The sequence below is a fragment of the Streptomyces swartbergensis genome (assembly GCF_002148965.1).
GTDB classification, from domain to species: Bacteria; Actinomycetota; Actinomycetes; order Streptomycetales; family Streptomycetaceae; genus Streptomyces; species Streptomyces swartbergensis.
In genome coordinates this window covers 1-47,644 of record NZ_NGFN01000018.1, presented here as the reverse complement: position 1 = coordinate 47,644, position 47,644 = coordinate 1, and the positions used below count along the sequence as shown (strand labels likewise).

Genomic DNA, 47,644 nt, shown 5'->3' with positions numbered 1-47,644 from the left:
GGTGCCCTCCACGCCCCGCCCTCCGGTCAGCTCACGGGCGAAGTCGCGGACGAGGTCGTGGGGCGCGTAGCGGCCGTATGCCGGTTCCTGGAGCAGGGCCACGTCGACGAGACGGTCCAGGGCGGCCTCGGTGCGGCGTTCGCCGGTGCCGGTGAGGCGGGCGAGCAGGGGTGCGCCGTACGTGGGCAGATCGAGCGCGCCGATACGGCGGAGGACGAGGGCCGCGTCCCGGTCGGCCTCGTGCTCGGAGCCGGCCAGGGCGTCGAGCGCGACGGCCAGGGAGCGGCGCACGCTCAGGTCGTCGTACTCGAGGTGCCGCAACCGCCCCTCCGACTCGGCCAGTTGCCCGGCGAGGACGTCCGGGGTGAGGGCCTGCCGGGCGGCGAGCCGCGCGGCGACGACGCGCAGGGCGAGGGGGAGGCGTCCGGTGAGTTCGACCAGGCGACGGGCGGCGCCGGAGCCGTCCAGTCCGTCACGGCCCGAGGCCGCGACCAGCAGGGCCGCGCTCTCCTCGTCCGACAGCGGGCCGAGCGGAAAGCGGGCGACCCCGTCGAGGGCCGTGAGCGGCGAACGGCTGGTGACGATCACCGCGCACCCGGCACCGCCCGGCAGCAGCGGCCGTACCTGCGCGGCGCTCGCGGCATCATCCAGTACCAGGAGCGTGCGGGTCGGCGCGAGCAGCGAGCGCAGCAGTGCGGATGCGGCGTCGGGGAGTTCCGGGATGCGGCAGGGCTCGGCGCCGAGGTCACGCAGCAGCGCGGTGAGCGCCTGACCAGGGGTGAGAGGGGCCATGCCCGGGGTCGCACCGTGCAGGTCGAGGTAGAGCTGCCCATCGGGGAAACGTTCCGCCAACTCGTGCGCGACGTGCAGCGCGAGTGCGCTCTTACCGACGCCGGGCATGCCGCTGATGACGGCGGTGGCGGGAACGGTGGGGGTGGTTGGCGCAGTCCCGGGTGCTCCGGGTGTCGTGAGAGTACGGCGCAGGGAGTCGCGTACGGCGGCACGTCCCGTGAAATGCGCCGGCGGTGGCGGAAGTTGGGCAAGCGGCGGTCGAGCGGGCGAGGGTGACCTCCCCACGACTCCCCGCAACACCTCCACATGCGCCTCCCGCACCCCGGGCCCCGGCTCGATGCCGAGCTGGTCGACCAGCCGGGTGCGCAGATCGCGGTGGACGGCCAGGGCCTCGGCCTGGCGGCCGGTGCGGTGCAGGGCGAGCATGAGCTGACGGTGGTACACCTCCCGCAGCGGATACTCGGCGGTCAACGCCCCCAGCTCCGGTACGAGCTCGTCGACACGCGGGCCGCCCAACGCCAACTCGGCGTCGTAGCGCCACTCCAGAAGCAGCAGCCGTCCCTCGCGCAACCGCCGCGCGAAGGCGTACCCGCCCACCTCGGCCGGCAGCCCGGCGAGCGGCGCGCCCCGCCACAGTGCGAGCGCGGCGGCGCACTCACGCACGACGCGCTCCCAGTCCTGCCCGGCGTGCGCGGCACGCGCCGCGGCGACATGGGCGTCGAACACCTGGACGTCCAGCTCGCCCTCGTCGACCCGCAGCACGTACCCGGACGGCACGGTCCGCAGCCGCTCGGGGTCGTCCAGCAACCGCCGCAGCCGGGCTACGTGGTTGTGCAGCGAGGCCTGGGCGGAAACGGGCGGCGCCCCGCCCCACAGCGCCTCCCTGAGCGACTCCACGGAGACGACCCGTCCGGCGTCGAGCAGCAACGCGGCCAGCAGCACACGGGATTTGGGGCTCGCGACACCCCGGGCTTCGCCCCGGCCGCACCCGCTGACGTCGTAGTAGAGCACCGGCGGCCCGAGCAGGCCGAACCGCAGCCGGCTCCGCCCTTCGGAACCGTCCTCGCTGCCCGAGCAGGCAGATGCCCCCATCGCGTCCCCGTCTCCCCGCGCCACCGCCCTTGGCGGGTTTCCGCCCCCGGGGCAGCGGTTTTCCGCCACCTTCGTCCTCGCGTTCTCCGCCGGAACAGTCCCCGCACCGGCCATCACCCGTCATGGTTCGACGACTTCACGCCAATCGGCAGGCGACGCAACGGAGAACCGTTGGCCACATGTTAGCGATCCGTTGGCAAAACCTGATGTGATCACTACGTCGGATCTGGCCCGGCGGCGCGCGCGTCTGGACGCGCAACTCGGGGGAGTGTCGCCGCCGCGGCCGGGTCCGGGTCCCGGTCGGCGGAGGTGAACGGCCGGGGCCCCACCACGCTTCCGGCCACCAGGCGTGTGGCCGTCCCGCGAACGCCCCTCGGCGTCAGATGACCGGCGGCCGCCCCAGCCGTGTGAGCCGCCACACCGTCCGCCAGCGCATGGGCCGCCGCTCACCCGCCGGCTCCCGTACGCCTTCCACGAAGCCGCCGAACCATGCCCGCAGCCCCGCACGCGACCGGTTGCGTACGAGGGTGAGCAGCACCCAGACGCCCAGGTGGACGGGCACGAGCGCGAACGGCAGCCGGCGGCGGGCCAGCCAGACCCGGTTGCGGGCGTTCACGCGGTAGTAGATGGCGTGCCGTGCGGGCGAGGTCTTCGGGTGCTGGAGCAGCAGTTCGGGCGCGTAGAGGATGCGCCAACCCGCGTCGGCCGCGCGCCAGGCCAGGTCGGTCTCCTCGTGCGCGAAGAAGAACTCGGCGGGCCAGTCGCCGACCTCGTCGAGCATGGCCATCCGCAGCGCGTGCCCGCCACCGAGGAACCCGGTGACGTAACCGCCGCGCAGGGGGTCCGCGTTGCCGATCCGGGGCACGTGCCGCTGCTGCGTCTCGCCCAGCTCGTCGGCGATGCGGAAGCCGACGATGCCGAGCCGGTCGTCGGCGGTGTACAGCTCCCGCACGCGGCGCAGCACGTCGGCGTCGACGAGCAGCCCGTCGTCGTCGAGTTCCACCACGACGTCGATGTCGCCGAACTCCCGCAGCCGCGCGAGGGCCGCGTTCCGCCCGCCGGGACAGCCGAGGTTCTCGTCGAGCTCGATCGGGGTGACCTCGCCGGGCAGCGACAGCCGCCGGGCGAACTCGGGCAGCGGGCAGCCGTTGCCGACGATCACGATCCGCTCGGGCGGCACGTCCTGCTTGGCCACGGACCTCAGCAGGGCGTCGACCTCGTCGGGCCGGTTGCCCATGGTCACCACGGCGACGGCGATCCTGGGCGCCCCCATGTCCTCACCTCGTCCCGGTCGGCAACTGACGGGTTGACGGGCGATGCTAGCCGTTCACGACAAGGACCCTCTGAAGTACGCCTGCCGGACGGCGATGCGTCTACGCCGTTCAGCGGAGGCGGCACCCGACCGGAACGGGCACAGGATGTCGGGTGCGGCAGGGTGCCCGCTGCCTAGCGTGGTGATCACGAAAGAGGAAGGAACCGGGCGTGCTGGAGCGGCTCAACCAGGCGATGGAGCACATCGAGCGCCACCTCGACGAGTGCCTGGACGTCGCCGAGCCGGCGCGGATCGCGACCACGTCGGAGTACCACCTGCGCCGGATGTTCTCCGCGCTGGCAGGCATGCCCCTGTCGGAGTACATCCGCCGCCGCCGGCTGACGGTCGCGGGCGCGGAGGTGCTCGCGGGCGGCGAGACGCTGCTGGAGATCGCGGTGCGCTACGGCTACGGCTCGGGCGAGGCGTTCGCACGGGCGTTCCGCGCGATGCACGGCGTGGGCCCGGGCGAGGCCCGGCGCACCGGCGCCGTACTCGTCTCCCAGCCCCGGCTGGCCTTCCGCCTCACCGTCGAAGGGAACAGCAGCATGCAGTACCGAGTAGTGGACCGCCCGGCCTTCACGATCGCCGGCTTCAAGACCCGTGTCCCGCTCGTGCACTCGGGCCCGAACCAGGCGATCGTCGACTTCGTCCGCGGGATCGGCAAACAGGCCCTGGAGCACCTCGGAAAGCTCTCGGACCAGGAGCCGCACGGCGTCGTCGCGGTCTGCGACGACCTGGACCCGAGCCGCGCCGAGGGCACCGAACTGGACTACTACCAGGCGGTGATCACCTCGGCGTCCGCCCCGTCGGACGCCCCGGCGGGCACGCCCGCGGGCATCACCACCCTGCCCGTCCCGCCCGGCACCTGGGCGGTCTTCACCACGTCCGGCCCGGCACCGCAGGCCATCCAGGACCTGTGGCGTGACGTGTTCACCGAGTGGTTCCCGTCCAACCCGTACCGCAGCCGCCCCGGCCCGGAGATCCTGCGGACCGACCTCTCGGCGGACGGCTCGAAGGCGGACGCCGAGCTGTGGCTCCCCGTGGAACGGGAGTCCCCCCGCTGAACGCCGAGTACCCCAGGCCGGATCGACTCCGGCCTGGGGTTCCAGCAGATATCGGGGGGACCGCTCACGGCAGTCCGCGGCGGCTACCGCGGCGCGACCGGCTCCGCCGTGTCCTTCCGGCGCGACCGCTCCCGGACGAACGAGATCGCGATCACCACCGCGGCGACGAGCACCGAGAGCAGCACCTGGCTGCGGCCGCCGCCCTCCTTGCCGTCGGTGAGCATGTAGAGGAGCACGAACCCGATCATCGCGATCGTCGCCCACGTCAGATAGGGGAACAGCCACATCCGGACGACGAGCTTCTCCGGGCTCTCGCGCAGGATGATCCCCCGCATCCGCAGCTGCGAGAAACAGATGACCAGCCACACGAAGAGCGCGACGGCGCCCGAGGAGTTCAGCAGGAACTGGAAGACCGTGTCCGGCCACAGGTAGTTGAAGGCGACCGCCACGAACCCGAAGACCACGGAGGCCAGAATCGCGGCCTGCGGGACACCTCGCGCGTTCGTCCGTACGAAGGACCGCGGGGCGTCGCCGCGCTGCCCGAGGGAGAAGGCCATCCGGGAGGCGGTGTAGAGGCCGGAGTTGAGACAGGACAGCACGGCGGTCAGCACGATGAAGTTCATGATCTCGCCGGCGTGCGGGATGCCGATCGAGTCGAGGGCCGCGACGTACGAGCCCTTCTTCTCGATCGCGGGGTCGTTCCACGGCAGCAGGGCGACCACGACGAGGATCGAGCCTACGTAGAAGACGCCGACCCGCCAGATCACGCTCCTGGTGGCCTTGGCCACCGCCCGCTGCGCGTCGGAGGACTCACCGGCGGCGAGGGTGACGATCTCGCTGCCCATGAAGGAGAAGACGACCAGCAGGATGCCGGTGAGGATCGCGCCCGGCCCGTTCGGCAGGAAGCCGCCGTGCTCGGTGAGGTTTGTGAATCCTGTCGCGGCATGGTCGGAGCCGGGCAGCACACCGAAGATGGCCAGCCCGCCGAGAACGATGAAGCCCGTGATGGCGACGACCTTGATGCCGGCGAACCAGAACTCGAACTCGCCGAAGGAGCCGACCGAGGCCAGGTTCGTGGCGGTGAGGACCGTCATCACGATCAGGGCCCAGGCCCACTGCGGTACCGCCGGCACCCACCCTTCCAGGATGACGGCGCCCGCGGTCGCCTCCACGGCGAGCACGACGACCCAGAAGAACCAGTACAGCCAGCCGATCGAGAACCCGGCCCAGCGGCCGAGCGCCCGGTCCGCGTAGGCCGAGAAGGACCCGGAGGTCGGGTTGGCCGCGGCCATCTCGCCGAGCATCCGCATCACGAAGACGACGAGGGCGCCGACCAGTGCGTAGGACACCAGGATGCCGGGACCGGCGGCGGCGATACCGGAGGCGGAGCCCACGAAGAGACCGGCACCGATCACCCCGCCGATGGCGATCATGGACAGATGGCGGTTCTTGAGACCGGCCTGCAGACCTGCCTGCTGCTCCGGAGGCTGATCACTGGGGGGTTGAGCGGTATCGGGGGCCAGTGATTCGGGGGGACGTGTAGTCATGTCGACATCCATGGGGTCGTTGGGAGTGCCGTGCTGTGCGCCAGGAGGGACGGTCGGGGCACTGACGATTCCCGGAAGCGTTCACGGTGCGGTTCGCGGAATCCGGATGCCGTACTGGTGATGGGGTCGTCACCGCACGTCCGCGTACTGCTCCGGCTCCTCGTGGGAGGTGGGCCGCATCACTTGCGGAAATGGATTTGCGCAAGCGTATGGGGGGTCATGGGGCCAAATGTTTGTGAAGGCTGAACAAACTCGGCCTCGATGGCTGTACGACCGGCCAATGCGGAACCGGGTCAGCCGGTGGGCGGCAGCCGCAGCTGGAGCATGGCCAGCAGACGCTGGTCGGGACGGCTGAGATCGAGGCCGGTGAGCTGCTCGGCCCGGCGAAGGCGGTACCGCAGCGTGTTGGGGTGCACATGGAGCTGTGCGGCCGCCGCCCGGATGTCACCGAAGGAGTTCAGGTACGTCAGGAGGGTCTCGGCGAGCCGGCCCTGGTGCCGGCTGTCGTGTGAGAGCAGGGCGGTCAGGCGGGGATCCCGTATCTCGGGGTGGGCGCAGAGCAACGTCAGTATCTCGCTGACCAGCACCTCCGCCTGGATGTCCGGCAGCGCGGCGACCGCGACGCTCACTCCGGCGCTCGCCATGGCGTCGAGGATGCGGTCGGCCTCCCGGCGTGACTCGGGGACGTCCCCGAGCCCCGGCACCAGGCAGCCGACCGAGCCGCTCAGTGGCAGGCCCAGGTGGCGGCGTGCAGCGTCGGTGATCTCCTGGGTCCAGCCGCGCAGCGTGTCCGTGTCGATGCCGCGGGGCAGCTGGGGCAGAAGCACATAGATACGGGGATCGACCTGGGTGACCAGCGCGCTGCGGTGCCGGGCGGCGATGTGCACGGAGACCAGGTTGGTGACCTCGGAGTGGGTCAGTTCCGGTGCGGCGGCGCCCTCCGCGGTCTCGTGCGCCTCCGTGGTCCCGTACGAGAACCCCAGCACGGCGGCCGGGCGGGTGGCGTCGAATCCCAGGTGAGTGGCGAGCGGCTGCGGTCCGGTGCTGCCGTCCAGGAGTCCGGCCAGCAGGGTCCGGGTGAGCGTCACATCGTCCGAGAGCTCCCGGCGACGGCGTACGAGATGGAGCGCCGCGACCCGGGCGGCACCCAGCAGTGCCTGGCGCGAGCGTTCGGACAGCGGGATCGAGCCCTCCTGCACCCAGATGGTGCCCAGCTGCCGGTCCCCGGACCGGATGGCCACCGCGAGCCGACGGCGGATGCCCAGCTCGGGGTGGCTGTCGATACCGATCACCTCGTCGCTGGAGTGCAGGTGCTGGAACACGCCCCACTCGCGCAGCTTCGCCAGATACCCCTCCGGTCCCTGCCAGCCGAGGATGGAGCGCCGGCGCAGGTCGTCCGCCTCGTCGGAGTCGGTGGTGCGGGAGTAGGCCAGCACCCGGTTCGCGGTGTCCTCGATGCTGACGATGCCGCTGGTGAGGATGGCGGTGGTCTGGGCGAGCGAGAACAGGTCGCCCTGCTCGGCCCCCATGCCGGGCTCGCCCGGCGGTGCGTCGTCGAGGGCGGCCCGGGCCAGCGCGTGCACCTGCTCCCAGCGTGCTTCGCTGCGCAGCGAGAGCAGGGCGACTCCGGCCTCGGCAGCGGCCTCGCTGAGCGCCGCGGCCTGGCCGGGCCCGTCCAGCTTGACCACGACGGCGGCGGCCCCGTCCCGCCCGGCGGCCCGCAGCGCGGGAAAAGCGGCCCGGCCACGGGCACCGATCACGAGAACCAGCTCGCCCGGCTGTGCGGTCGGCGGGTCCTCGGGATCGAGCAGCGAAACCTCACGGATCTCGACGTCCAGCCCGGCGGGAGCCGCCTGCACCTCCACCAACGAGTCCCCCAGCACCATCAGCAACTGACGCAGGCCGATGCGCGCTGCGGTGGGAGACACTGCGGCCGGATCCATGATCGTCGCCTCTGCTGGGAGCCATGCCGGAGCCCTGATGCTATCCGCAGGGGCGACGGGGACCTCCGGGAGCACGGTGAGCCGCCTTCGGGATGCGAACCCGAGACCCAGGAATCATGCTCAGCGGACCACGCGCTGCTCCACCTCGGCTTCGGCCATCTCTGGCTCGACCGCCGCCTCCGGCACCACGACCGGCCGCTGCGCCGGGCGAGGCGCGCCGTGCGCCGCCATGACCCCGGCGATGACCAGCACCGCCCCGAGCGGCTGGTTCCATGTCAGCCGTTCGTCCAGCAGGAGCACGCCCGCCGTGACACCGACGATCGGGGTGAGATAGGTGACCGCGGCGGCGTTCACCGCGCCCCACGCCTGGACGATGTTGTTGTTCCACAGGTAGGCGAGGCCGGTACTCAGGGCACCCAGCGCCAGCATGCCCAGCGCGATCGGCGCGTCGATGCGGGGTGCGGGCGCCGCGAGCCAGGGTGTGGCCGCCAGCATGATGATCGCGCCGATGGTGACCTGCACGAAGGCGACGCTGACCGCCGGCAGTCCGCGCGGGGTGATGAATCGGCGCAGGTAGACGAAGGCGACGCCGTAGCAGGCGGTGGCGCCCAGACAGGCGAGCTCAGCCATGAGATGGCCGCCGCCACCGACCAGGCTCCCAGGACCGATCAGCGCCAGGACCCCGGCGAAACCCGCGAGCAGGCCCGCCGTACGGCGGCGGTCGAGCCGCTCGTCCGCCAGGGCGACCGCACTGACCGCGAGGGTCACCAGCGGGGTGGTGGCGTTGAGGATGCTCGCCATGCCGGAGTCGAGGTGCTGCTCGGCCCAGGAGAAGAGCAGGAAAGGTACGACACACAACAGGACGGACACGACGGACAGCCGCAGCCAGAGCCCAGGATCCCGGGGAATCCTGCTGCGGGTCACCGCCATGACCGCGCAGAGCGCCAGCGCGCCCAGCACCAGCCAGCCCCACACCACCTGCGCGGGCGTCAGCCCATCCAGCGCGACCTTGATGAACAGGAAACTCGAGCCCCACGCGCACGCCAGCGCGACGAACTGTGCCCCGATGCGCACTCGCACGCCGACGCCCCCCTCTTTCTCGTGTGTCGATCCCTACGCCGTGTAGGTCCCTACGCCGTGTCGATCCCTACGCCGTGTCGATCCCTACGCCATGTCGATCCCTACTCCACGGCGACCGGAACCACCGGCGCCGCGATGGGCGCCACCGCGGGCGCCACGATCCGGACGTAGTCCTCCGTGGCCATGACCACCGACCGGTCCAGCCGCCCGGCGTTGAAGGCGATCTCCTCGTGGGCCGCGAGGAACTCCGCGTCCACGACCACGGGCAGCGCACCGGACAGCGACAGCGGCGGGATGGCGCCGACCACGCAGCCGGTGAGCTGCTCGGCCAGTTCCGAGGGGGCGAACCCGCCCTTCTTGCCCTCGACCGCGGCGACGACCTTCTTCAGGTCCGCGCGCCGGTCGCCCGCCAGCACGGCCAGCACCGCCGGGGACTCGATCCCCTTCACCCGGCATACGAGCGCCTTCGCGCCCTGCGACACGGTTGTGCCGCGCACCGCGGACACCTCCTCGGAGCGTCCTTCGGCCGGGTGCTCGACCACCCGGTACCTGGCCTCCTCACGGTCGAGAAGGTCGACGATCTGCTCAAAGGGACTCAACTGCGGCCTCCCTGGGCCTGTGCGGGCGTGCGGCCACGAAGCGGAGCCGCGTAGCACCGCTCCAGCCGGCTGACGAAGGTGTCGACGAAGGACGGCGGCGCATCGGTCCAGGACCGCCAGTCACGTGTCGCCTCCGCAAGGTACGACATGCGCCGCACGTGCTTCCAAGTTCCCTCACCCGTCAGCGAATTGAGATCCACGGCGAGATCCACGGGCAGATGGGCGCGCAGTGCCTCCAGATAGTCGGCGTAGACGCCGCTGCCGAAGTTGACCCGGGCGACCCCGTGCGCCGGCAGGGACGCGAGGTCGACCCGCGAGATCGAGCTGCCGCCGTGCACGACCAGAGCGCGGCCGGTGCCCTCCAGTACGCCGGTGAGAGCCTGGACGAGCCCGTGGTCGATCGCCGCGTACCGGTGCTCGCGCGCGGGCTCGGTGGCGAAGACTTCGTCCCACACTTCTGTCTTGCGCCGGGCCTTGGCCAGCCGCTGCTCCAGCCACTCCTTCTCCAAGGCGTCGAGCAGCGGCCGCTGGAACACCGGGACGCGGGTCCGCGCCTCGCGGAACACGGCGTCGAGCCGCGGCCCGGCCTCCGGCCCGTCCCCCGCCGTCGTGGCCCGGCGCGCCAGCGCGGCCACCAGCCGGTGCTCGGCCGAGTAGCCGGGCAACCCGGCGTCCGTGAGGTCCTTCTCGACGCGCGCGCAGGCCTCGGCGAAGGCGTGCAGGTCGTCGCCGGCGGCACGGTCGTCCATCAGGCCGACGTCGGCCAGCGACCGGCGGGTGGCGGCGAAGCCGTAGTCGAAGCTGTGGAACTGGCCCACGTGCGCCCCGACCAGATCGAGGTCCGTGTTCTCGACGAACCTGGTGAAGTCGCTCATGGTCGTCTTGTTCCACTTGCGCAGCCCGGCCCCGTCGATGGAGCCGATCTCACCCTCGACGAGGACGCCGTAGCGCCGCGCCAGCTCCGTGGCCGCGTTGGTGAACAGCACGTTCTGGTGGAGCGTACGGCCGGACCCGTCGACCATGACCGAGTCGAACCCGCTCTCGCAGGCGGCCTGGACCACCTCGTAGTCGTCCGCGTGGTCGAGGTGCAGGCGCAGTCGCGAGCCGAGCGCGGAGTTGAGCCGGTCGACGTCCCGCCGGAGCGTGCGGAAGACCTCTGCGACGGCGGCGACCGGTCCCCGGCCGACGCTGTCCGCGACGAACAGCAGGGCTTCCTGTGGCGAGATCTCGCAGTAGACGTCCCGCTTCGTGTGCGCCGAAAGCAGTGCGTACGGCAGCAGCATGGACGGGTGCTTCACGTTGAAGTTCGGCACGGTCCCGGTCCACCGGGCAGGTGGCGCCGCCGCTTCCCCGGCCGGCAGCGGGCCGGGGCGCCGGTTGCGCAGTTCCCAGTGGTACTCGTGCCGCACGCGCTGCACTTCGGCGAGGAAGTCGGGCAGGTCCGTGTCGCCGGGCGACAGGGTGCGCACCAGCGGGCCGAGGGCGCGGGGGTCCAGGGCCCGGTGGCCCTCGACCATGAAGACCACGCCGAGCAGCGGGTCGTCGCGGCGCAGCGCCTCGGTCCGGCGTGCCGCCCAGGTCATCGCGGCCAGGCCGCTGACCGGGAGTTCCTCGCACACGAACGCCACCGACTGGGCGGCGAGCGTGTCGAGCACCCGCTCGCACGACAGCCGCTCGTCGGCGATGACGGTCCGCAGTTCGAGCCGCTCGAGCAGCGACCGGGCCCACCCGGTGTGCCAGACCTCCGCGCCGATCACGGCGTGCGGGGCGTCGGCGCGGCGCGGCCGTACGGCGGCGCCCGGCACGCCGGGCGGCAGCGGAGGACGAGGAATCAGGCGGGTCATCGGGCTCGCCGGGGAGTCCGGGGCCGTGACGCCCGGGGGAATCGCCGTGCTCGCCTGGGCCGTGGCAGCGGCGGAGACCGCCGTACCCGCCTGGGCCGTGACGCCCGGGGGAATCGCCGTGCTCGCCTGGGCCGTGGCAGCGGCGGAGACCGTCGTACCCGCCTGGGCCGTGGCAGCGGCGGAGACCGTCGTACCCGCCTGGGCCGTGGCTGCGCCGGAGACCGTCGTACCCGCCGAGGCGGCAGCGCTCTCATGGGTGGCCGTGCGGGCGGTGCCCGCAACGCTCGCGGGGCCCGACGCGTTCGCCGGAGTCGCCGTGCTCACCGGAACACCTCCCCCAGGAGACGGGCCGCGGCCGGCGAGTCGACGTAGGCGTCGAAGGAGTAGGCGAGCCGGTCCAAGGCATGGTGCTGGAGCAGGTCGGCGACCTCGGCGCGGACCGTCGTGGGCTCTGCGCGGCGCAGCACCACCTTCGCCACCAGCCGGGCCACCTCGCGCATCTCCGCCTCGCGCAGCCCGCGCCTGGTCATGGCCTGGACGCCGAGCCTGAGGCCGTGCAGCCCATTGGCGCCCGGTACCTCGATGTTGGTGGTGCGGATTCCGGCGTGCGCCAGATCGCCCAGGGACAGCCGCAGCGCGTCGGCGGCCGACCCTGTGATGACGTGCACCTGATGGGTCTCGGTGAATCCGAAGGACTCCCCGGAGACCCGTACCCCCTCCTCGTGCAGGGCGTGTGCGAGGGCCTTGGAGTTGGCGAGGATCTGACGCGCGTAGTCGTGGCCGTAGAGGGCGATCTCGGACAAGGCCACATACATGGGTGCGATCAGCTCGGCGTGCGAGTTGCTCTGCATCTGCGGGCAGACCCAGTCCGACACCGCCCTGAGCTTGGGGTGGTCCGCGTCTCGGAAGGCGATGTACGCCTTCTGCGGTCCGGCGATGGTCTTGTGGGTGTTGCCGTGCACGGCGTCCGCGCCGAGCAACGTCGGCTGGGGCAGCGCCCCGCCCGCGATCAGCGCGCCGTCGTGGCTGGCGTCGTAGGCGAGGAAGACACCCTCGGGCAGCGCGGCCCTGATCTGGGCAAGCGGCTGCCAGCGCAGTTTGAACGACTGGTCGAGGATGACGAGCTTGATCTCCGGGTGCTCGGCGCACAGCGTGGCCAGCCGGTCCACGTCGATGAGCAGGGTCCGGTCGACCATCGGCAGGTGGTAGGTGTTGACGCCGGCCGCGGCGGCCAGCGACTCCAGGGCGAAGTGGCCACCGTCCTTGTGCGCGAAGTGCACGAAGCCGTCGCCGCGCCCACAGGTACCCAGCAGCACGGCCTGCTCGGCGACCGAGCCGCCGTTGGGCCGCCAGTCGAAGGTGGCCGCCTCGAAGAGCTGCCGGCCGATCCCGGTCAGCTTCCCCACCAGGGACGCGTTCGCGCCGGAGTCCGGGAAGGCCCACTCGCCCGCATCGGCCGGGTACGGCGGGGCGAACTCGTAGAAGCCGCCCTGCAGTCCGCTGCCGAGCATCCGTACCAGCTTGCTCGGGTAGTTCTCGCTGGCCGTGAGGCTCAGGTGCTGCTCACGGTAGGTGTTGTCGAGCACGAAGTCCGAGGTGAGTCGCTCCAGCAGGTGCGCCACCCGGTCGTCCGACCACACCTGGCCGAGCACACCGCCAGTGTCACTCCCCGAGGCCTCTTCGATAATCCCCTCGGCCGCCACGACCGCCGCCTGTGCTTCGTCGTCGACAAGGCCGATACCGCTGTCATGTTTTGCCGCGCGCATGAATCAACCCCCGCTGCATGTCGGAAAGTACCGAAAAGAAAAAAGAAGGAGACGACAGAAGAGGGGAGAAGAGTCGGCACCCGCGCACGGCACTGTGCCGGGTAATGCGTCGGCACAAGCCGAACGCCGCCATCAATGCTCTTCCGGAGCCTCCCCGATTCTTCGGGCCCCCTGAGGCATCCACAGGTCAATGGCGAAGAATTTACACGAGCAACACCAGCATCGGTCCATCCGAATCCAGCCACGCCACATCCGCACCTTGCCGCCGGTCGACACGCATCCCGGAGGGAGTAATACGGACAAGACGCACCAAGACACCTTCCCTGACGCCCGAATTGCCCGCACAGGTCCCCTCAATCCGGTGCGCGTGAGGTACCCCATAAAGCATCCGATACCCCACTCATCATCTGACTCAAATCGATCCGACGAGCATCGATTTCCATCACTCAGTGGTTGTCGCACGACACGATGCGCATCGGAAAGAATGTGTGACATGTCCGACTAATCCTTTCACGCAATTCACCTGTCCGAATGCTGGAATGTCATTGCGGATTCCCCTGGAGGTCATACAGGATCCACCCCGCCGGGGGGCACGGAGACGCTCCTCGCCGGGCGTGATCACGTCCGTGCTTCGCATAGGAAAGGTCATACGTGCTGCCTGAATCTTCGTTGGCGGCAGGGCCGGGGACCGAAGTCGCAGAAACCTTGCTCAAGGCCTTCGTATCCCGCGGGCATTCACACTTCACCGGCGTGCCGTGTTCCCTGCTGAAGGGATTTTTCCGGTTACTCGAGGACCCCGAATGCCCAGCCGCGTACATACCCGCACCGCGTGAGGACAGCGCCCTGGGAGTGGCCTCCGGTCTCGCCGTGGCGGGGGCCAGGCCTGTGGTTCTCATGCAGAACTCCGGCCTCGGCTACTCGCTCAACGTCCTCACCTCGTTCAACCTCATCTACGACGTCCACCTGCCGATCGTGGTCAGCTGGCGCGGTCACGACGGCAAGGACGCCGTCGAGCACGACGTCATCGGACGCGAACTCACACGGCTGCTCGACGTGTTCGGGCTTCCTTGGACCGTGCTGGACAACGAGCACCCCGAGGACTCCGTGGAGGCGTTCCTCAAGCAGTACGACGCCGGCCGGAACACCGCCGTACTGATCGTCCGGGAAGGGATCTAGCGTTGCTGGACATCCGTGACGCCCTGGGCGCACTGCTGGAGCGCGAGTCCGCCGCCCTGACGGTGAGCACCTGCGGCTACATCACGCGCGACGTGTACAACATCCGCGATCGCGCGAACCACTTCTACCTCGTCGGCTCCATGGGCATGGCCGCTCCGATCGGGCTCGGCATCGCGCTGGCCCACCCGGACCGCCGGGTGCTGGTGCTGGACGGCGACGGCTCGTTCGCCATGAACCCGGGCTGTCTGCCGATGATCGCCGAGCACCGGCCCGATCTGGTCCATGTCGTGCTCGACAACGGAGCACACGAGAGCACCGGCGGCCAGCGCACCGCCGCCCTCGGCGATCCGGCGGCCATGGCCCTCGCGGCCGGTTACGCCGCCGCCCACACCGTGGACGACCTCGACCAGCTGGCCGCACTGGACCTGACCGGCACGCCCACGCTGGTGCGGATCCGCTGCAAGCCTCGCAGCCACCCCGCCGGAAAGCGCGTGGAGCAGACCCCCCAGGAGCTGGTGAAACGATTCCGCGCTCATCTGGCCGATCCGGCGGCACACCTGGAGGCCGTATGAAACCCACCCTGCTCGACTGCACCCTGCGCGACGGCGGGAACCAGAACGACTGGCAGTTCACCGCCACCGACGTCCACACCATCGTGAGCACCCTGGACGCCGCCCGCGTCGACGTCATCGAGGTCGGCTACCGCGGCGGCTCCGGGAGCAGGGCCAGCACCACCGCGGGGCCCTCGGCACACTGCACGCCCGAGTACCTCGCCGCACTGCCGGCCGTCTCGCACGCCGAGCTGGCCGTGATGGTCGTACCCACCGTGTGCCCGGTACGGGCCATGGATGACCTGCCCGACAGCCCGGTGTCCATGGTGCGCATCGCCGCCTACCCGTGGAACATCGACGGGGTCCCGGAGTACGTCCGTGCCGTGCGGGCCCTCGGCCTCAAGGTCGGGGTCAATCTGATGGCCGTCAGCTACACCACCCAGGAGCAACTGGCCGAGGCCGCCGCGGTCGTGGCGACCGAACCACCGGACGTCTTCTACATCGCCGACTCCTTCGGCGCGCTCACCCCGGACGACGTCCGCCGGCGTGTCGAGCTGCTGGCCGAGCGGCTGCCGACACCGCTCGGCATCCACGCCCACAACAACCTCGGCCTGGCCGCGGCCAACGCGGTCGCCGGACTGGACGCGGGGGTGAGCTGGCTGGACGCCTCGCTCTGCGCCATGGCGCGGGGCGCGGGGAATCTCGCCACCGAGCAGGCCGCGGCCTTCCTCACCGCGTGGCCCAAGTACGACACCCACGCCGATCTGCCCCTGGTCTGCGAGGCCGCCGAATACGTGGCCGAGCAGGTGCTGCCACGCCCCATGACGGTGCGCCGGGCCGAGATCGCGGCCGGGATCAACGACCACCACTTCTACTTCCAGGACCGCATCGAGAAGATCAGCGCCCGCCACGGTCTCGACCCGTGGCAGGTCGGGCGCAGGATCGGTGCGGCACGACCGCGCAAGGTCCTCGACGAGACGGTCGAGGACGTGTGCCGGGAACTGGCCGAACAGATCGAACAAACCAACGGAGGGGACGCATGACCGGGAGCCGACCGCCCCAGCAGGAACCGAACGACGCGCCGGCCGGCGCGGCACGGCGGCTGCGCGCAGCACTCGCCGCACCGCGACTGACCCGTGCCATGGGCTCGCACAGCCCACTCAGCGCACGGCTCGCCGAGGAGGCCGGCTTCGACGTCGTCTGGTCCAGCGGACTGGAGATCTCCGCCACGGCCGGCGTGCCCGACGCCAACATCCTCGCCATGGGCGAGTGCCTCGACGCGGCCGCCGACCTCGCGTCCGCGGTGGACATCCCGGTCCTCGCGGACTGCGACTCCGGGTTCGGCAACGTCAACAACGTCATCCACATGGTGCGCTCCTACGAGGCGCGCGGCGTGGCCGGCGTGTGCATCGAGGACAAGCAGTTCCCCAAGCTCAACAGCTTCATCGAGGGCAACCAGGACCTCGCCCCGCTGGACGACTTCGCGGGCAAGATCCGGGCCGCCACGGAGACCCGTACGGACATGGTCGTGGTGGCCCGTCTGGAGGCGCTGATCTCCGGGCAGGGCATGGCGGAGGCGCTGCGCCGGGCCGACGTGTACGAGCGGGCCGGAGCGGACGCCCTGCTCATCCACTCCAAGCGCAAGGACCCCGAGGAGGTCTTCGCCTTCCGCGAGGCCTACCGCGGCGACCTCCCGGTGATCGTCGTGCCGACCACGTACAACCAGGTCACCGTCGAGGAGCTGGAACAGCGCGGCTTCGCCATGGCGATCTACGCCAACCAGGCGCTGCGCAGCTCGATCCGGGCCATGCGGGAGACTCTCACCCGGATCATGCGGGACGGCACCACGCTGAACGTGGAGCCCGAGATCGCCCCGCTCAAGGAAATCTTCGACCTGCAGCGCATGCCCCAGATGCTTCAGCAGCAGGAGCGCTACGAGTCCCTGGGACGCGAACTGGCGGAGGCCGCACAGTGACCACGCACACCACCGCTCTGCGACTGGACTTCCACGGCACCCGGATCGACCTGGAAGTCGAGGACGGCGCCGGCATCGAAGACGCGCTCGCCTTCCTGGCCACCCATCTGACCGCCGAGGAGGCCAAGCCCGACGAGACCGGCCGCGAGCCGGTCGCGACCCTGCGCGTCCACGCCTTCGACCCCGAGCGCCTGGCGCCTCCCGCCGGGACCGTGCAGGAGGACATCTACCTCCGCAAGAGCGCCAGCGAGTTCTTCACGGTGCCGGCCCGGCGGGCCGTGGTGGACGCCCGCGAGTACCTGGAGTGCACCAAGACGGGCAGCCGCTTCGTCTTCGACCGCACCGCCCGGGTGATCGACGTGACGCTCGGGGCCGGCGGGCACATGGATTTCGTCGAGCTGGTGCGCGACCTGGTGCTGAAGCACCAGGAGAACACCGGTGCCGCGGTCCTGCACGCCACGGCCGCCTACCGGGACGGCGAGGTCGTGCTGATCACGGGCGCGAAGGGGGCCGGCAAGAGCACGGTGCTCCTGGAGCTGGTGGAGCACTTCGGCTACCAGGTGCTCAGCGGCGACAAGACCGTGCTGCACGAGCTGCCGGACGGCTCGGTCGTCGCGGCCGGCTGGCCCGACTACCCGCACCTCGGCTACGGCACCGTCGCCAAGTACCCGGGCCTGAAGGAGATCGCAGGGATCGGGGACGACTACGTGCCCGCCGAGGGCCACGCGTTCTCGCCCGTGGGGAAGTTCGCGGTGGACCCGCTGCCGTTCCGGGACCGTTTCCCGAGCGCCCCGGTCGGAGTGCGCGTGCCCGTCGCGGCGATCCTGCACCCGGCGATCGGCCCCGGCGAGCACACGGCCGTCGAGCCGCTGACCGGCAGCCGTCAGGAGCACGCCGAAGTCCTGCGCGCCAACGTGGAGTCGGCGTTCGACGGCGCCAACGCCAGCTGGCACCACTACCTCGACGACGGCCGCGCCGCCCACGCCGATCAACGGGCCCGCATCACCGAGATCCTGGCCGGGGTGCCCGCCTGGACGCTGACCGGGCCGGGCGACCTGACGGCCGAGAACGTGCCGCCCCTGATCGGCGGGCCCGCGAAGGTGGCCCGGTGATCGAACTGACGGTGGAGAGCACCGGCCTCAACTCCCACTACGACCTCACCGACCGGATCGCCGCCGCTCTACAGGAGCACGGCACGGGCGACGGTCTGGCCGGGGTGTTCGCGCACGGCAGCACCATCGGGCTCACCGTGATGCGCTACGAACCGGGCGCCGTGCAGGACCTGCTGCGGACGCTGGAGCGAATCGCACCGGAGTCCCCCGCCGACGGCAGCCGCTATCTGCACGAGCTGACCACCGCCGACCCCAACGGCTTCTCCCACCTGAAGTCGTCGCTGCTCGGCACCAGTCTGCTCGTCCCCTTCCGGGACGGCCGCCTCGCCATGTCGCCGAGCCACCGCGTGGTGCTCTTCGACTTCGATCTGAAGCCCGCCACCCGCCGCGTCTTCGTCGACGCTCCCCGGGCCGCGACAACCACCCCCCGCACCGACGAGATCAAGGAGAACAGCCGGTGAAGCTGCGGCTGGCCACACCCGGCCCCACCGAAGTGCCGCAGCGCTTGCTGCTGGCCGGGGCCCGCGAGATCATCCACCACCGCTCCACCGAGATGGAGCAGCTGATCCACGAGATCAGCGGTGGCCTGCCCCCGCTGTTCGGCACCAGCGCCCCCGTGTACACCATCGCCTCCTCCGGGACCGGCGCGATGGAGGCCGCGGTCGCCAACTGCTTCTCGGCCGGCGACGAGGTCCTGGTCGTCTCCAACGGCTACTTCGGCGAGCGCTTCCAGGCGATCTGCAAGTCCTACGGACTCGTCGTGCACGTCGTCGAGAGCGACTGGGGCACCAGCGCCGACCCCGAGCGCGTGGCGGCCGCCTACCGTGAACACCCGCGGATCCGGGGCGCGTTCGTCGTCTACAGCGAGACGTCCACCGGGGCGCTCAACGACGTCGAGGCGATCGGGCGGATCTTCCGCGACACCGACGTGATCGTGGTAGTGGACGCCATCAGCGGTCTGCTGGTGCACCCGCTGGAGATGGACGCATGGGGCCTGGACGTGGTCCTCGCCGCGTCCCACAAGGGCTTCATGCTGCCGCCGGGGCTCGCCTTCATCGCGCTCTCGGACAAGGCGTGGACGGCCGTGGAGCGGTCCAGCGGGCCGAACTACTACTGGTCGTTCGAGCGGCTGCGCCACTTCTACCCGATGTCGTCCTCGTCCCCCGCGGTGTCCCTGCTGCTCGCCCTGCACGAGTCACTGAAGATGCTGGACGAGGAGGGCATGGAGGCCTTCCGCAGGCGCCACGCCGTCCTCGGCAGGGCGGCCGAACGCGGTCTGCTGAAACTCGGGTTCAGCACCTTCGTTCAGGCTCCGAACCGGCGCAGCCACGTCATCACCTCGGCCCTCGCGCCCGAGGGCATCGACACCGGGCAGCTGCTGAAGACGCTGTCCACCTCGTACGGCGTCACCATGACCGGCGGCCAGGCGCATCTCAAGGGCAAGCTCATCCGGGTCGGACACGTGGGCGCGGCCGACGCCCTCGACCTGAGCGGGATCTTCGGCGCCCTGGAGATGGCCCTGCTCGACCTGGGCCACACGTTCACGCCGGGCTCCGGCGTCGGCGAGATCATCCGTACGTTCCACGAGGAGGGCCGCTGATGCTCGTCCTGTTCCAGCGAGAGACCTGCCCGGACTGCAAGCCGGTGCGCGAGCTGCTCACCAAGCTCCAGGTCTCCTACATCAACATCAACGTGCCCAAGCCGCGCGAGGAGCGGCACGAGCTGATCCGCACGACGGGCAGCAAGTTCATCCCGGCCCTGGTCGACGGGGCCACGGTCATCCCGGGCAAGCTGCGGGAGAACGCCGACATCATCGCCTACCTCAAGGAGCGCTTCGGCGACCCGGAGGCGGTGACGCCGCAGGTGGGTACCGCGCCGGAAGGGCGGCCGGAGCCCGTGGCATGAACCTCGGTCAGCAGGCGCCCGCGGCACCGCGTATCGCGGTGCTCGCGGGCACCCCGCAGCTGGTGCGCGCGGCCCGCGCGTTGGGCATCGACACCGTTTTCGTGCACGACGCGGCGCAGCCGGCGCCACCGGTGGCCGCCGAGGCCGACACCGCCCTCGCCGTGGACCTGGCGGACACCGACGCACTGCACCAGGCCCTGGCGCCGCTGCACGCCGAACGCCCCTTCGGGCGGGTGCTGTCGCTCACCGAGCGCGGCCTGCTGCCGACGGCAGCGGTCGCCGAGCGGCTCGGCCTGCCCGGAAACTCGCTGCACACCGTGGGCCTGCTCCAGGACAAGCAGCGCATGCGGGAGATCCTCAACGCCCGCGGCATCGGCCCGGTGCACACCGCTGCGCCGCGCGGCGCGGCCGACCTCGCCGCGTTCTGCCGTACGACCGGCGGACCGGTCATCCTCAAACCCGCGGCCGGCACCAGCAGTCAGGCCGTCTTCCGGGTGGCCGGGCCTCAGGACGCCGAGGACGTCTGGCGGGCGTTCGAAGCGGCGGGCGGCACGCAGCCGATCGCCGAGGAGTACCTCGACGGGCCCGAGATCAGCGTGGAGAGCTTCTCGTACGACGGGAAGCACACCGTGCTGGCGGTGACCGACAAGTTGGTCGGTACCGCGTTCGTGGAGACCGGGCACACCCAGCCGAGCGCCCTGCCCGCGCCCGTCCTGGTGGAGGTGACCGCCCTCGTCCACGCCTTTCTGGACGCCGTGGGTCTGACGGAGGGCCCCGCCCACACCGAGGTCAAGGTCACCGGGAAGGGCCCGCGCATCCTCGAGTCGCACAACCGCATCGGCGGTGACAAGATCCGTGAACTGCTGCGCCGGGCCTACGGCCTGGACGTGGTGGCCCTCACCGCGGGCTGCCCGTTGGGCCTGCTGCGGCCACCCGCCGACCCGCCCGTGGCCCGCCGCGGAGCGGCCATCCGCTTCCTCACGCCACCGCCCGGAGCCGTCCGGCACATCGCCCTGCCCGACACCGAGGGCACCTCCGCCGAGATTCGGCTGGACGTCGCGGTCGGCGACCTGGTCCGTCCGGTGCGCAGCTCGCAGGACCGGGCCGGACACATCATCACCGACGGCAGGGACGCGGCCGACGCCGCCCGTGCCTGCGAGGAGTTGGCGGGCCGGGTGCGGATCGAAACGAGTGGGTGAGAGCCGTGCGCCATGCCGTGGTGACCGACGTTCACGGGGATACAGCGCGGCTGCGAGCCGTTCTCGAGGGGATCCGTGAGCAGCGGGTGGACCGGGTGGTCTGCCTCGGCGACGTCTTCGAGTGCCGGGTCGGCAAACGGGAGGTGGACGGGTACGAGTTCGGCGGCCGACTGTCCGACGTCTTCGACCCGGACCCCGAACTCGCCCGGCTCCTGGACGGGGTACTGCTGGTGCGGGGCAACCAGGAGGAGCGGATCCGCGCCCTTGTGCCCGACCACCGCCTGCCCGAGTGGACCCGCCCGCTGCTCGACGCCCCGTTGGAGCACCGCACCGACTTCGGCCTGTACTGCCACGGTCATCCCTTGCCGTGGCGCGAACTGGAGCCGGGGCTGTGGTGCCCGGCCGAGGCGGACTTTCCCGGGCGGGCACTGGTGCACGGGCACCATCACCGCAGCGCGCTGTACCGGCTGTGGCCCGGCGGCACCGGGCCGGTGCGGGTGGAACGCCTGCCCGTACGGTTCGGGACGCCGGTCCCGCTCGCGCCGGACGGCCGCTACGTCGTCAACGTGGGCTCCGTCACCCGCTGCGCCCCGGACCGCGGCCCCTCCCCCGTCTGGGCCGTCGTCGACGAGGCCGCCGCCACCGTCACCTACCACCGCGCACCCGTTCCCCCGTCCTCACAACCCACGGAGAAGCAGTGACCCGGCAGGTACTCCTGCTCAACTCGGACAAGCCCGAGGTCCTCGAGGCCCTGGCCCGCCGCCCCGACGTGACCGTCCGCGTCATCACCCGCAAGGTGTACGCCGACCTGTACCGGAATCACGAGGTGGCGTATGTCGACAACTTCGCCGACCTGACGCAGGTCGAGCAGGCGGCGTACGAGCTCGCCGCACAGGGCCCCGTCGACCACGTCATCGCGGCCACGGAGAAGAGCGTGGTGGCGGCCGGGCTGGTCCGCGCACTGCTCGGGGTGCCCGGGCCGGGCTTCGACCAGTCGTTGTGGGGCGCCCACAAGAGGGCGATGAAGGACAGGCTGCGCGCCGCCGGTCTCCCGGTGACGGACCACGCCCAGGCGGCCACGGTCGACGAGGTGCCTCGGGCGGCGGAGCTGACCGGCTGGCCCATCATGATCAAGCCGGTGTTCGGCGCCGGCTCGAAGTGCACCTACCGCGTCGACTCCCCCGAGGAGTTCGCCGAGCGGCACCGGGCCGACGGCTTCGCCGACCTCGCCGCCAAGCGGCTACCGGTACAGGTGGAGCGCCTGGTGCGGTTCACGCACGAGTACCACTGCGACGGCGTCGTCCACGACGGCGAGGTGGCCCACGCGGCCGTCTCCCGCTACTTCCTCCCACCGCTTCACAGCTCGCCGAGCCTGAACAGCGGGTACGTCGCCGACCAGACGGACCCGTTCTCGCGGGAAGTCCTGGACCTGCACCGCCGGGTGATCGGCGCGCTCGGCCTGCCGGCCGGGGTCACGCACCTGGAGGTGTTTCGCACCCAGGGGGGCCCGGTCATCGGCGAAGTGGCCGTACGGCCGGGCGGCATGGGCATCTCCCGGATGTGGTGGCACGCCTTCGGGGTGGACCTGTGGGAGGAGTTCGTCCGGGTCTCGGCCGGTGAACGGCCCAGCCGGCCAGAGCGCGAACCGCACCACGAGACGATCGGCCGTACCCGGCTGCCCGCACTGCCCGGTCTGAGGGAGCGGGTACTGGCCCTGCCCGGCGTGCTGGAGGTCCTGACGCCCCAAGAGTGCGCCAGCCCGGAGAACCTGGAGGCGTACTTCACGGCTGCGGACGAGGCGGCCGCGGAGACGTTCATCGCGCGCCTGCACGAGTTGGCGGGGCCCGCGGCATGACCACATCCGCCCCGGGCCGGGCTCGTGCCCTGCTCGACGCCTCTCTGCCCGCTCCCGGCGAACCCCGGCTGCTCGCCCTGTCATGGCTGATCAAGACGGTCGGCAGCGGGCTCTATCTGACCACCAGCACGCTGTTCTTCACGCGGGTCGTCGGACTGCCCGTGCACCAGGTGGCCTCCGGCCTCACCGTCGCCGGGATCGTGGCGCTGGCCGGTGCCGTACCGCTGGGCAGGCTGGCGGACCGGTTCGGCCCCCGGCGGACGTACAGCGTCCTGCTCGGCGTCCAGTTCGCCACGATGGCCGCGCTGGCCTACGCCCGTACGTTCCCGGCGTTCCTGGGGCTGATCCTGGTCTTCCTCCTCGCCGAGCAGGGCAGCACCGCGGCCCGCGGCGCGCTGGTCGCCACGGTCGGGGAGGGCGCCGAACGGGTACGGTTGCGGGCCTATCTGCGGGTGGTGACCAACATCGGCATCACGATCGGCGCGGCGGCCTCGGCGCTGGTCATCCAAGCCGACACCGATACCGGGTACATGGCCCTGCTGTGGTGCACGGCGCTGACCTACCCGGCGGCGGCGGTGCCACTGGTGTGGCTGCGGTCGCGCCGGACCCGGCCGGCCGAGGAGGCGGGGCGCACCGGCTCCGGCTGGCAGGTCCTGCGCGACCGACGGTACGCCGCCCTCACCCTGATCTGCGGTGTGCTGTCCCTCCAGGCACAGGTGCTGTCGTTCGCCGTACCACTGTGGGTGCTCCGGCACACCGAGGCACCGCCGGTCCTGGTATCGGGCATCGTCGCCGTCAACACGGTGATGGTGATCTGCCTGCAGATCCGGTTCAGCCGCGGCGCCGAGGACGACCGCCGAGCCGCCCGGATGTGCCGCAACTCGGGGATCGCCCTGTTCGCCGCATGCGCGCTGGTGGCGTTCACCGGCGGGATGGGCGGCTGGCCGGCGACAGTTCTGCTGCTGCTGTTCGCGGCCGCCCTCACCTTCGGCGAACTGTGGCTGTCCGCGGGCTCGTTCGGGCTGAGCTTCTCACTCGCACCGGAAGGAATGCACGGCCAGTACCAGGGCTTCTTCTCCCTGGGGCGCGGCGCCGCCGCCGCGGTGGCACCGGTGCTGATAGCGGTGCTCTGCCTCGGCGACCACCCCCGCGAGGGGTGGCTCGCGCTGGGCGCCCTGTTCGCCGTGGCGGGCGCCGCGGCTCCGCTGGCACTGCGGGTGCGCGCACCGTCCCTGTCGACTGCCATGAAGTAGCCGGTGCGCGGGCGGGACCCAGCGTGCACGCGCTGTGCTGTGCCGGCTCACCGACGGCACCGGCGGCGAAGAATCACGAACCGCAAATGAAAAAACCGCAGGTCAAAAGATTGACCTGCGGTTTCCGCACGATCCCTTAGGCATACGCATCGCACCCCACGACCAGATTGCCCACCGAAGGTCGAAGGCCCGCCACGGCAGGTACGGAGCTGCGGTGTCGGATCGTGCAGAGTCCGCCGAGCAAGGCACAGGACTGGGCAACCGAGCACTCACGCTCCAAGCTGCGTGCCGGCACGGGCCCACATCACTCTGGCTGCGACTGTCAACCAGCGCCGCCTCGACCTGATCCCGTACCGGGCCGAACTCCCGCCGACCCTGTGCGCCATCGACATCCGGTGATCGAAACAGTCCCCCGTCCGGCCAGGCCGGTGCGGGCCGGGGAGCGGGCCCGGCCCGCATCGGGCGCGGTGTGCAGGTCAGCTGGTGCAGGAGGGCTCACCCGACTGAGCAGGCCATCCGCCCAGCCCGGACCCAGAGAGGAGTTACCACCCCTGGTAGGATCTGAACCATGAGCGGTAGTAAGAAGTACTCGATCAGCCTCCCCGAAGACCTCGCTGAGGCCGTACGTACCCATGTAGGCCCCGGTGGCTTCTCCGCCTACGTGGCGGAGGCCCTCGAGCAGCGTGTGGCCATGGACAAGCTTCGTGAGATCGTCGCCGACTTCGAGACCGACAACGACCCGTTGTCCCGGGAAGAGATTGAAGCGGCCCGCGCCGTACTGCGCCATGATCAGCACGACTCGAACGGCGCCGCAGCCTGATGCCCGGAACGCTCCTCCTCGACAGCGAGGGCCTGTCCAAGCTCTACCTCAAGGACCGCACCGTCCTGGCTCTCGTCCAAGCAGCCTCGGAAGAAGGCATCCGAGTGGCCACGACCGCCATGGCCACGCTCGAGGCGGACTACGAGCGCATCCACCCCGCCCGCATCCGGTGGGTACTCTCCCGGATCGACGTCCATGACGTCACCAAGAGCGTCACCGGCCAAGCGGCAGTACTGTTGCGCGACCACCACCTCAGCGGCCACAAGTACGCCATCGACGCCGTCCTCGCGGCCATTGCACGCTCGGCGCCAAGACCGGTCACCGTCCTCACCTCCGACCCTGAGGACATCAACCTGCTCTGTGGACCCGCCGTCGAGGTCATCAAAGCCTGACGCGTGCGGATCGGTGCACACCCGCTCACGCATGACGCTGTGCAAGCCCCCGACCAAGCACGGCAATCAGCCAATGGAACGCAAAAAAAGCCCAGGTCACTAGCTACGAGACCTGGGCTTCTCGGAGCCGCCTTCGGGATTCGAACCCGAGACCTACGCATTACGAGTGCGTTGCTCTGGCCATCTGAGCTAAGGCGGCGCGCTGTCCGCACTATGGTGCGATCAGCAACGACGGTAAGTCTACACAGTTTCTGAGGGTGCTCCGGACCAGCCCCGGAGGCGGGCCCTCCGGGGCTGGGCGCGGGGTTATGAGCAGCGCTTCCCGTCCGTGGGAGGGGTGCCGCGGAGGAGGTACGCGTTGATCGTGCGGTCGATGCAGGAGCTGCCTCGGCCGTACGCCGTGTGGCCGTCGCCCTCGTAGGTGAGGAGGCGGGCCGAGGAGAGCTGGCCGGCCAGGGCCTGCGCCCAGCGGTACGGGGTCGCGGGGTCGCGGGTGGTGCCGACCACGACGATGGGGGCGGCGCCCTTCGCCTCGATGCGGTGCGGCTCACCCGTGGCGTGGACCGGCCAGTACGCGCAGTTCAGGGCGGCCCACGCCAGGCCCTCACCGAAGACCGGGGACGCCTTCTTGAACTCGGGGAGTGCCCTGCGCACCTCGTCGGGAGTGTCGAAGGCAGGCGGCAGATCGAGGCAGTTCACGGCCGCGTTGGCGAACATCAGGTTGCTGTAGCCGCCGTCGGCGTCCCGCTCGTAGTAGCCGTCGGAGAGGACGAGGAGCCCGGAGCCGTCGTTCTTCTTCATCGCGGACGTCAGCGCCTCGCGCAGCTGCTCCCAGGCGCCCTCGTCGTACATGGCCGCGATCACGCCGGTGGTGGCGAGCGACTCGGTGAGGCGGCGGCCGTCGGGGTCGCCGGTGGCGGCCGGCCGCGCGTCCAGCTTCTCGAAGAACGCCTTGAGGTTCTTGCCGACCTGCCCGGGCGAGGTGCCCGCCTTGCCCAGCGGGCAGTCGGCGTGCCGTACGCAGTCCCGCGCGAACGACCGGAACGCCGTCTCGAAGCCCGCCGTCTGTTCGAGGTTCAGCCGCCGCGCGGGCAGCGACGGGTCCATCGCGCCGTCCAGCACCAGCCGGCCCGTCCGGTCCGGGAAGAGCCCGGCGTACGTCGCGCCGAGGAAGGTGCCGTAGGAGGCGCCGACGTAGTTCAGCTTCTGGTCGCCGAGCGCCGCCCGCACGATGTCCATGTCCCGGGCCGCCTCCACGGTGGACACATGGCGCAGCAGCCGGGGCGCGTCCACGCCGCAGCCCTCGGCGAACGTCCGGTACGCCTCGACCAGTCCGTCGGTCTCCTTGGTGTCGTCGGGCGTGGTGTCCGTCTGCGTGTACGTGTCCATCTCCGGCCCGTCCAGACACTCCACGGGCTCACTGCCGGCCACACCGCGCGGATCGACCGCCACCATGTCGTAGCGGGCACGGACCTCGGCCGGGTAGCCGATGCCGGCGTACGCCTGGACGTAGCCGATCGCCGAGCCGCCGGGCCCGCCGGGGTTCACGAGCAGCGAGCCCAGCCGCTTCCCCGGGCCCGTGGCCTTCTTGCGGGCGACGGCGAGCCGGACGTCTCCGGCGGCCGGCTTGGCGTAGTCGAGCGGTGCCTTGATCGTGGCGCACTCGAAGCCCTGGACGTCGCAGCGGCGCCAGGCCGGCTTCTGGTCGTAGTACGGCGTGAGCGCGGCGGGGGTGGACCGCGGCAGCGCGACCAGTGCCGCTTCCTCCGCAGCAGCTGCGGAGGACGTCGTCGAGCTCCCGGAGGAGCAGGCGGAGACGAGCAGTGCGGCCGTGGCGAGAAGGCCGGCTGCGGTCCTGGCTCCGCCGCGGGTCCGGCGGTGCAGGCCGCCGGAACGGGAGACGGAGCGGGAGGCGGAGCGGGGAAGGCGCCTTGTGTCCATCCAGCGAGCGTAACTCTGCGCAACGGAATGGATGCCCAGCGTGCGTGTCGTGCCTCGTACGAGTTACGGCGTCAATTCCGCGTCCATCTCGTGTGCAGGCCTCTCGTGTGCAGGCCTCTCGTGTGCAGGCCGCGCGGTGCCGCTCTGCCGGCCCAGCCCGCTCAGCCCGCTCAGCCCGCTCAGCCCGCTCAGCCCGCTCAGCCCGCTCTGAGCGCCATCGTCATCGCCTCCACCGCGAGCAGCGGCGCCACGTTGCGGTCGAGGGCGTCGCGGCAGGCGGCGATCGCGTCGAGGCGGCGGAGCGTGGACTCCGGGGAGCTGCCCCGGGCGAGGCGCTCCAGGGCGTCCTCGGCGTCCGCGTTGGCGATGGCCACGCGCGAGCCGAGCTGGAGGGCGAGGACGTCGCGGTAGAAGGACGTGAGGTCGGTCAGGGCGAGGTCGAGGCTGTCGCGCTGCGTACGCGTTCTGCGGCGCTTCTGCCTGTCCTCCAGGTCCTTCATCACGCCCGCGGTGCCGCGCGGCATGCGGCCGCCCTGGGACGCGCCCATGGCGGTCTTCAGCTCCTCGGTCTCCTTGGAGTCCGTCTCCTCGGCGAGCTGCTTGGCGTCCTCGGCGGCCGCGTCGACGAGCTCCTGGGCGGCCTTGAGCGCACTGCCGATCTCGTCCACCCGCAGCGGCAGCCTCAGCACGGCGGCACGGCGCTCGCGCGCGGCCGGGTCGGTGGCCAGGCGGCGGGCCCGTTCGACATGGCCCTGGGTCGCGCGGGCGGCCGCGGCGGCGACCTCCGGCTCGATGCCCTCACGGCGTACGAGCATGTCGGCCACGGCGTCGACCGACGGCGTGCTCAGGTTCAGGTGGCGGCAGCGGGAGCGGATCGTCGGCAGGACGTCCTCGATGGAGGGGGCGCACAGCAGCCAGACCGTGCGCGGGGCGGGCTCCTCCACCGCCTTGAGGACGGCGTTGGCCGACTTCTCGTTGAGCCGCTCGGCGTCCTCGACGAGGATGACCTGCCAGCGGCCGTTCGCCGGTGATGTGAACGACTTGCGGACGGTGTCGCGCATGTCGTCGGCGAGGATCTGCGTGCCGACCGCGGCGACGGTGGTGACGTCGGCGTGCGTGCCGATCAGGGCCGTGTGGCATCCGTCGCAGAAGCCGCAGCCCGGGGAGCCGCCGAGAGCCCGGTCCGGGCTGACGCACTGCAGGGCCGCCGCGAACGCCCGCGCCGCCTGGTTCCGGCCGGCCCCGGGCGGGCCCGTGAACAGCCACGCGTGCGTCATCCTCGACGCCTCGGGCGGGGGCACGTCGGTCCCGGCCGCGGTGACCAGGGCGTCCGCGTCCCGGGCGGCGGCGTCCAGCTGCGCGCTCACCCTCTCCTGCCCGACGAGGTCGTCCCACACGCTCATGGGTCACGCCGCCCTTTCGTCACGTTCCACGGTGTGAGATCCATTGTGGGGGTGACCACTGACAACGGCTGCCGCCGCCTGATCTCGCCGGTCCGGCCCAGGCGTTTCGCCGGCCCGGCCGAGGCATCTCCCAGGGCTGGCCCAGGCGTCTCGCAGACCCGGCCCGGGCCCGACTCCCGCGTCGGCCCGCCCCGTTATGTTTTTCGCGGTCCTGCAAGAGGGCCGCTGGCCTCCGGGCCCGGCATGACTTTTGCCCCCTGTCGAACGCCCCCGGTCGGACCGCCGGAGGCCTCAGCGGCCCCGGCCGCCCTTCCCCCGGCGCYCCCGTCCGTCGTCCGGCTCGTCCTCGTGCGGTCCGAGCAGCTCGTCCGCCAGTGACGGCAGGTCGTCCAGCGGCGTCTCCTCGGCCCAGTCGGACCGCCGGCGGGGCCGGCCCTCGGCGTCGACCTGGGGCATCTCCCGCGTACGGTCCGTGCCGTCGGGCCGGGCGGCCGGGGCGTCCTCCCGGAAGTACCCGGGCGGAACCCGGTCCGCCGGTTCGTCCTCACGTACGGGCGGCAGCACGGCCGTCTCCTCGGCGTCCCCCGGCGGGACCGGGGGCAGTACGGCCGTCTCGTCCGCGTCTCCCGACCGGACCGGAGGCAGCACGGCCGTCTCGTCGCCCGCCCCGGAGGGCACCTGGGGCAGCACCTCGGTCTCGTCACCGGACCCGGATCCGGACCCGGACGCGGACGCGGGGCGGACCGGCGGCAGTACCTCCGTCTCCTCCCCCGCACCCGGCGGAACCGGCGGCTTGGGCAGCTCGGCCGTCACCTCGGCGTCGGACCCCCCGGAGGCCCGGCCCCGGCCCCGCGCCTCGTCCCGCACCGGGCGCAGCACGGTCGTGTCGTCCGCCGCGCCGCCCGGTTTCACCACGGGCGTGGGCACCGTCGCCGCGTCCTGACCGGCCGTCGAACCGGAGGCACCGCGCGGGGCGGTGCGCTTCGGCCCGGCTTCCGCGGCAGCGGCAGCCGCCTCCGCCAGACGCCGGGCCTCCTCGGCCCGCAGCAGGGCCTCCTCGGCCTTGCGCTGCTTCTCCAGGCGGAGCGCCTCGGCCTCGGCGCGCAGCCGGGCCTCTTCCTCGGCCTGCTGGCGGCGGCGCTCCTCCTCGGCCTTGCGCCGGGCCTCCTCCTCGGCGCGGGCCTTCTCCTCCGCGAGGAGCCGAGCCCGCTCCTCCTCGGCCTTCCTGCGCGCTTCCTCGGCCCGCCGCCGGGCCTCCTCCGCCTGCCGTTCGGCCTCGCGGCGCTGCGCCTCTTCCAGCTCGCGCCGCTTGCGCTCCTCCTCCTCGGCGCGCAGCTTGGCGAGCTGCTCCTGGCGCTCACGCTCCAGGCGCTCCTCCTCGGCCTTGCGGGCAGCCTCTTCCTCAGCCTTCCGGCGGGCCTCCTCCTCGGCCTTCCTGCGTGCCTCCTCCTGGGCCTTGATCTCGGCCTCGGACAACGGCAGCACCTGGTCGAGCCGGTGCCGGATGACGGTCGTCACGGCCTCGGGCTCCTGGCCCGCGTCCACCACCAGGTACCGCCCGGCGTCGGCCGCGGCCAGGGTCAGGAAACCGGCCCGCACGCGCGCGTGGAACTCGGCCGGCTCCGACTCCAGCCGGTCCGGCGCCTCCGTGAACCGCTCGCGCGCGGTCTCCGGCGCGACGTCCAGCAGGACGGTCAGATGCGGCACGAGTCCGTTCGTGGCCCAGCGGTTGATCCGGGCGATCTCGGTCGGCGACAGGTCACGGCCCGCCCCCTGATAGGCCACGGATGAGTCGATGTACCGGTCGGAGATGACGACCGCGCCGCGCTCCAGGGCGGGCCGTACGACGGTGTCGATGTGCTCGGCCCGGTCGGCCGCGTACAGCAGCGCCTCCGCGCGGTGCGACAGCCCCTCGCTCGACACATCCAGCAGGATCGACCGCAGCCGCTTGCCCACCGGCGTGGCCCCCGGCTCGCGCGTCAGCACGACCTCGTGGCCCTTGCCGCGGATCCACTCGGCGAGCGCCTCGGCCTGCGTGGACTTCCCGGCCCCGTCGCCGCCCTCCAGGGCGATGAAGAAACCGGAGGCGGCGGGCGCCTGCTCGGGGTCGTCGCCGCGGAGCAGCGCGTCACGCAGGTCCTGGCGCAGCGGCACTCCGGAACGGTCGTCGACCTTGGCCAGCACCAGCGCGGCCACCGGCAGCAGCAGGGCGCCGGCCAGCATCAGTGTGAAGGCCGCGCCACCGTGCGCGAAGACGAACTTGCCGCTCTCCAGCCGGTGCGGCCCGATCCCCGCCGCCACCAGCGGGGCGATCACCGCGCCGAGCGCGACGCAGACGCGGACGACCGCGTGCAGGTGCTCCGTCGTACGGGACCGCCGGTACTCCTCGGTCTCCTGGTCGAGCAGGGTGTGCCCGATGTTGGCGGACATGCCCGCACCGACGCCGGCCAGCGCGAGGATCAGCAGCACGCTGGTGACGTCCGGGACCAGTCCGGCGGCCAGCAGCGCGACACCGGTGAAGGCGATGGCCAGCGCGAGCAGCCGACGGCGCGACAGGGCGGGCAGCAGCGCGGGCGCCGTACGGATGCCGACGACGACACCGCCGGTCAGCGCGCCCACGAACAGCCCGTAGAGCACCGGGCCGCCGCCCAGGTCCTTGGCGTGCAGCACGGCCACGGCGACGGCGGCGGACACCGCGGCGGCGACGGCCGCGCAGGCCAGCACCAGCAGCGGCATCACGCCGGTGCGGCCCTTGTCGGCGCCGGCGGTGGTCTTCGGGCGGCGCAGCCCCTCGAGCGGCGACCGCGCGCGAGGGGTGCGCGTGGCGGGCAGTTCCAGGAAGGTCAGCACGGACAGGGAGGCGGCGAACAGCCCTGCCGCGACGTAGGAGGCGAGGGCCGCCTGGTGCTGGGCGAACCAGTCGATGCCGGCGCCCAGCAGGTTGTTGAACAGGGCCGCGACGACGAGGGCGACGGCCGCGAGCGGGATCGAGACGAAGCCGGTGCGCAGCGACAGGCGGCGCAGGGCGTCCATGTGGTCGGGCAGCGGCCGGACCGTGGCCCCTTCCGGCGGCGGAGGCGGCAGCAGCGCGGGGGCCGCGCTCTCGCGGCACACCGTCCAGAACCGCTCGGCGACTCCGGTCACGAAGGCCGTGACGAGGAGGACGGCCGGCGCGTCATCGGGCGTCCAGTCGATCCACAGCGGGGCGACGATGAGCAGCGCCGCGCGCAGTCCGTCCGCTCCCACCATGGTCCAGCGGCGGTCCAGCGGGCCGTCCTGGGAGGTGAGCGCGGTGAGGGGGCCGAGGAGCACGGCGCCGAACAGGAGCGTAGCCAGGATGCGCACCCCGAAAACGGTCGCCACTGCGAACGCCACGCCTCGGTAGCCGCCCCCGAACGAGCCCTCGGCGACGGCCGCTTGAAGGGCGAGGACGACCAGCACGAAAAGGGCGAGGGTGTCGCCCACGCCGCCCACGAGCTGTGCGCTCCACAACCGCTTCAACTGCGGACGGCGCAGCAGGGCGCGGACGGCACGCTCGCGGGAGTCCGCGACCAGGGCGTCGTCGGGGGCCGGCTGAGAGGCCGTTGGATGCTCGGCTCGCGTCATGCATTCAGCCTATCGGGAGCCACCGACACCCTGGGATGCCCGGTCTGGCATGCGCACGCCCCGACACCGAAGTGTTGCCGGGGCGTTCGCTTTCCGAACCCTGGGCGAAGATCCGGACCTCGACAGTCCGGATACCGGACGGAAACCGGACAGGTACCGAACGGGTCCCGCGCAGAATCCCGCGCGAGTCCCGAACGGGCCCCGAACCGGCCCTGACCGAGCCTCAGTCCTCCGCCGGCTCCGAGGCGGTCGCCGTCTTGGCAGCCGTCTTGGCCGTCGTCTTCTTCGCGGTGGTGGTCTTCTTGGCCGTCGTCTTCTTCGCGGTGGTGGTCTTCTTGGCCGTCGTCTTCTTCGCGGTCGTGGTCTTCTTCGCCGCGGTCTTCTTGGCCGCCGTCGTCTTCTTCGCCGGAGCCTTCTTGACCGCCTTCTTCGCGGTCTTCTTCGCCGGCGCCTTCGCGCGCTTCTCGGCGAGCAGCTCGAAGCCGCGCTCCGGGGTGATCGTCTCGACACTGTCGCCGGAGCGCAGGGTCGCGTTGGTCTCCCCGTCGGTGACGTACGGCCCGAAGCGGCCGTCCTTGACGACGACCGGCTTCTCGCTCACCGGGTCGGTGCCCAGCTCCTTCAGCGGCGGCTTGGCGGCCGCCCGGCCACGCTGCTTCGGCTGGGCGTAGATCGCCAGCGCCTCCTCCAGCGTGATCGTGAAGAGCTGCTCCTCGGACTGGAGCGAGCGCGAGTCCGTGCCCTTCTTCAGGTACGGGCCGTAGCGGCCGTTCTGCGCGGTGATCTCCTGGCCCTCGGCGTCGGTGCCGACGACGCGCGGCAGCGACATCAGCTTCAGGGCGTCGTCGAGGGTCACCGTGTCCAGGGACATCGACTTGAGCAGGGACGCCGTGCGCGGCTTGACCGCGTTCTTGCCCGTCTTCGGGGTGCCCTCGGGGAGGATCTCCGTCACGTACGGGCCGTAGCGGCCGTCCTTGGCGACGATCGTGTGGCCGGTGGCCGGGTCGGTGCCCAGTTCGTAGTCGCCGCTCGGCTTGGCGAGCAGCTCCTCCGCGAGGTCGACGGTCAGCTCGTCCGGCGCCAGGTCGTCCGGGATGTCGGCGCGCTGGTGCTGTTCGGTGTCCTTCTCGCCACGCTCGATGTACGGCCCGTAGCGGCCGACCCGCAGCACGATGCCGTTGCCCACGGGGAACGACGACACCTCGCGCGCGTCGATCGCGCCCAGGTCGGTCACCAGCTCCTTGAGGCCGCCGAGGTGATCCCCGTCGCCGTTGCCGGCGTCGGCGGCACCGCCCCCGCCTGTGCCCTCACCGAAGTAGAACCGCTTCAGCCACGGCACGGACTTCGCCTCACCGCGGGCGATGCGGTCGAGGTCGTCCTCCATCTTGGCGGTGAAGTCGTAGTCGACGAGCCGCCCGAAGTGCTTCTCCAGGAGGTTGACCACGGCGAAGGACAGGAAGGACGGCACCAGGGCCGTGCCCTTCTTGAACACGTAGCCGCGGTCCAGGATCGTGCCGATGATCGACGCGTACGTCGACGGGCGGCCGATCTCGCGCTCTTCCAGCTCCTTGACCAGGGACGCTTCGGTGTAGCGGGCCGGGGGCTTGGTGGCGTGCCCGTCGACCGTGATCTCCTCGGCGCTCAGGGCGTCGCCCTCGGAGACCTGGGGCAGGCGGCGCTCGCGGTCGTCGAGCTCGGCGTTCGGGTCGTCGGCGCCTTCGACGTACGCCTTCAGGAAGCCGTGGAAGGTGATCGTCTTGCCGGACGCGCTGAACTCGACGTCCCGGCTGTCGGCCGCCGTGCCGCCGATCTTCACCGTGACGCTGTTGCCGGTCGCGTCCTTCATCTGGGAGGCGACGGTCCGCTTCCAGATCAGCTCGTACAGCTTGAACTGGTCGCCGGTCAGTCCGGTCTCGGCGGGAGTGCGGAAACGATCACCCGAGGGCCGGATCGCCTCGTGGGCCTCCTGCGCGTTCTTGACCTTCCCGGCGTACGTCCTCGGCTGCGGCGGCAGGTAGTCGGCGCCGTACAGCTGCGTGACCTGGGCGCGGGCGGCGGCGACCGCCGTGTCGCTCAGGGTCGTGGAGTCCGTACGCATATAGGTGATGTAGCCGTTCTCGTACAGCTTCTGGGCGATCTGCATGGTCGCCTTCGCGCCGAAGCCGAGCTTGCGGCTCGCCTCCTGCTGCAACGTCGTCGTACGGAACGGGGCGTACGGCGAGCGGCGGTACGGCTTGGACTCGACGGACCGGACCGCGAAGCTCGTGTTCTCCAGGGCGGCGGCCAGGGCGCGGGCGTTCGCCTCGTCGAGGTGGAGGGTGTTCGCGCTCTTCAGTTGGCCCAGGGAGTCGAAGTCGCGGCCCTGCGCGACCCGCCTGCCGTCGACGGTCTGCAGGCGCGCGACCAGCGACGACGGGTCCGACTGGTCTCCGGCGCGGCCGGTCGCGAAGGTGCCCGTCAGGTCCCAGTACTCAGCCGAACGAAAGGCGATGCGCTCGCGTTCCCGCTCCACGACGAGTCGTGTGGCGACCGACTGGACACGGCCCGCGGACAGCCGCGGCATGACCTTCTTCCACAGGACCGGCGAGACCTCGTAGCCGTAGAGGCGGTCGAGGATGCGGCGGGTCTCCTGGGCGTCGACGAGCTTCTGGTTCAGCTCGCGCGGGTTGGCCACGGCGGCCTGGATCGCGGCCTTGGTGATCTCGTGGAAGACCATCCGCTTGACCGGGACCTTGGGCTTGAGGACCTCCTGGAGGTGCCAGGCGATGGCCTCGCCTTCGCGGTCCTCATCGGTGGCGAGGAAGAGCTCGTCGGAATCCTTCAGCAGATCCTTGAGCTTCTTGACCTGCGCCTTCTTATCCGCGTTGACCACATAGATCGGCTGGAAGTCGTGTTCGACGTCCACACCGAGGCGGCGGACCTCGCCGGTGTACTTCTCGGGCACCTCGGCGGCGCCGTTGGGAAGGTCACGGATGTGCCCGACGCTCGCCTCGACTACGTAGCCGGGGCCGAGGTAGCCCTTGATCGTCTTCGCCTTGGCAGGCGACTCGACGATGACGAGTCGGCGGCCGCCCTGTGCGGTCTCGCTGGTCGGGGACAACTTCGCTCTTCTCTCCGGTCGACGCTGGGGGCCTCCCCAGGGTTCGTCTCCCGGGGTCGGGTCGTGGTGACGCTGCGGAGTGTGACGGTACATCCCGCCCCCGTGTCAAACGGGAAAAGCCCGCAACGGCCACTCGAACGGTAACCCGACTACCACCGTTCCTGCTGCCCGGAGTGCCCGGAGCAGGCCCGGCGCCATGCGGAGTGCAACCTCCCCGTTACCCACAGGCGCGTCGCCGACACGGGCTTCACAGGCGGGTGAAGCACCAGGTTCCGACTGCCAGGGCGAGCACCGCGACGACGCTTGCGAGGGTCGCCGATGCGACAGGGCTCACACCCTGGGCGACGGGCTGGTGCTGGCGGACGCGTGTCACGGTCCAGGCCAGCAGTCCGCCCCCGAACAGGGAGAACACCACTCCCGCGAAGATCGCCGGTTCGCTCTCCATAGCTCGCCGCGCCCCTTTTCTCCCGTCCGCGTCTGCCCAGCCACCGGAGGCTGACACGCGTGGGCGGCGGGCAGGCGAACCGGAGGTGAACGCCGGGGCGACACAGCCGCGGATCAGGGACGTCCGGCCCCTCACGGACCGTTCTGGACGAGGTGTTCAAATCGACTCGAATTTTATTGACGAGTCTCCTCGACGAGGGCCCGCCGGGGGTGAGCACGGGGCGTGGGGTGCGTTGAGTGACGCATGGGGCACATGCGGTGCACGGGTGGGCCCCTCGGAGGGCGCCCCTGCCGGGTCCCTCAGCGGACCGGCTCCAGGAACCCCTGCTCGACGAGCAGCCGGATCTGCGCCGGAGTGCGGTCGCGCAGCAGCACCGGGTCCTCGCCGATCAGCTGAGCGATGGCGTCGAGGATGCGGCCCGCGCTCATCGTGCCGTCGCACACGCCCGCGAAGCCGGCGCCGACCGTGTCCACCCGGGTGGCCCGGCGCATGCCGCGGTTCTGGCGCAGCACGACATGCTCGGGGTCCTCCGCGCCGGGCAGCCCGACCTGTTCCTGCACGACCTCGGCGCCGAGCCGGAAGTGTGCTTCGAGCAGCGCGGCGTCGTCGTGGTCGCGCAGGTAGTCGAGCCGGTCGAAGTGGGCCCGGATGGTGTCCCCGAGCGGCTGCTCGACCGGATGCGGCCACTCCTCCGCCGTGACGGAGGGCACGGCGGCGCCCGTCCTGCGCAGGGTGATCCAGCCGAAGCCGACCGCCTTCACCTTGCGCGCCTCGAACTCGTCGAGCCAGGCGTCGTACCGCGCCTGATATTCCGCCACGTCCTCGCGGTGGTCACCCGCGTCCCGCAGCCACAGCTCGGCGTACTGGTTGACGTCCTGCACCTCGCGCTGCACGACCCACGCGTCGCAGCCCCGGGGCACCCAAGACCTGAGCCTCTCCTGCCAGTCCTCCCCTTCCACGTGCTGCCAGTTGGCGAGGAACTGCGCGAACCCGCCCTCGTTCAGCCGCTCCCCCGCCTCCTGAACGAGCGTGCGGCACAGATCGTCCCCGCCCATCCCGCCGTCGCGGTAGGTGAGCCGGGCGCCGGGAGAGATCACGAACGGCGGGTTCGAGACGATCAGGTCGTACTTCTCGTCGTCCCGCACCGGCTCGAAGAGGGAGCCCTCGCGCAGATCGGCGCCCGGGGTGCCGGACAGCGCCAGCGTGAGGGCGGTGATGTGCAGCGCGCGCGGGTTGAGGTCGGTGGCCGTCACGCGCGTGGCGTGCTGCGCGGCGTGCAGCGCCTGGATGCCGGAGCCGGTGCCGAGGTCGAGCGCGGCGGCGACGGGCGTACGGACGGTGATGCCGGCGAGTGTCGTGGAAGCGCCGCCGACTCCCAGGACGACTCCCTCGTCACGCCGGCCGATCCCGCCGGCGCCACCGACCGCGCAGCCCAGGTCCGACACGATGAACCAGTCCTCGCCACCGGGCCCGCCGTACGGCCGTACGTCCACGGTGGCGGCGAGCTCGTCGCCACCGACGCGCGTCAGCCAGCCGCTCTCCAGGCACGCGTCGACGGGCAGGACGTCCGCCACGCGCGCGTGCGGCACGGGCTGCTGAAGGAGGAACAGCCGGACGAGCAACTCCAGCGGCGTGTCCCCGCGGGTCGCCCGGAGCGCGGGCACGGTCTCGCTCCGGGCCAGGGCCGCGTACGCGGGGGCGCCGAGCAGTTCGAGCAGCCCGTCGGCGGTGAAGGAGGCTCCGAGCAGGGCATCCCGGAGCCGGGCGGCGACATCGGGACGGTCGGAGGAGGGCAGCGGGGACAGGGGTGACTGGCTGGCGTTACTCACGCCCCCATTGTGTCCGCCGGCACCGGTACCGCACGCGCCCGTGCCGGGTATCGCAGGACTCCGGTGCCACAGGCGCCCGTGCCGGGTATCGGGCAGGACTCCGGTGCCACACGCGCCCGTGCCGGGTTTCGGGCGCGGCTCAGCGGACCGGCCCGGCAGCCACACTCGGCTCAGCGGCGGACCGGCCCGACCGTCACTTCCGGCTCAACGGTCCCGCCGGCCCGCCTTCGACAAGCTGGGCATGCGGGTCGGCCACGCCTGGGGCCTGAGGGAGACGTCCCCGCCGGCACGGTCGAAAATGGCTCCTTGCTCAGCTCTGGGTCGCCGGCGCCGTGGCCGCCTTGCAGCTGGTCTGCCGGGCCATCGCCTGGCCGACCTCGCCCTCCTCCAGGGTCCGGAGCGCGTCGTTCCCGCTCTTGCCCAGCTTGTCGAGCTCGGTGGCGATGTCCTTGAGACCGTCAGCGAACTTGCCCTGGTCCTTGGTGTCGAGCGCGTCGACCTGCTTCTTCAGGGAGGCGTACGAGGAGGAGATCGTGTTGAGCTCCTTGACGGCGTCCTGCTGCTTCTTCTCGCCGTTCTCGACGTCCGGCGCCCCGGCCTTGGTCACCGCGGCCCCGATGGCCTTGTAGGCGTCGGACATGTCCTGGAAGGCCTGTGCGTCGGTCTTCTGGACGTCCTCCGGCTTGCTGTTGTCCGAGGTTTCCTTCTGGATCGAGGCATTGGCCGACTCGATCTTCTTGGCCTGCGGCTGTACGGCGTCGCAGACCTGCTTGGCCCAGGAGTCCAGCTTCTCGTTGTCGTCGCCGCCGCACCCCGACAGCGCCAGTACCAGTACCGCACCGCCGGACAGTGCGGCCGCGAGCTTCTTGTTCACCGGTTTGGTCCCTTCCATGGCTCTCGGCCCCGGAACATACACGCCAGATGCACGGCAACCGCACGCCGAGAGTCTATTAAGACCTTTTTGTAACCTTCTGCACCAAGCGAGAGAAGCCTCACGGCGTGGTGGTGCACATGCACAGAGCGGGCGGGCGACGCGTCAACGCGCGCTGCCCGCCCGCACCTTGAGCTGGGGCTTGGACGACCTCCCTACGAAACCACCGCCGGGTCCGCCGACTTGGGCTTCGATTCGGCGTTGTCTTCGTCACCCATGGCGATTCCGCGCCGCTTTGACACGTACACCGCACCGACGATGACGACGAACGCGAGCGCCGCGATGAGGATCCGTACCCCGATGCTCTTGTCCGGGCCGTAGGAGAACTGGATCACTGCGGGCGCGATGAGCAGCGACACCAGGTTCATGACCTTCAGCAGCGGGTTGATCGCGGGACCGGCGGTGTCCTTGAAGGGGTCGCCGACGGTGTCGCCGATCACGGTCGCCGCGTGCGCCTCGCTGCCCTTGCCTCCGTGGTGACCGTCCTCGACGAGCTTCTTGGCGTTGTCCCAGGCGCCACCGGAGTTGGCCAGGAACACCGCCATCAGCGTGCCCGTGCCGATCGCGCCCGCCAGGAACGCGCCGAGCGGGCCGACGCCGAGCGTGAACCCGATGAAGATGGGCGCCATCACGGCGAGCAGACCGGGCGTGGCGAGCTCGCGCAAGGCGTCCTTGGTGCAGATGTCGACGACCTTGCCGTACTCCGGTTTCTCGCTGTAGTCCATGATCCCGGGCCGCTCGCGGAACTGCCGCCGCACCTCGAAGACCACGGCACCCGCCGACCGCGACACGGCGTTGATCGCCAGCCCCGAGAAGAGGAAGACGACCGCCGCGCCCGCGACGAGACCCACGAGGTTGTTGGGCTGCGAGATGTCCATCATCAGGCTCATCGGTGCGCCCGCCCCGGACAACTGCTCGCCCACATCGCGCGCTCCGGTGATGATCGCGTCGCGGTACGACCCGAACAGCGCCGCCGCCGCGAGCACGGCCGTGGCGATCGCGATGCCCTTGGTGATCGCCTTGGTGGTGTTGCCGACCGCGTCCAGGTTCGTGAGCACCTGCGCGCCCGCGCCCTGGACGTCGCCGGACATCTCCGCGATGCCCTGCGCGTTGTCGGAGACCGGCCCGAAGGTGTCCATCGCGACGATCACGCCGACCGTGGTGAGCAGGCCGGTGCCCGCCAGCGCCACCGCGAAGAGCGCCAGCATGATGGACGTACCGCCGAGCAGGAACGCCCCGTACACGCCGAGGCCGATCAACAGGGAGGTGTAGACGGCGGATTCGAGACCCACGGAGATACCGGCGAGGACGACGGTGGCCGGGCCGGTGAGCGAGGTCTTGCCGATGTCCCGGACGGGACGCCGGGTGGTCTCGGTGAAGTAGCCGGTCAGTTGCTGGATCAGAGCGGCGAGCACGATGCCGATGGCCACCGCGACGAGCGCGAGGACCCGCGGGTCGCCGTCCTTGCCCGTGATCGCCGCGTCCGTCACGCCGTCCAGGTCCGAGTACTTCCCGGGCAGGTAGACGAAGACGGCCACGGCCACCAGCACGAGCGAGATCACCGCGGAGATGAAGAACCCGCGGTTGATGGCGCTCATGCCGCTGCGGTCGGCCCGCCTCGGCGCCACCGCGAAGATGCCGATCATGGCGGTGATCACACCGATCGCCGGCACGAGCAGCGGGAAGCCGAGCCCGGCGTCGCCGAAGGCCGCCGAGCCCAGGATCAGCGCGGCGACCAGGGTCACGGCGTACGACTCGAAGAGGTCGGCCGCCATGCCCGCGCAGTCGCCGACGTTGTCGCCCACGTTGTCGGCGATGGTCGCGGCATTGCGCGGGTCGTCCTCCGGAATGCCCTGTTCGACCTTGCCGACCAGGTCGGCGCCGACGTCGGCGGCCTTGGTGAAGATGCCGCCGCCGACACGCATGAACATCGCGATCAGCGCGGCCCCGAGGCCGAAGCCCTCGAGCACCTTCGGCGCGTCGGCCGCGTACACCAGCACCACACAGGAGGCGCCCAGCAGGCCGAGGCCCACCGTGAACATGCCGACTACGCCGCCCGTGCGAAATGCGATCTTCATCGCTTTGTGCGAGACGGCGGTGAGATCCTTTTCCGGCTCGCCTACCGCCGGTGTCGCTTCACGCGCCGCCGCTGCGACACGCACATTGCTGCGCACGGCGAGCCACATGCCGATATAGCCGGTGGCTGCCGAGAACGCCGCTCCGATCAGGAAGAACACCGACCGACCGGCACGCTGATTCCAGTCGTCCGCGGGCAGCAGCATGAGCAGGAAGAACACGACCACGGCGAATACGCCGAGCGTGCGCAGCTGACGTGCCAGATAGGCGTTCGCGCCTTCCTGGACCGCCGCCGCGATCTTCTTCATGCTGTCGGTGCCCTCGCCGGCCGCGAGTACCTGGCGTACCAGGACGCCCGCGACCACGAGTGCCGCCAGCGCGACGACCGCGATGACCACGACGAGGACGCGGTTGCCATCGGTCAGTACGGCGGCTGCGAGGTCTGTGGGATGGCCCGACTGTGATGAGTTGAAAAGCCCCGCCATTCGTCCTCCTTGACGCTTGGGCTGAGCTCAAGATGTGGACGGGATTGTAGGTACCGGAACCCGATCAAAACAGAGCACGATAAGCGGAATTGGCCTTCTGAGGTAATGCCCTGAAAGCATTCTCGGACTGCCGTGGAGCATGCGAATGATCGTGAACGAATTCACGCGAGGAACGGCACAGGAACTACTGTAAAGGCGACCACTGACACCCGCACATGACGATGGGCCCCACGGGTGGGGCCCATCATCGAAAACGGTGTGCGCGGTGGCCGGTCAGGCCAGGATGGTCGGCGGTGGTGTGGTCGGCCAGGTCATCTTGATCGACCCGCCGTGCTCCCCCGCGCTGACCTCGACGTCGTCGACGAGTCCGCTGATGACAGCGAGGCCCATCTCGTCCTCGTCGGCCTCACCGTCGGGGTCGCCGGGTCCCGCGCCGGGCGCACGCTCGCCCGGGACCGCGTGCGGGGCCTCGTCGCCGACCTCGATGGAGAACTGTTTTTCCTCCTCGATCAGCAGCACCTTCACCGGTGCCGAGATCCCGCCGGTCTTGTGCAGTCCGACGGCCCGCGTGCAGGCCTCGCCGACGGCGAGCCTGACCTCGTCGAGGACGGCCTCGTCCACTCCGGCCCTGCGCGCCACCGCGGCCGCCACCAGCCGGGCGGTCCTGACGTGCTCGGGCAGCGCGCTGAAGCGGAGCTCAACGGTGGCCATGCATCCCCCTCGCAACTACGGGCGTGCTGTCGAGAGGCGCCGGGCCGCCGAAAGCCCGGGCCCCCTCGGTCTTCACTTCTGCCGAACTCTTGCCGCGACTTCGGCCGGCCCGGGCGCGAGGCCCGGGTCCGGTGGTCAGTCGGTCGCCGCCACCGCTTCCTCGACCGAGGTGTGAATGGGGAACACCTTGGTGAGGCCGGTGATGCGGAAGATCTTCAGAATGCGCTCCTGGTTGCAGACCAGGCGCAGGGAGCCCTCATGGGCCCGCACACGCTTCAGGCCGCCGACCAGCACGCCGAGCCCGGTGGAGTCGAGGAAGTCCACGCCCTCCATGTCGACGACAAGGTGGAAACTGCCGTCGTTCACCAGCTCGACCAACTGCTCGCGCAGCTTGGGCGCGGTATATACGTCGATTTCGCCACCGACCCTGACGATCGTGCGATCGCCCATGGTCTCGGTCGACAGGGACAGGTCCACGGATCCTCCAGCACCTTGCTATCGAGCGGTCGCCCTTGGGGCACCTCGGCTTCGTCCCCTGGACGATTCGCCAGCCGCGATGGCATTCAATCACTTACGGGCAGGCGTGCACGACGCCTTGGCTCCATTGTCCGTCACGCCAGTGACACACTCGGTGCCGATGGCCAAGAATCACCGATCCGATCGACCGCCGACGGACCCCGCCTCCCGACCCGCGCCGGGCGCGGTCCTGGACCGCCTCGCGTCCGGTCCGAGCAGGGCTTCGCGCATTACTCATACGGAGCACTTGCCCCCGCGCGAGGGTCGGCATGCCGTCTGGCCGGACCGGATCCGCGCGGAGGTCGTGGCGGCCGTGCGGGCCGCGGGCATCGAACATCCGTGGGCCCACCAGGCGCGTGCGGCGGAGCACGCGCTGGACGGCGAATCGGTCGTCGTCGCGACCGGCACGGCCTCCGGCAAGTCCCTGGCCTACCTCGCGCCGGTCCTGTCCGCCCTCCTGGACGGCGCCGAGGCCCCGAACGGCCGCGGCGCGACCGCCCTCTACCTGGCCCCCACCAAGGCTCTTGCGGCGGATCAGTGCCGCTCGGTGAAGGAACTTTCACATCCGTTGGGCCATTCGGTACGCACCGCCGTGTACGACGGCGACACTCCGTTCGAGGAGCGCGAGTGGATCCGCCAGTACGCCAACTACGTCCTGACGAACCCGGACATGCTGCACCGCGGCATCCTGCCGTCCCACCCCCGCTGGTCCTCCTTCCTGAAGTCGCTGAAGTACGTCGTCGTCGACGAGTGCCACACCTACCGCGGCGTCTTCGGCTCACACGTCGCCCAGGTGCTGCGCCGACTGCGCCGCCTGTGCGCCCGCTACGGCGCCTCGCCCGTGTTCCTGCTGGCCTCCGCCACCGCCGCCGAGCCCGCGGTCGCCGCCCGCCGCCTCACCGGCCTGCCGGTGGTGGAGGTCGCCGACGACGCCTCCCCGCGCGGTGAACTGGTGTTCGCCCTCTGGGAACCGCCGCTGACCGAGCTGCACGGCGAGAAGGGCGCCCCCGTCCGCCGCACGGCCACCGCCGAGGCCGCCGACCTGCTCACCGACCTCACCGTGCAGGGCGTGCGCTCGGTCGCCTTCGTACGGTCCCGGCGCGGCGCCGAGCTGATCTCCGTCATCTCCCAGGAGCGACTGGCCGAGGTCGACCGGTCACTGGCCCGGCGTGTCGCGGCGTACCGGGGCGGCTATCTCCCGGAGGAACGCCGCGCACTCGAACGTGCCCTCCATTCGGGTGAACTGCTGGGCCTCGCCGCGACGAACGCCCTCGAACTCGGCATCGACATCTCAGGCCTGGACGCGGTCGTCATCGCCGGCTACCCGGGCACACGCGCCTCCCTGTGGCAGCAGGCGGGCCGGGCCGGACGGTCCGGGCAAGGGGCGCTGGCCGTCCTGGTCGCGCGTGACGACCCGCTGGACACCTTCCTCGTCCACCACCCGGAGGCCCTGTTCGACCAGCCCGTCGAGTCGACGGTCCTCGACCCCGACAACCCCTACGTGCTGGCCCCGCACCTGTGTGCGGCCGCCGAGGAGCTGCCCCTGACGGACGAGGACCTCGACCTGTTCGGCCCGGCCTGCGAGGACCTCCTCCCCCAGTTGGAGGCCGCCAAGCTGCTGCGTCGCCGCACCAAGGCCTGGCACTGGACCCGCCGCGAGCGGGCCGCCGACCTGACCGACATCCGCGGTGAGGGCGGGCGCCCGATCCAGGTCGTCGAGAGCGGCACGGGCCGGCTGCTCGGCACGGTCGACGCGGGCGCCGCGCACTCGACCGTCCACGAGGGGGCGGTCCACCTCCACCAGGGCCGCACGTACCTGGTGCGGTCGCTGGACCTGGAGGACTCCGTCGCCCTCGTCGAGGAGGCCGCCCCGCCCTACTCCACGGTCGCCCGCGACACGACGTCGATCTCCGTCCTGGAGACGGACGTCGAGGTCCCCTGGGGCGACGGCCGCCTGTGCTACGGCTCCGTCGAGGTCACCAACCAGGTGGTCTCCTTCCTCCGCAGGCGGCTCATGACCGGCGAGGTGCTGGGCGAGACCAAACTCGACCTCCCTCCTCGTACGCTGCGCACCCGGGCCGTGTGGTGGACCGTCACCGAGGACCAGCTCGACCGCGCCCGGATCAACCCGGAGATCCTCGGCGGCTCCCTGCACGCCGCCGAGCACGCGTCGATCGGCCTGCTGCCCCTCTTCGCGACCTGCGACCGCTGGGACATCGGCGGTGTGTCGATCCCGCTCCATCCCGACACGCTCCTGCCCACCGTCTTCGTCTACGACGGTCATCCCGGCGGCGCGGGCTTCGCGGAGCGCGCCTTCCACACCGCTCGCACCTGGCTGACCGCCACCCGCCAGGCCATCGCCTCCTGCGAGTGCGACGCCGGTTGCCCGTCCTGCATCCAGTCCCCCAAGTGCGGCAACGGCAACGACCCGCTGCACAAGAGGGGGGCGGTACGGCTGCTCACGGTGCTGCTGGAGGGCGCTCCCGAGGAGAAGGAGACGCAGGAGCAGCCACCGGGAGGCTCAGGAGAGCCCTCAGAGCACCCGCCCGGGCCCTGACGGCTCCCCCGGACGGGAGGACCCATGGAGCCGCCGGGAGGTCCAGGAGGGGCGCCCCGGCAACCGCCCGGACCATGCCCCTCACCGACGGGAGACCCAAGGGAGCCACTGGGAGGTCCAGGAGAGACGCCCCAGCACCGCACAGGCCCTGACAATCCCCGCCGACGGGAAACCCCAAGGGAACCACCGCGAGGCTCAGAAGAGACACCCCAGCACCACCCGGGCCCTGCCTTCCCCGGGCCTACGGGAGACCCAAAGAAGCCACCGGAGGCCCCGCCCTCGCCCTGACCTCCGCCGTGAACGGCCCCCTGCCCGACGCCGCCGTCACGTCGGAGATCTCCCCGACGACCTCGCACCGCACGAGCCGGACGCCCTGTGCCCGGGCCACCCGGCCGGCCCGGGCACAGGCCGCCGTGCCGCCCTCGGCCCAGTGGTCCGCCGCCGCGAGCGCCGCGAGATCCGCACCGCCCGCCGCACGGTGCCGGATCACGACGGCCTGCCCCAGCGCGAGGACGATGCCGAACACCACGCACAGGACGGCGATCGCCCCGACGCTCCAGACGGTGGCGGACCCCTGGTCCGCAGCGGCACCTCTCATCGGCCGGCGCCCCCTGTCCCGCCACGCCGGGCTCCGGCCTCGCACCTCCGGCCGCCGTCTCACCTGCCCACCCCCACCGTCTCCTCCACCGACGCCACGGCCTCCTCCCGTACGGCGAAGGACAGGCCGCGCAGCACCGGCGGCTCGGCCGCGACGACCACCCGGACGTGTTCCGCGCCCCGGTTGACGGTCACCTTCGCGCCGGGCGGTGCCGCCTCGCGGGCCAGTCTCACGACCGCGTCGGGCGGGTCCTGGCGAGCCGCCGCGCGGGCGCCCGTCCGTGCCGCGTCCACGCACTGGATCTGCGCGGCCACGACCAGCAGCCCCCACACCAGCGCCATCGCGAACATCACCAGCACGGGCAGCACAACGGCCGACTCCGCCGTGACGAACCCCCGGTCCGCGCCCCGCTCACATCCGCGCATTGAGGGCGTCCTTCACGATGTTCTGGAGCTCCGCGCTGACCGCGCCGCTCGTGATGACCTTGTAGAGGACCACCGCGAACGCCACCGCCGCGACGATTCCCATCGCGTACTCGGAGGTGACCATCCCCGCGTCCCTCCGCGCCGCACGCGTACCGCACACCAGGGCACCCAGCCGTGCCCGTACCGCCTGATACATCTCAACCCCCGTAGGAATGAGTCCGAACTTCTGTTGGTCGTCTCTGACCTGTTCCGCCGATCCGGGTCTCCGCCTCAGCCACCACCCCTTCCGAGCACCCCGCCCGCGAGCCCGATCACCACGGGCAGTACGCCGACCGCGATGAACGCGGGCAGGAAGCACAGTCCGACCGGGGCGCTGACCATGACGCCCGCTCGGCGCGCCCTGGCCGTCGCGGCCCGGCCCCAGTCGGCGCGGGCCTCGGCGGCGAGTCGTGCGACCGGTGTGGCGGCGGGCAGTCCGGACACATCGGCCCGTTCGAGCAACCGGGCCAGGCCTCCGGCACCCGGGACGGCGGCCAACCTCCGCCAGGCGGCGCCCGGTTCACCGCCCAGCCGGACCTCCGCCGCACCCTGGGCGAGGGCGTCGCCCACCGGACCGCCCAGGGCCTCTCCCACGGCCTGCGCGGCGATCACCGGGCCGGCGCCCGCCGCGATGCAGGCCGCCAGCAGGTCGGCGGCCAGGGGCAGTTGCCGCGCCGCCTCGGCGAGGTCGGGTGCCCGTGGGTCCGTACCGGCCGCGTCCTGCCGCAGCCGCCACCGCCACATCCCCACCGCGCCGGCCAGTCCGACGCCGAAACCGATCAGGCCGCCGATCAGCGCCCACCCGGCACCCGCCACGCCTACGGGGGCCAGCCATCTCCGCGCGGTCCGGATCAGGGCGAGGCGCGGAGCCGGAGGAGTCGCTTCTCGCGGCGACAGTTCGGCCAACCGGTGCCTTGTCCTCCGGCGGTGCCGAGCCTGCTTGAGCCGACGCACCGACCACCAGAGGGTCAGTGCGATCCCCACCGTCACCCCCAGCCTGTGGACAACTTCTCCGCTCATCCCGCCGCCTCCGCGCTCCGCACGATCCGCAGCACCCACCACAGCCCCAGGCCCTCCAGCACGCCGCCGGTCACCAGACAGCCCAGGCCCGCCGTGGTGTGGAGCAGGACATGGAGGGGGTCGGCGTCGAGGGCCGTGCCGATGAGGAGCCCCAAGGCCGGCAACCCGGCGAGCAGCACCGCCGTGGCCCGGGCGCCCGCCAACTGGGCGCGCAGGTCGGACCGTTGGTCCCGTTCGGCGCGCAGGGCGGCGGCTAGCCGGTCGAGTCCGGCCGCGAGCCCCGCGCCCTGGTCCACGGCCACCCGCCAGCACGCCGCGAGTCCCCTCAGCCCCTCGGCACCCGGTTGCCTCGCGGCGGCCGCGAGCGCGTCCGGCACGTCGCCGCCGAACCGTGCCGCCGCCAGCACCGTCGCCTGTGCGTCCGCGAGTCCGCCGCAGTCCCGCGCGGCCCGCAGCAGCGCCTCTCCCGGCTGGCGTCCGGCCCGCACCTCCCCGGCGAGCGCCCCGCACAACGCGATCACCGCGTCGGCCCGGCGCTCCCGGTCCCGCCGCACCTGACCGGCCAGCCGGACCCGCCGCAGCAGCGGCACCCCGGCCGCCCCCAGCACGACTGGCAGCACCGACGCCCCGAGCACCGCAAGCACCAGCCCCGCCACCGGCGCCCACCACTCGGCCCGCAGCCGCC

Annotated in this window: 39 protein-coding genes and 1 tRNA gene; 16 read left to right on the top strand and 24 right to left on the bottom strand. The window is 71.5% G+C overall.

The window, feature by feature from the left end; genetic code table 11:
• Positions 1–1,884 (bottom strand): AfsR/SARP family transcriptional regulator (locus CA983_RS05390; RefSeq protein ID WP_208636892.1); only part of this gene is annotated, 1,884 nt, incomplete at its 3' end.
• Positions 1,885–2,263: 379 nt separating this feature from the next.
• Positions 2,264–3,157 (bottom strand): glycosyltransferase family 2 protein, encoded by an 894-nt coding sequence (locus CA983_RS05385; protein ID WP_086599728.1) that lies wholly within the window; start codon positions 3,155–3,157, stop codon positions 2,264–2,266.
• Between the two features lie 209 nt (positions 3,158–3,366).
• Here CA983_RS05385 and CA983_RS05380 point away from each other — a divergent pair, with 209 nt between their 5' ends.
• Positions 3,367–4,260 (top strand): AraC family transcriptional regulator, encoded by an 894-nt coding sequence (locus CA983_RS05380; protein ID WP_086599727.1) that lies wholly within the window; start codon positions 3,367–3,369, stop codon positions 4,258–4,260.
• An 83-nt stretch (positions 4,261–4,343) separates the two neighbouring features.
• Here CA983_RS05380 and CA983_RS05375 read toward each other — a convergent pair whose 3' ends face one another.
• The 6 genes from CA983_RS05375 to CA983_RS05350 all read right to left on the bottom strand — a co-directional run bounded on the left by CA983_RS05375 (position 4,344) and on the right by CA983_RS05350 (position 13,039).
• Positions 4,344–5,807, bottom strand: a complete 1,464-nt coding sequence (locus CA983_RS05375; RefSeq protein ID WP_086599732.1) for an amino acid permease — start codon at positions 5,805–5,807, stop codon at positions 4,344–4,346.
• Between the two features lie 293 nt (positions 5,808–6,100).
• Positions 6,101–7,750 carry a PucR family transcriptional regulator gene (locus CA983_RS05370; RefSeq protein WP_167407332.1) on the bottom strand — a complete coding sequence of 550 codons (1,650 nt, stop codon included), beginning with the start codon at positions 7,748–7,750 and terminating at the stop codon, positions 6,101–6,103.
• Positions 7,751–7,870: 120 nt separating this feature from the next.
• Complete coding sequence (locus tag CA983_RS05365; protein ID WP_086599726.1) at positions 7,871–8,830, bottom strand: DMT family transporter; 960 nt, start codon at positions 8,828–8,830, stop codon at positions 7,871–7,873.
• Positions 8,831–8,931: 101 nt separating this feature from the next.
• Positions 8,932–9,429, bottom strand: a complete 498-nt coding sequence (locus tag CA983_RS05360; protein WP_086599725.1) for a YbaK/EbsC family protein — start codon at positions 9,427–9,429, stop codon at positions 8,932–8,934.
• Complete coding sequence (locus CA983_RS05355; RefSeq protein ID WP_086599724.1) at positions 9,426–11,597, bottom strand: class II fructose-bisphosphate aldolase; 2,172 nt, start codon at positions 11,595–11,597, stop codon at positions 9,426–9,428. Before CA983_RS05355 ends, CA983_RS05360 begins: the two co-directional genes overlap by 4 nt.
• On the bottom strand, positions 11,594–13,039 hold the full coding sequence (locus CA983_RS05350) for a PLP-dependent aminotransferase family protein (protein WP_086599723.1): 1,446 nt from the start codon (positions 13,037–13,039) through the stop codon (positions 11,594–11,596). The genes CA983_RS05355 and CA983_RS05350 overlap by 4 nt, the downstream gene beginning before the upstream one ends.
• Positions 13,040–13,690: 651 nt before the next feature.
• Here CA983_RS05350 and CA983_RS05345 point away from each other — a divergent pair.
• The 14 genes from CA983_RS05345 to CA983_RS05280 all read left to right on the top strand — a co-directional run bounded on the left by CA983_RS05345 (position 13,691) and on the right by CA983_RS05280 (position 25,277).
• Positions 13,691–14,215 carry a thiamine pyrophosphate-binding protein gene (locus CA983_RS05345; protein WP_086599722.1) on the top strand — a complete coding sequence of 175 codons (525 nt, stop codon included), beginning with the start codon at positions 13,691–13,693 and terminating at the stop codon, positions 14,213–14,215.
• A 2-nt stretch (positions 14,216–14,217) separates the two neighbouring features.
• Positions 14,218–14,787: a thiamine pyrophosphate-dependent enzyme gene (locus tag CA983_RS05340; protein WP_208636891.1), complete on the top strand. Its 570-nt coding sequence runs from the start codon at positions 14,218–14,220 to the stop codon at positions 14,785–14,787.
• The gene (locus CA983_RS05335; protein WP_086599721.1) at positions 14,784–15,809 is read left to right on the top strand and encodes a beta/alpha barrel domain-containing protein; all 1,026 of its coding nucleotides are present in this window, start codon (positions 14,784–14,786) and stop codon (positions 15,807–15,809) included. Before CA983_RS05340 ends, CA983_RS05335 begins: the two co-directional genes overlap by 4 nt.
• Positions 15,806–16,741, top strand: coding sequence for an isocitrate lyase/phosphoenolpyruvate mutase family protein (locus tag CA983_RS05330; protein WP_086599720.1), 936 nt, complete (start codon positions 15,806–15,808; stop codon positions 16,739–16,741). The genes CA983_RS05335 and CA983_RS05330 overlap by 4 nt, the downstream gene beginning before the upstream one ends.
• Complete coding sequence (locus CA983_RS05325) at positions 16,738–17,853, top strand: phosphoenolpyruvate carboxykinase (ATP) (protein ID WP_086599719.1); 1,116 nt, start codon at positions 16,738–16,740, stop codon at positions 17,851–17,853. Before CA983_RS05330 ends, CA983_RS05325 begins: the two co-directional genes overlap by 4 nt.
• Positions 17,850–18,314 carry a YjbQ family protein gene (locus CA983_RS05320; RefSeq protein ID WP_086599718.1) on the top strand — a complete coding sequence of 155 codons (465 nt, stop codon included), beginning with the start codon at positions 17,850–17,852 and terminating at the stop codon, positions 18,312–18,314. Before CA983_RS05325 ends, CA983_RS05320 begins: the two co-directional genes overlap by 4 nt.
• Positions 18,311–19,453 carry a pyridoxal-phosphate-dependent aminotransferase family protein gene (locus CA983_RS05315; RefSeq protein WP_086599717.1) on the top strand — a complete coding sequence of 381 codons (1,143 nt, stop codon included), beginning with the start codon at positions 18,311–18,313 and terminating at the stop codon, positions 19,451–19,453. Before CA983_RS05320 ends, CA983_RS05315 begins: the two co-directional genes overlap by 4 nt.
• Positions 19,453–19,758 (top strand): glutaredoxin domain-containing protein, encoded by a 306-nt coding sequence (locus CA983_RS05310; RefSeq protein ID WP_086599716.1) that lies wholly within the window; start codon positions 19,453–19,455, stop codon positions 19,756–19,758. Before CA983_RS05315 ends, CA983_RS05310 begins: the two co-directional genes overlap by 1 nt.
• Entirely contained in the window at positions 19,755–20,957 is a 1,203-nt protein-coding gene (locus CA983_RS05305) for an ATP-grasp domain-containing protein (protein ID WP_086599715.1), read from the top strand. Before CA983_RS05310 ends, CA983_RS05305 begins: the two co-directional genes overlap by 4 nt.
• A gap of 20 nt (positions 20,958–20,977) precedes the next feature.
• The gene (locus CA983_RS05300; RefSeq protein WP_158101830.1) at positions 20,978–21,658 is read left to right on the top strand and encodes a metallophosphoesterase family protein; all 681 of its coding nucleotides are present in this window, start codon (positions 20,978–20,980) and stop codon (positions 21,656–21,658) included.
• Positions 21,655–22,812, top strand: coding sequence for an ATP-grasp domain-containing protein (locus CA983_RS05295; protein ID WP_086599713.1), 1,158 nt, complete (start codon positions 21,655–21,657; stop codon positions 22,810–22,812). The genes CA983_RS05300 and CA983_RS05295 overlap by 4 nt, the downstream gene beginning before the upstream one ends.
• On the top strand, positions 22,809–24,065 hold the full coding sequence (locus CA983_RS05290) for an MFS transporter (protein WP_086599712.1): 1,257 nt from the start codon (positions 22,809–22,811) through the stop codon (positions 24,063–24,065). The genes CA983_RS05295 and CA983_RS05290 overlap by 4 nt, the downstream gene beginning before the upstream one ends.
• A 568-nt stretch (positions 24,066–24,633) precedes the next feature.
• Positions 24,634–24,885, top strand: a complete 252-nt coding sequence (locus tag CA983_RS05285; RefSeq protein WP_086599711.1) for a hypothetical protein — start codon at positions 24,634–24,636, stop codon at positions 24,883–24,885.
• Positions 24,885–25,277: a DNA-binding protein gene (locus CA983_RS05280; RefSeq protein WP_086599710.1), complete on the top strand. Its 393-nt coding sequence runs from the start codon at positions 24,885–24,887 to the stop codon at positions 25,275–25,277. The genes CA983_RS05285 and CA983_RS05280 overlap by 1 nt, the downstream gene beginning before the upstream one ends.
• A gap of 125 nt (positions 25,278–25,402) precedes the next feature.
• Here CA983_RS05280 and CA983_RS05275 read toward each other — a convergent pair.
• From CA983_RS05275 to bldG, 11 genes are all read right to left on the bottom strand, one after another.
• Positions 25,403–25,476 (bottom strand) — tRNA-Thr (locus tag CA983_RS05275).
• Positions 25,477–25,583: 107 nt separating this feature from the next.
• Positions 25,584–27,218, bottom strand: a complete 1,635-nt coding sequence (locus CA983_RS05270) for an alpha/beta hydrolase (RefSeq protein ID WP_086599709.1) — start codon at positions 27,216–27,218, stop codon at positions 25,584–25,586.
• Positions 27,219–27,415: 197 nt separating this feature from the next.
• Positions 27,416–28,621, bottom strand: coding sequence for a DNA polymerase III subunit delta' (locus CA983_RS05265; RefSeq protein WP_086599708.1), 1,206 nt, complete (start codon positions 28,619–28,621; stop codon positions 27,416–27,418).
• Positions 28,622–28,912: 291 nt separating this feature from the next.
• Complete coding sequence (gene tmk / locus CA983_RS05260) at positions 28,913–32,227, bottom strand: dTMP kinase (RefSeq protein WP_086599707.1); 3,315 nt, start codon at positions 32,225–32,227, stop codon at positions 28,913–28,915.
• Between the two features lie 223 nt (positions 32,228–32,450).
• Entirely contained in the window at positions 32,451–35,327 is a 2,877-nt protein-coding gene (gene topA / locus CA983_RS05255; protein ID WP_086599706.1) for a type I DNA topoisomerase, read from the bottom strand.
• A gap of 247 nt (positions 35,328–35,574) precedes the next feature.
• Positions 35,575–35,772, bottom strand: coding sequence for a hypothetical protein (locus tag CA983_RS05250; protein WP_086599705.1), 198 nt, complete (start codon positions 35,770–35,772; stop codon positions 35,575–35,577).
• Between the two features lie 299 nt (positions 35,773–36,071).
• Positions 36,072–37,601 carry a DUF7059 domain-containing protein gene (locus CA983_RS05245; protein ID WP_086599704.1) on the bottom strand — a complete coding sequence of 510 codons (1,530 nt, stop codon included), beginning with the start codon at positions 37,599–37,601 and terminating at the stop codon, positions 36,072–36,074.
• A 310-nt stretch (positions 37,602–37,911) separates the two neighbouring features.
• Entirely contained in the window at positions 37,912–38,493 is a 582-nt protein-coding gene (locus CA983_RS05240) for a small secreted protein (protein ID WP_086599703.1), read from the bottom strand.
• A 194-nt stretch (positions 38,494–38,687) separates the two neighbouring features.
• Positions 38,688–41,093, bottom strand: coding sequence for a sodium-translocating pyrophosphatase (locus CA983_RS05235; RefSeq protein ID WP_086599702.1), 2,406 nt, complete (start codon positions 41,091–41,093; stop codon positions 38,688–38,690).
• 273 nt (positions 41,094–41,366) lie between these two features.
• Positions 41,367–41,804: an ATP-binding protein gene (locus CA983_RS05230; protein ID WP_086599701.1), complete on the bottom strand. Its 438-nt coding sequence runs from the start codon at positions 41,802–41,804 to the stop codon at positions 41,367–41,369.
• A gap of 135 nt (positions 41,805–41,939) precedes the next feature.
• Entirely contained in the window at positions 41,940–42,281 is a 342-nt protein-coding gene (bldG, locus tag CA983_RS05225) for an anti-sigma factor antagonist BldG (RefSeq protein ID WP_003991900.1), read from the bottom strand.
• A 79-nt stretch (positions 42,282–42,360) separates the two neighbouring features.
• On the opposite strand from bldG, the gene CA983_RS05220 reads away from it, so the two are divergent.
• Positions 42,361–44,877, top strand: coding sequence for a DEAD/DEAH box helicase (locus tag CA983_RS05220; protein ID WP_244206651.1), 2,517 nt, complete (start codon positions 42,361–42,363; stop codon positions 44,875–44,877).
• Positions 44,878–45,118: 241 nt separating this feature from the next.
• Here CA983_RS05220 and CA983_RS05215 read toward each other — a convergent pair whose 3' ends face one another.
• The 5 genes from CA983_RS05215 to CA983_RS05195 all read right to left on the bottom strand — a co-directional run.
• On the bottom strand, positions 45,119–45,475 hold the full coding sequence (locus tag CA983_RS05215; protein WP_086599700.1) for an Rv3654c family TadE-like protein: 357 nt from the start codon (positions 45,473–45,475) through the stop codon (positions 45,119–45,121).
• Positions 45,476–45,534: 59 nt separating this feature from the next.
• Positions 45,535–45,900, bottom strand: coding sequence for a TadE family type IV pilus minor pilin (locus CA983_RS05210; RefSeq protein ID WP_086599699.1), 366 nt, complete (start codon positions 45,898–45,900; stop codon positions 45,535–45,537).
• Positions 45,887–46,096, bottom strand: coding sequence for a DUF4244 domain-containing protein (locus CA983_RS05205; RefSeq protein ID WP_086599698.1), 210 nt, complete (start codon positions 46,094–46,096; stop codon positions 45,887–45,889). Before CA983_RS05205 ends, CA983_RS05210 begins: the two co-directional genes overlap by 14 nt.
• A 74-nt stretch (positions 46,097–46,170) precedes the next feature.
• Positions 46,171–46,959, bottom strand: coding sequence for a type II secretion system F family protein (locus CA983_RS05200; protein WP_086599697.1), 789 nt, complete (start codon positions 46,957–46,959; stop codon positions 46,171–46,173).
• Positions 46,956–47,644, bottom strand: a 689-nt coding sequence (locus tag CA983_RS05195; protein WP_107500200.1) for a type II secretion system F family protein, incomplete at its 5' end; no start/stop codon positions are given. The genes CA983_RS05195 and CA983_RS05200, both read right to left, overlap by 4 nt.

What these genes read in the sequence shown, in the direction of transcription:
- CA983_RS05240 (WP_086599703.1), bottom strand. Translation starts at nt 38,493, where the DNA reads ATGGAAGGGACCAAACCGGTGAACAAGAAGCTCGCGGCCGCACTGTCC.
- CA983_RS05305 (WP_086599715.1), top strand. Translation starts at nt 19,755, where the DNA reads ATGAACCTCGGTCAGCAGGCGCCCGCGGCACCGCGTATCGCGGTGCTC.
- CA983_RS05205 (WP_086599698.1), bottom strand. Translation starts at nt 46,096, where the DNA reads ATGTATCAGGCGGTACGGGCACGGCTGGGTGCCCTGGTGTGCGGTACG.
- CA983_RS05210 (WP_086599699.1), bottom strand. Translation starts at nt 45,900, where the DNA reads ATGCGCGGATGTGAGCGGGGCGCGGACCGGGGGTTCGTCACGGCGGAG.
- CA983_RS05375 (WP_086599732.1), bottom strand. Translation starts at nt 5,807, where the DNA reads ATGACTACACGTCCCCCCGAATCACTGGCCCCCGATACCGCTCAACCC.
- CA983_RS05370 (WP_167407332.1), bottom strand. Translation starts at nt 7,750, where the DNA reads ATGGATCCGGCCGCAGTGTCTCCCACCGCAGCGCGCATCGGCCTGCGT.
- CA983_RS05310 (WP_086599716.1), top strand. Translation starts at nt 19,453, where the DNA reads ATGCTCGTCCTGTTCCAGCGAGAGACCTGCCCGGACTGCAAGCCGGTG.
- CA983_RS05335 (WP_086599721.1), top strand. Translation starts at nt 14,784, where the DNA reads ATGAAACCCACCCTGCTCGACTGCACCCTGCGCGACGGCGGGAACCAG.
- CA983_RS05215 (WP_086599700.1), bottom strand. Translation starts at nt 45,475, where the DNA reads ATGAGAGGTGCCGCTGCGGACCAGGGGTCCGCCACCGTCTGGAGCGTC.
- CA983_RS05330 (WP_086599720.1), top strand. Translation starts at nt 15,806, where the DNA reads ATGACCGGGAGCCGACCGCCCCAGCAGGAACCGAACGACGCGCCGGCC.
- CA983_RS05290 (WP_086599712.1), top strand. Translation starts at nt 22,809, where the DNA reads ATGACCACATCCGCCCCGGGCCGGGCTCGTGCCCTGCTCGACGCCTCT.
- CA983_RS05235 (WP_086599702.1), bottom strand. Translation starts at nt 41,093, where the DNA reads ATGGCGGGGCTTTTCAACTCATCACAGTCGGGCCATCCCACAGACCTC.
- CA983_RS05280 (WP_086599710.1), top strand. Translation starts at nt 24,885, where the DNA reads ATGCCCGGAACGCTCCTCCTCGACAGCGAGGGCCTGTCCAAGCTCTAC.
- CA983_RS05200 (WP_086599697.1), bottom strand. Translation starts at nt 46,959, where the DNA reads ATGAGCGGAGAAGTTGTCCACAGGCTGGGGGTGACGGTGGGGATCGCA.
- CA983_RS05220 (WP_244206651.1), top strand. Translation starts at nt 42,361, where the DNA reads ATGGCATTCAATCACTTACGGGCAGGCGTGCACGACGCCTTGGCTCCA.
- CA983_RS05270 (WP_086599709.1), bottom strand. Translation starts at nt 27,218, where the DNA reads ATGGACACAAGGCGCCTTCCCCGCTCCGCCTCCCGCTCCGTCTCCCGT.
- CA983_RS05250 (WP_086599705.1), bottom strand. Translation starts at nt 35,772, where the DNA reads ATGGAGAGCGAACCGGCGATCTTCGCGGGAGTGGTGTTCTCCCTGTTC.
- CA983_RS05385 (WP_086599728.1), bottom strand. Translation starts at nt 3,157, where the DNA reads ATGGGGGCGCCCAGGATCGCCGTCGCCGTGGTGACCATGGGCAACCGG.
- CA983_RS05285 (WP_086599711.1), top strand. Translation starts at nt 24,634, where the DNA reads ATGAGCGGTAGTAAGAAGTACTCGATCAGCCTCCCCGAAGACCTCGCT.
- CA983_RS05350 (WP_086599723.1), bottom strand. Translation starts at nt 13,039, where the DNA reads ATGCGCGCGGCAAAACATGACAGCGGTATCGGCCTTGTCGACGACGAA.
- CA983_RS05230 (WP_086599701.1), bottom strand. Translation starts at nt 41,804, where the DNA reads ATGGCCACCGTTGAGCTCCGCTTCAGCGCGCTGCCCGAGCACGTCAGG.
- CA983_RS05265 (WP_086599708.1), bottom strand. Translation starts at nt 28,621, where the DNA reads ATGAGCGTGTGGGACGACCTCGTCGGGCAGGAGAGGGTGAGCGCGCAG.